Here is a 53,659-nt window from a genome sequence, read left to right on the forward strand (position 1 = left end):
TCTTATGCTTGTCGGGGCTGACCAAGGTGCTTGCGCTTTTGTCATTTAGTCCGATTCGACCTGCGTCTTAAGTCTGATACAAAAATCAAGCTCTAGCGCAATTATGGAAAATGATGAAAAAAGGTAAGATGAAATCAAGATAGAGAAACAAATTATTAACAATTCCAAGGAGGAATTACCATGAAAAAGTTTGGTTTATTGTTAGCAGGCGGGCTGGCGGCGCTTATATTACTCCACTCGATTGGCCCAATGGTCGGGCTGCTGGTCAGTCTGGTATTGCTTTACTTCATATTTAGGCAGTTTTTAAAAACCGATTCTATTGCTTGGAAGATTGGCCTCGTCGTCATTGGTTTAATCGTATTATCTTCAACGATTCACCACATACCAGCTTTAATCGGAATAGCTGCAGCCTATGTGCTTTACCTTGTATATAAAGAATGGAACAAAACGAAAAAGCCACCAAAAAGAAAGAATGATGATCCATTTGTAAATTTTGAAAAGCAATGGAATGAATTTAAAAATTAATTTTTAGAAGGTTCTATTAAACGACATTGGGGTTATTTATACTCGTTGATTGGAGCGGAAGGTGCTCGACTCCTGCGGGAGTACGGGGCAGGGGAGACCCCACAGGCGCAATAGCGCCGAGGAGGCTCCCCGGCACGCCCGCGGAAAGCGAGCGCCTGAAGCGGAAATCAACAGCTAAATTTAACAGAAGCTTTAAAAAAGGAGAGAAAAACTATGGCAAACTTATTAACTAGAATGAAAGATATCATTGTGGCGGATATAAATGAGGCTTTGAATCAAAAGGAAACACAAAACCCGATTGCCATGCTCAATCAATACCTGCGTGAATGTGAGCGGGAAACAGAAAAGGCTGGCAAGTTAGTGGGGCGTCAAGTAAAGCTACGAGACGAATTTGCAAGAGAGTACAGTGAAGCCATACAACTGGCGGAAAAAAGAAAGCATCAGGCGGAGGTTGCGTCATCCGCTGGAGAAACGGAACTTTACCAATTTGCCGCAGCAGAGCAGCAGCTCTACGAAGAGAGGGCAAAGCGCCTGAAAGCCTCACTTACTGAAGTAACAGCGCAGTTAAGTGAACTAGAAAGAAAGCATGAAGAGATGAAGCGAAGAGTAAAGGATATGCAGATTCGCCGGATGGAGTTAATGGGCAGGGAAAATGTGACTCGTGCAAACCTGCAGATGAATCAAGTGTTAGAAGCGGACTCTTCTTCGACGAAGTCTTTTGCAAAATTTAAGGAAATTGAAGGTTACCTGGATCGTTTAGAACAAAAAGTGAAGAGTACGTTTTTTAGCAGTACTATTGATGAGAGAATCGCACAGCTTGAGAAAGAGCAAGAGAAATAGATAAGGAAAACGGACTTGTGACAAAAGTCCTTCAGATTGTCGAGAAAGGGTAATTTCTCGGCAATTTTTTATGTTGTCAGAATCTAAATGCCAAATTTATAGATTGTGCCTGCAATTGGGCCTGTTGATTTCCGCTCCGGGCACTCGCTTTCCGCGGGGAGGTCCTGGAGCCTCCTCGGCGCTTGGCGCCTGCGGGGTCTCCAAGTGACCTCTCTATCCCGCAGGAGTCGAGTGCCCTCCGCTCCAATCAACAGGGAGGCAACTCAACTTAAAGTATTGCAACACACTTTTTCTAATCTTGCTAAGTGTGTTGCAATCTTTTTTATATTTTAGCAGGCTGCAGTAGGAAGAGCCTGTTCACTTGCATTCTTCAATCCCCGTAACCGGCAGTAGCGAAGCCCGTGCAGCTCTTTTGAGTCTGCAAAGCTTCGCTCAATCTTTTCTAAATTTATAAAGCATTTTTCCCGATTTAGATAAGCGATTTAACCTTATCTTTTCGTTGTGCTCCTCCCATACATGATGTGTTACAACCTTTACCTATTTTTTGAGGTGTACATGGGGATATTATTGAAAAACACTCTGGTGATTGGCACGGAAGGCACGAAGACTCCTGCGGGAGTACGGGGCTGGGGAGACCCCACAGGCGCTTCAGCGCCGAGGAGGCTCCCCGGCACGCCCGCGGAAAGCGAAGTGCCTGGAGCGCCAATCACCAGACATGTACCAAAGTCTAAATTAATAAATTTTATAACAAATTAATGCGGTTAATTGTTAAAGTTAATAAGTAAAATAATAGGCTGTCGAGAGTTTTTCGATAGCCTGACGGACTTGTGACAAAAGTCCGTTTTTCTTTTCTATACAATACACATATATTCTCTCCACTTGCTAATATGATGTAAGGAAGGGGTGAGAGGATGACTGTACATGTCGTTGGTACTGGTGAAAATCTATGGTCTATTTCCAAAAAGTATCATGTGTCCATGGGTACCATTGTTAGTGTAAATGGGTTGCCATCTACTACAGCTATTGTTCCGGGCCTGGCTCTTTATATTCCAGACAATACTATGCCCATACGGGCCTACCAAATAAAAGCCGGTGACACCGTTTGGGAATTGGCCCAGCGATTTAACACGGATCCTTCATCAATAAGTCCTGCCAATCCAGGAGTAGATATGAACCAACTTCGAGTCGGTCAATTCATTCATATTCCCTCACCAATCAAATTGACCCTTAGTACTCTTGGATTCTTAGTGCCTTCCGGAACGAAGGCAAACCTTCCCATTATAGACTCACTATCCAAGCAGCTAACCTACTTAGCGATCGTAAACTATGCCTTTACCAGTCAGGGTTTCGCTTACGCTCAAATAGACGACTCTGCCATTATCAATAAATGCAAACAACTAAATATTACCCCATTATTAATGATACGGAACTTTACTACTAGTGGGTTTAGTGCTGAGTTAGCAGGAGGAGTCCTTGAAAATGCTACCTACCGTCAAAATTTAATTGCAAGCATCGTTCATCTCACAACCAGTCGAGGGTTTGAAGGGGTAAGTCTTGATCTTGAATTCATCCCTCCGGCAAGGCGGAATGATTTTAATTTATTTTTACAAGAATTAAAGGGACAATTAGGACAGTTGATTCTGAACGTGAATGTCCACGCCAAAGCAGCGGATTTGCCGACGAATCGGATTGTGGGAGCTTATGATTATGCCGCCATTGGAAATATAGTTGATCTTATGGCGGTCATGACGATTGATTATGGTTATCCGGGTGGTCCTCCAGATCCAATCTCACCCATCCAATGGGTAGAACAAGTGATTAATTATGCAATTACACAAGTTAGTCCGCAAAAATTGCTGATGGCCATGTCGTTATATGGATATGACAAGGTGGCAGACACGAATGCCACTAAAGGATTATCTGTGCTTGCTGCACAAAATCAAGCCATTTCCGTTCGAGAACCCATTCAATTTGATTCTGCACGGAAATCACCGTGGTATCGTTATTGGGTCGGCACTGAGGAGCATGTCGTTTGGTTTGAAGACATCCGGAGCTATATTGAAAAGTATAAATTGATTGATGTTAACGGTTTAGTTGGGACCACTTTTTGGCAAATTAGTTTGCCTGCACCACAGAATTGGGCTTATTTAAATAAGGATATTACGGTTGCAAAGGTTATTTTTTGAATTTAGGCATTCGTAAACAACGGAAATGGACTTGATGGCAAGTCCATTTTTCTTTTGCAGTAAAAAACAATTATTGGAAAAAAGTGTTGACATCTTGTATCCAAATTAATAATCTATAAATAAAGTGTATACATTTGTATGCATTTGTGTTACATAGTATACAATTTTGATAGGTAGAAGATCTGAAAGGAGGAGAACGTTCATGTGGGGATTAAGGAACTATATAAAGCCTTATTGGAAAGCGGCTTTTTTGGCGCCCCTATTCATGGTATTTGAAGTGTTGTTTGATTTACTGCAGCCGACCTTTGCGGCAAGAATTGTCAATCAGGGAGTCGTAAACCGTGATATACAAACCATCCAACATACAGGAATTATAATGGTTTTGGTAACGATACTCGGATTATTGGCGGGGGTTGGGTGTAATATCTTTGCCAGCCGGGCTTCTCAGAATTTTGGTGCAGACATTAGAGAGGCCTTGTTCACAAAAGTTCAAACCTTCTCTTTTGAAAATCTTGATCAATTTGAGACAGGATCGTTAATAACTAGAATGACAAATGATGTCGTTCAGGTCCAGAATTTACTAAGAATATTCTTACAATCGCTCATTCGAACACCAGGATTATTAATAGGCAGTATCATTATGTCTTTATTATTAAATCTTCGGCTGGGACTCATCCTTATGGGGACGCTGCTTGGTCTTGTGGTCATCCTTGTTGTCCTTATTAGGTACTCTTATCCGTTATTTTCTAACGTTCAAGCGAAACTCGATGCGGTTAACAGCCGCCTGCAAGAAAATTTGGCAGGAATCAGGGTGGTAAAAGCTTTTGTAAGATCTGATTATGAAACGAAGCAATTCGAACAGGCCAACCGGGATTACTCCCAAACGGCCATCAAAGCGGCACGTGTGATTGCCATGAATACACCGATTGTGACATTTATTATAAATAGTTGCCTAGTTGTCATCCTGATGTATGGAGGAAACCTGGTGTGGATGAAGTCTGTTCAGGTGGGCGATTTAGTAGCGTTTATTAACTATGTGGCCCAAGTCCTTTCTTCCTTGCTGATGGTCAGCATGCTTCTTGTGAATATCTCCCAGTCAAGTGTATCAGCCAAACGGATTCAGCAGATTTTGAAAACAAAACCTACAATTGAAAGTGATGTAAACGTGAAGGAATCTAGTATTCCAGCCAAACATGTCGAGTTTGTTAGTGTTGGATTTTCCTATGGAGGAACGTCAAACCCAGAGGAAATGGCAATAAGTGATGTGAGCTTTGAGGCTTGCCAAGGGGAAACTATTGCGATTATTGGAGCGACAGGCTCTGGAAAAACCACGCTTGTCCAACTGCTTCCAAGGCTGTATGAGGTTACAAGCGGATCCATTCAGATTGACGGGAAGGACATTCGGAACCTTCCACTTTTAGAGCTTAGACGCAGCATTGGGATGGTTCTGCAAGAATCATTTTTATTTACTGGTTCGATCAGAGAAAATATTGCTTTTGGAAAATCAAATGCCACCCAAGAGGAAATAGAAGCGGCAGCCAAAATCGCCCAGGCACATGACTTTATTGCCAAGCTCCCAAATGGCTATGAAACGAAGGTAGGACAAAAGGGAGTGAATTTGTCTGGCGGACAAAAGCAGAGACTTGCCATCGCCCGTGCTTTATTGGTTAAGCCGCCTATTTTAATCTTGGATGATAGTACGAGCGCTTTAGACCTTGGAACGGAGAAACGACTTCGAGATTCCTTGATAAATATAATGAAAGAAAGCATCACTATCTTAATCGCTCAGAAAATATCTTCTGTCATTCACGCCCAAAAGATTCTTGTGATGGAGGATGGAACCATTGTGGAAAGCGGAACCCATCAAGAATTGATGGAGTCATGTGACGTCTATCAGGATATTTTTAAGTCTCAGTATGGTGAGAAGGAGGAGTGTTATGTCGAACAGCAATCATGCTGACCCTAAAAATCCTAATCTCTTTCAAATGTCTCAACGAGGTCCGCGCCCTGGAGAGGTTCCTATAGTCAGGTCAAAGGACGCCAAAGTAACATTACTCCAGATTTGGCGTTACCTAAGCCGGCAGCGGCAGGGGTTATGGATTGTCATCATTTGTACCGCGTTAGTCTCTTGTTTCACACTGTTAGGCCCTTATTTAATAGGAAAGACTATTGATAACTATATTATTCCACATAAACTAAACGGATTTCTTTTCATGTGCTTAAGTTTACTGGGGGTTTACCTATTAGGAGCGGCATTCACTTGGCTGCAGCAATATGTTGCTTCGGGTTTAGCGCAGAATACCGTACGGGACATGCGTCAGGATTTATTTGAAAAATATCAGCATTTACCTGTACAGTTTTTTGATCAAAGAACACATGGAGAGCTAATGAGCCGAACGACGAATGATCTTGAAAACGTCTCAAATACCTTGAATCAAACGGTGGTTCAGCTCGTTTCCAGTGTGTTTATTCTTGTTGGCAGCGTGATCATGATGTTGAGTTTGAGCCTTTGGATGACACTGATTACGATTTTAACGGTTCCACTGATTACGTTTATTACCAAAAAAATAACCAAATACACACGCCGGTATTTTTCCGAACAGCAAAAGAGCTTAGGAGAAGTGAATGGGTTTGTTCAAGAAAGTATATCTGGATTAAGAGTGATTAAAGTTTTTGGACGGGAAGAGAGAACGATAGAGGAATTTCGGGAAATCAACGAAAGATTGCGAGTAGTCGGTTTAAAGGCTCAAAGTATTTCTGGTTCCATGGGGCCGCTGATGAATGCCACACGTAATTTAAGTTTCGTGATTATTGCGGTAGCTGGCGGAGTATTCACCTACCATGACATCATTACCATCGGAGTAATCGTTAGTTTCCTTAATTATTCCAGCCAATTCAGCCAGCCGATTAATCAACTAGCCAACCAATATAATATGCTTCAATCAGCGATTGCAGGAGCCGAGCGGGTTTTTGAGGTGTTGGAACAGGAGTCGGAGATATTAGTCAAGAATGACAATCAGTCCCTGAAAAAAATAAAGGGGGAGGTCATTTTCGATGACGTTCATTTTGGTTACACTGCAGATGCAGCTGTGTTAAAGGGACTTTCCTTCCATGCCTCCCCTGGCCAGATGATTGCGTTAGTCGGTCCAACGGGAGCAGGAAAAACGACGATTATTAATTTATTGACGCGTTTCTATGACATTCAATCAGGAAATATCTTCATCGACGGGAAAGATATTCGCCAATTGGACAAATATGAGCTAAGAAAGCAAATTGGACTCGTGCTTCAGGATGCCTATGTGTTTTCTGGGACGATTCGAGAAAACATTCGTTATGGCCGTCTGACTGCCACTGATAAAGAAGTAGAAGAGGCGGCCCGTCTCGCGAATGCCGATACGTTTATCAGGAAACTGCCGAGAGGATATGATACGGAATTAACGGCGGAGGGGAGTAACCTAAGCCAAGGCCAAAAGCAGCTTCTAACCATTGCCAGGGCCATACTTGCCAATCCATCCATCCTCATTTTGGATGAAGCCACCAGCAGTGTTGACACTCGAACGGAGTTCCATATTCAAGAGGCGATGAAGTCATTGATGAAAGGGCGAACGAGTTTTGTCATTGCTCACAGACTCAGTACGATACGTGAGGCGGACACCATCTTGGTTATTAATAATGGTCAAATTATGGAGAAGGGGTCTCATGATGAGCTATTAAAGAAGGATGGATTCTATTCCAATCTTTACAAAAATCAATTAGCCCAAGGATATGTGAGTTAACTGGATGTCACTTTTTAAGAAGAAAGGAACTTGTTCATGAAAGACGGAAAATTTAAGGATCATAAACGAAAAGACCACCATCCTGGCGGGGCCAAAACATTCCGCCGGGGAAGAGCGATTGCTTTTTTAGAGTTGATGAATCTGAAGCGCTCCACCTTAAAACAACAGTTAGATTCCCAGGAGTTTCAATCGATCCATCCTATTATCGTGGGTGAACTCAAAGCTATTGATATGGTCATTAGTGAATTTATTCAATTGTTTGAACTGCACGAGGGTGAAGCGGTGGAAACGGATTCTAAGGATACTGCTGTGGAGGGTTTGAAGAGCGAGGAGGATGCGGAATTGTCATAGAAAGGCGCGGGATTCATTCCAAAAAGCGCGGAATTAATAAAAAAGTGCGCGGAAAAAGCGTCACAGTTCGCGGGAAAACTTCAAAAGCTCGCGGAATCCAAGGCTTGCAGCATGCAACGAAGTAAAGATAAAAACAACACCTTTGTGAAACCATTACAGGTTTGTTAACGTATGTTTATCAAGGGACATGATAAGGATGAAGGTGATGGACAAACCATGGAAACAAGAGAAGAATTAGTGAATGAGCTTTCCGTTATCGAAAAATGGGAGAAGGACCAAAGCGATTTGTGGATTTGGGAGCGGCTGGGCAGGCTGCCTTTTAAGATTTTAGATAAAATAACTCCTAAATTTATTCACAATAAAGTAGGGAAACTGCTTGAAGAAATAGGTTCTTATATTCAAACGGGCGGCAGCTACTTAATTAAAAAGGAAACGATTTTTGAAAAAGTGGAAAAAGAGGCAGGAAGGCCGATCCATGAAGTGGCGGATATAAAGGATATTCCCTTATCCACTATGACTAAGTTAAGCCAGGAGCTGTCTGAGCAAAGAAAGAAGTTTGCTACGATTCAGGGGGCCAGCACAGGAGTGGGCGGAATCTTTACCCTCGCGATCGATATTCCTGCTTTAATGGCTATTTCTTTAAAAACCTTGCAGGAAATCGCCATTATTCATGGGTATGATCCAAATGATCAAAGTGAACGGGTTTTTGTTGTGAAATGTCTGCAGTTTTCATCAGCGGATATTGTCGGAAAACGAGCGATTCTAAACGAGCTCTCCAGTTATTCCAAACAGGGTGCCAGGTCCGATGAAACCATCTCGCAGCTGCAAGGGTGGCGTGAGGTTGTATATACGTACCGCGATCAGTTTGGCTGGAAGAAGCTTTTTCAAATGGTTCCGATTGCCGGGATGATTTTCGGGGCTTTTACTAATCGGTCGATGATTAATGATTTGTCAGAAACCGGGATGATGCTTTACCGGAAAAGGAGAATCCTTGAGCGGTTAGAGAGGGAGCGAGAAACGAAGGACCTGTTGGATTAGACAGGTCCGCTTCTTTTAAAAAAATTTATTGGAATAAGCTATCCACAAGTAGACGGGTTTTCATCCACAAGTAAAATGAAGTTATCCGCAAGTAGAAGGATTCATCCACAAATAAAACTGAGTTATCCGCAAGTAAACCGACTCCATCCGAGAGTAAACTGGAGTTATCCGCAAGTAAATGACCCCATCCGAGAGTAATCAGGAGTTATCCACGAATAAATCGACCCCATCCGAGAGTAATCAGGAGTTATCCACGAAAAATCGACCCCATCCGAGAGTAAATCACCGCTATCCACAAGTTCCCCCGCTCAATCTTTCTGTTTTTGTAAAAGCGGCCGATCCTGTAGATACAACGCCATATCCGGGCTGCTTCCTTCAACAATATCTTCAACAATAAGCTTCGCCAGCAGCTGGCTGTAGACGGTGCCATTGTCACCGAAGGCGAAAAGGAAATAGGTGTTTGGGTACTCATCATACACACCAATGATCGGAAGGCCATCCACCGTGCCTCCATACAAAGCCGCTAAATAGTACTCAGGCTTCACATGAATATCTGGAAACTGGTTGCTAAATTCCTCAATCAGCTTATCCTTCTTGTTCATCAGTTTACTATCCCGGTCATCAGGATAGGTTGTATTATCATCAAGACCACCGATAATGATCCGGTTGTCTGCCGTCGTGCGCATGAATAAATAAGGACGGGCCGTTTCCCAAAGGAGTGTCCGGTTATACCAGGTTGAAAAATCAGCTACGGGATTGGTTGTAACCGTATATGTACTTACAAACGACGCCTTTTTCTCTTTTTTAATGTCGATTCCTTCATAACCTGCTGTAAAAATCACGTGGCGTGCTTGAATGGAATGCCCTGTCTTCGTTGAAATGACCATGCATTCTTGTTCTTTATCGTAATGATGTCCATTCATTTCCGTGTTTTCGAAAATACGGACACCCTTCTTGGCGGCATAGTCCACGAGTGCATGGGTAAACTTGAAAGGATTTAGTTCACCGTCATTGTAAGAGTAAATGGCGGCTTCCCGAGAAAATGGGTACTTACTTTCGATGTCTGCTTTTGTCCAGAAATCCAGCTCGCCATTCTGCTCCTTTAAAAAATCATATTCCTTTTTCAGCTTATCCACATCTTCTTTGCAGCTAGCGGAATAGAGCGTATCTCTTCTAGTGAATTCACTGTCGATTTCTGCCTCCTTTGACGAAGCTTCAATTTCGTTGATCGCCTCTTTTAACAGTTTTATATGCCGCTCGATGTACTCTTTTCCAAAGGTATGGACAAGGTCCGTGAACATTTTTTCACCGGAGTACTGAATAAGTGCCGTATTGGTACTCGTACTTCCGCTGCCAATTGTATTTTTTTCGATCGCAGCTACATCTAAACCTGAATCCGCGAGATAGTAGGCACACTGAGCGGCGGAGCTTCCTCCCCCGATAATTAACACATCACAAGAGACATCCTCATTCAAGGAAGGGTAAGTCGGAGCGTCCGGAAATGTGGTCGGCCAATAATAGGTTCCAGATTGTAAATTCATTTTGTTTCCTCCTGCTTTTTAAATGGATACTGTTACTATCTCCTCCTCCTTGTTTTGAATACATGGAAGCACGAGAACCGTCCCCTTGCTTCTTTTTTGATGTCGTGGTATAGTATGTAAGTCAAATTAATGACCGAAATACTAAAGTGGTCAGTTATTTTTTTACTCCAAAATGACCAAATGGGGAATTTAGTCAGTGTGGGTTAAATCAAGATTATGGAGAGGTGGATCACATGAAAGCTTTCGCATCGTTGAAAAGTGAATTTTTGCGCATTATTCGCACCCGGAAATTGCTAATCGCCATCATTGGTGTCATGACGATTCCGGTGCTCTACAGCGGAACCTACCTGTGGGCATTTTGGAATCCCTATGCCCATTTGGACAGAATGCCCGTAGCAGTTGTCAATCATGACGAGGGTGCCAATTACAATGGGGATAATTTAACGATTGGAAAAGATTTAGTAAAGAACTTAAAGGAGAAAAAAAGCTTTCATTGGGATTTTGTCAGTGCAAGCAAGGCGAAGCAGGGCTTGAAAAATCAAGACTATTATTTAATGATTGAAATTCCAAAAGATTTTTCAAAAAATGCAACCACCTTACAAAGCGATCATCCTCAAAAACTAAATCTCATCTATACAGTTAATGAAGGAAATAACTATCTATCATCAAAAATCGGTGACTCAGCGATTGAAAAAATAAAAGAGGAAGTCTCTAGCTCCGTCACAAAAACGTATGCTGAATCTATGTTCGACAGCTTAAAAGATGTCGCTGATGGGCTGAATAAAGCTAGCGATGGGGCCGGTGAGCTACACAACGGAATTTCTGATGCCAAAAACGGAGCAGAAACCTTAGCCGATGGAATCACCTCTGCCGGAAATGGAGCAACCAAATTACAGGATGGCGCCAAAACCATTGATTCGGGCGCCAAGACGCTCGAGCAAAATCTAGCAGTCTTAGCGGAAAAATCAGTTGCCTTTTCCGAGGGTGTGAATTCTGCCTCTTCCGGTTCACAACAGCTGCAAAGTGGATTAGAGCAATTCAGCACGGGACTCGGGCAAATGAAGGATGCCAATTCCAAGCTGTTAGCAGGTGCCACTCAAGCAGAGACTGGAACCAAACAACTATCTGATGGCTTATCATCAGCCGCGGAAAAAATGCCTGCTTTGCAAAGTGGTTCTAAACAGCTTGCAGATGGCTCTTCGAACCTCTCGACTTCCTTAGATAAATGGAAGACGGGAGCAGAACAAACAAAGGCTGGAGCTGATTCTGTCAGTCTTGGACTGCAGCAGCTGCTTGGCCAAGTAAGCACGATGGCTGATCAAACCACAGATCCAACCGAAAAGGCCAAACTAACTGCTTTGAAGGACAGCCTGACAAAATTATCACAAGGCAGCGAGCAGGTAGCTTCCGGTGTAGGTACTTTATCAAGCAGTGCGGCCCAAATCAAACAAGGCTCTGATTCCTTAGCAGCCGGAGCGACGCAGTTGAATCAAGGGCAAGAGAAACTGGCTGAAGGGATCAACCAATTATCGGGCGGGGCGAAACAGACAGCAGATGGCCAAGGGCAGATCAAGCAAGGGCTCGCTCAGTTTGGTTCTAAGCTGGACGAAGCTCAAAACGGATTGAATCAAATTGTCAGTGGCTCAAGCAGCCTGACTTCTGGACTCGGGCAATTAGCAACCGGCTCTTCTCAAATGCAAACTGGAACCAATAAGCTTGCACAAGGAGCGAAACAATTATCGCAAGGAACCACTTCCCTTTATACAGGTGAAAAGGATTTAAATAATGGAATGAACAAACTTGCGAATGGATCATCAGATTTAACCAGCGGTATGGCAAAACTATCAGATGGCTCGAAAGAATTGAGCGGTCAGTTGAATAACGGAGCCAAAGATGCCAGTGATGTGAAAGCCAACAGCCAAGTTTATGATATGTTTGCTAAGCCGGTCAAACTTGAGGATAACAAGATGAATCACGTTCCAAACTACGGAAGCGGCTTGGCGCCATATTTCATCTCACTAAGCCTATTTGTCGGTGCTCTGATGCTCTCTGTTATTTTTCCAATGTTAGAACCGGCAGCAGAGCCGAAAAATGGATTTAGTTGGTTTATGGGAAAAGCAGGAGTTATTTTAGCCGTGGGTATTGGCCAGGCGCTATTAGTCGATGCAGTTATGCTGTTAGGTCTCGATCTTGAAGTAAAGAGTGTTCCGTTCTTTATCTTGTTAAGTATTTTTACAAGCTGGACCTTCTTGGCGATCATTCAATTCCTTGTTACGGCCCTTGATAATCCAGGACGTTTCTTAGCGGTTATTATCCTTATCCTGCAATTGACAGGAAGTGCGGGAACGTACCCAATTGAACTAGGACCAACCTTCCTGCAGCATATTTCGCATTACTTGCCAATGACGTATACGATCTCTGGCTTCAGAGCAGTAATTTCCACTGGCGACTTTGGATATATGTGGGAAAATATAGCATATATTACGGTCTTCTTTGTTTTATTCCTTGCCGCAACCTTGACATTCTTTATCGTCAAATTTAAACGTCAACCTCAAGTACAGGGTGAAGTAATTTAATGTAAAATGGCAGCTAAATTAGGCTGCCATTTTTTTATTTATTTAAATATCTCCATAACGTTGTTCGACTGATACCAAGCTGCTCAGCTGTTAAAGTTTGGTTGCCATTATGTTGATCCAGTACTAGTTTGATCAAATCCAAATTAAACTCATGTAATGTTTTGCTACCGTTAAATAAAATATTCATTCCAGCTTCTGAATAAGAAATATTTTCAACAATTTTTTGTTTGGCCAAAATACTATTAACATTATTACTAGTTATATATAGCGATTTGGATAAGCATACTAATTCGGTTAGAACTTGTTTTAACTGTTCGAAATTACCTGGCCAATTATATTGTGAAAGAGTAGCCAGAGCCTTGGGCTCGTACCCGATAATATCAGTATTGTTTTCAATATTTACCTTATTTAAAAACATCGTTAATATAGCCGGTATTTCATTTTTTCTTTCTCTTAAGGTAGGTAGAGGAAAACTTATACAATTCATTCGATTCATTAATTCTTTATAGAATTTTGATGTCATACCTTCAGATGTTTTTTCGCAAATAAATATGAGTCGATTATTTATGTGTAAGTTAGTAGATTCAATAATAGTGATTAACTTTTCGAAGTTTTCATTTGAAATTTTATCAAAGTGGTTAAACTGGATTGTATTACCAACCTCAAGGAAAGGGCCGTTACTTGTGTTTAAAAGATGTTTCCACATTGTTTCATTTAATAAGTTAGAATTAATGGTTACCATTGTATTATTGTTATTATTTTGTCGGATGAACACACTTTGAGAGACGATATATTTTCCTATACCTCTTTCTCCTAGTAATATAATTGGAGAATTATTTGAATTAATTTGTTTAATTTTATCGTAAATATCATTTGTGATAATAGGATTTTTATATAAGTTATTATTTAATTTCTGTTCCACTTCTGACTTATCTTCATATGTAACACCGAATTTAGAATTCATGATAGGTGTTACAGATTTTTGAACAGTTACAATATAAAAAATATCATCAGTCTTATTTGAAATATTTACTTTTAAGTTATATAGAGTGTTGTTTACGGAATGATAAAAAGTATGTGTTTCATTAAATGGAGTAGTATCTTTTTTATTAAGTAAATAATTATAGATTGAGTCATGAATTTCTGTATCTAAACTTGAATAAATCAATTCAAACTGACTGGATAAAATTATGCAGTCATTTTTAAAATTTTCAATAGCTTCAGTAAGTAAGTTATTTTGTAATTTTAATCTTTGAAGATGGTTATTTAACTCTATTGCCTGTTCGAATGTCCGTTTTATACTTTCACTTCCTGATGTAATCAGGATGGTATTTAAAGAAATTTCTAGTGCTAGTTTATTTGTTATTGCATCACAAAGAACTAATTCAATCCCTTTTTTCATCAGTGATTTTAAAAGGCCTAATGTATCACTTGAATCATCTATCGTATATATTTCCACGGAATAGTCTAATATGTCACAAATTAAATGGGCAGTTTCGGTAATACTTGAATAACCTATAATAGCAAATTTTGACGTGTAGTTATTTGCTAGTTTGATCGCTCCTAAAATGTCATAAATAGATATTGAAACATCTATAACTGGTATCGATACATTCTTCCTGATTAACTCAGCTGTACCTCCTCTTGATATCACAATATCATAATCGTTGTGAATCGCCTCTAGGGCCATATTTTTCCCTTCTTGCAAATCACCAGTATACGTATTTAGCAAAATATTAGAGAAAGTAGATCCTACATTTTCCATTGCGTATCTTAACTCTTCGTAAGGTGCTATACCAAGGATTTTTGTTATCTTTTGCATAGACATTCCTCCTTGTGTGTTTCTTATTTAAACAGTTTATCACGAACCCTTGAATTTTGGTAACGTTTTCGATGGAAAAGTTTCAAAACGTAACAACAATAAAAATTATCCTATTTTTTTAGGTAGAGTATAAACCTATAATTCAATTATGATGAACAAATGTTAAGGGTATTATAATGGCTGACATTTTACGGAAGCACTTGATACTGGAGTTAAGTTTCCCATAGCGATCCCTTTTCCTACTTAGCAGGCAAAGGGCTCTTTTATATTTTACTTTATATATACGGGGAAGATAAATGGAACTGGAAATTTTAACAGCCGCTTACGATTATTGCCATTGATTTGGTACTAGCATGCGAAAATTTATAAGGAGGGAAATTGTATGGAACAACAACTACCTAAAGTAAAACCTTTATGTCCACCGGGGCGCCCGCCGCGCTATGAAGATGTTCCCTTTGCGGAGGTAACCCTGGATAATGGGGAGCCATACACTCTGAAAATGGATATCTATCAAGATCTCAATCAGAAAACGCCAGGCCCATGCATCATTTACTATTTCGGAGGGGGATGGATGTATGGAGAATACAAGCAGGTTACTCAAAAAGCAGTATATTGCCGAGAACTTATAAGATTGGTAGAGCAAGGATTTACTGTTGTATCCCCATCCTATCGCTTGGCTAGTCAGTCTGTTTTCCCAGCGAGTATCCATGACTGCAAGGGAGTAGTACGGTTTTTGAAAGCAAATTCAGAGAAATATCATATCGATCCCGAACGGATTGGAGTGTTGGGGAACTCTGCTGGTGGACATCTAGCCGCAATGGTTGCAATGAGCGCAAGTTGCAGTGAAATGGAAGGAGATGTCGGCGGTAACCAAGAATATACGAGTTCAGTAAGGGCAGCAACCATTTTTTATGCTCCAACTGACCTAGTAGCACTCCTCAGGAGCGACGCGAATGAAGCAATCAAGAATCTGTCTGGAACAGAAGTCGATAATGCAGGCAAATCCATGGATACTGTAATAACCCAAATCCTTGGCTATACTGAACCTGGAAAATCGTTATTAGATTTGAATCAATTGCTAGAAAGCGGCGATACAGGTGACCCAGATTGGAAGTATATAGAATTAGCAAAAAAATGTAGCCCGATTACATACGTAGATGCCGATTGTCCACCGATGATGATTTTGCACGGTGGCAAGGATACTCTCGTGCCTATTGATCAAAGCGAGAGTCTTTACAAAGCACTAGTGTCTTCTAATGCGGACGCGATGTATTTATCGTCTTCCCAGGCTAATCATGGCCCAACGATGGGAAATGAAGCTAATCAAATGGCCTATCAGTTCTTAAAAAACAGACTGTAACTGGAACGAGCTTCGAAAAAATTAGGACAAGCTGACAATAATTGAGTAGAAAGAGGTTTTTAATAAATGGAGACAGAAGTAATTTTAATCATATTAAAAATCATCATGATTGATATCATTCTATCTGGTGATAATGCCGTTGTCATTGCGATGGCAACAAGATCTTTACCTAAAGATTTACAAAATAAAGCGATTTTCGCTGGTACGGCATTTGCTGTAATTGCCCGTATTATCCTTGCTGCGGTTGTTCTGATGATTATGGGGATACCATACATTCATGTTATTGCTGGTATATTGCTGGCATATATCGCATGGGGAGTACTGGACCAAGGTAAAGAGGAAGATACTCACATAAAGAGTTATAACACTATTTGGAAAGCAGTTGTTACTATTGCAGTTGCCGATTTAACAATGAGTTTGGACAATGTTGTTGCAGTTGCCGGGGCTGCAGGTGGTCATATGGGTCTATTAATTGCTGGGATTGCCATAAGTATTCCACTTATGATCATTGGTTCTAAATTTCTTGTTTACTTGATGGATAAATATCCTATCATTATCTATATTGGGGCTGGTATTCTTACTTGGACAGCTGGAGAAATGATTTTAAAAGATAAAAGTTTAAATCGTTTGGTTGATCTTCCACATGGAGCTATGTCCTATGCAATTCTAGCTATCGTAACAATCATGTTACTTTTAGCAGGTTATGTTAAAAACCAAAAGAATGCAAGAAAAGTTAAAGACAGACAAGCAGCATAATTATTGAGGGAAAGAGTGAAATTTTACTCTTTCCCTTTTTTATTACTCCATTCTTTAAGTGAACTTTGCTCCCTTTTTAAGAGGGTACTTTAAGTAAAGTATTTTTGTTTTGCCTATATATTCCTCTTGTGTGTTTCTTATTTAAACAGTTTAATGCGAATCTTTTAATTTCGGTAACGTTTTCAATAGAAAAGTTTCAAAATGTAACAATAATTATAATTATCGTATTTTTTTAGGTAGATTATTAACCTATAATTCAATTATAAAGTAGGTGGTGATCAAATGATAAGGGTACTTATAATGGCTGACGATTTTACGGGAGCACTTGATACTGGAGTCCAATTCTCTAATTATGGTGTGAATACTGTAGTGACCTCAGATTTGGATTTTGAATTTGGTGAAACCAAAGATCAATTAGAGGTACTTGTCTTCAATACTGAAACAAGATATTTGAATAAATGTGACGCCTATGAAGTTATTAAGAAAATTGCCTTAAAAGCGAAAGAAGAAAATATTCCATATATATTTAAAAAAGTTGATTCAGCATTAAGAGGAAATGTTGCTTCTGAGTTAAGAGCTTTGAGTGATGTTTTTGAGGATGTAACCATTCCTTTTATTCCGGCGTATCCAGAACAAAATCGCTTTAGTTGTGAAGGAATATTACTTATTGATTCCATTCCAGTAAATGAAAGCGTTTTTGGACAAGATCCGTACGAACCAGTAACGGAAAGCCATATCCCATCTCTTCTACTTAAAGAAGCAGATTTAAAAACTTATATTACAAAAAAATATGACATTCCTCCAAAAGAAGAAAGAATTTTGTTAATAGAAAGTCACTCTGATGAGGAGATGTTATCTCAAGGGAATGAGCTGTTATTGAATGATGCATTAAAGATAACGGTGGGGTGCGCTGGGTTTGCTAAAGCATTAGCAAATATAATCTATAAAAACAGGGATACCACTAAAAACGATATGGAACTTCCATTATTGATTGTATGTGGAAGTGTGAATCCTGTAACAAAAAAGCAAGTTGTATTTGCGGAAGTGAATGGTTATGAAAGAATATCTTTAACGTTGGAGCAACTTTGGGATAAACAATATTGGGAAACAGAAAAAGGGCAAGAAAATATCCATCAATATTTAAAAATTGAACAGCCTTTCATGTTTGAAACATTTGGGAATGTATCGAACGATCAAGTAGATCAACTGCCTGATCAAGGAAATGAACTAAGATTTAGGATAGGACAGTCACTCGGATACCTAGTAAAGAATCTTATGTCAAATGGTATGAAAAGAACGATATTATTTACAGGTGGAGATACATTATATCAATCGATGAGAGTATTGGGGATTACTGAAATTAAACCTCTGAAAGAATTATTCCCAGGAATTGTTCTTGGAAATATTGATTTTAAGGATGAAAAACATTATGTCATTACTAAATCTGGCGGATTTGGTGATGAGGACCTATTTATTAAATTAAATGCATTGATTAAGGACAAAGGGGATGCACATTATGTTAAATCAATATAATTTAAAAATGCCGACAAATGTATTTGCAGGTTCAGATGCCATGCAAAACCTCCATACCATTATCAAAGATGGTGTGACAAAAATCACGATATTTACAGATAAAGGCATACTTAAAGTTGGATTGCTAGACGAAGTCATTAGTATTATAGAAAAGAATAATATCGAGTACGAAATCTTATCTGATATACCAACAGAGCCATCTTATATAGAGGCTCAAGAGGTTGTAGAACATTTTAAAGCACTGAACTCTGATTTTATCATTGGAGTTGGTGGTGGAAGTGTTATGGATATCGCTAAATTAGCATCCGTGTTATCTACTGATGATTATACTGTAAAAGATTTACTAGAGGATCCATTAGTAGCTAAAAAACAAGTGACAACATTAATGATTCCTACCACAGCTGGTACAGGATCCGAAGCAACTCCCAATAGCATTGTAGGTGTACCTGAAAAGAATTTAAAAGTTGGTATTGTAAATGGTGAATTAATTGCTGACCATGTTATTTTAGATAGCAACATGATAAAAAATTTACCTAAACCTATTGCAGCAGCAACAGGTATTGATGCTCTAGCACATGCTATCGAATGTTTTACTTCAAAAAAAGCTAACCCAATCAGTGATACCTTTGCACTAGAGGCATTAGATTTAATTATGAATAACATTATTGAAGCTTGCACAAATCCAGATGCACTTGAAGCGAAGCGTAATATGTTATTAGGTTCTTTCTATGCTGGGGTAGCGATTACATCTTCAGGAACTACTGCTGTTCATGCCTTGTCTTATCCTTTAGGTGGAAAATATCACATTGCTCATGGTGTTTCTAACGCAATTCTACTAACACCCGTTATGAAGTTTAATGAGCCAGTTATTAAAGACCTCTTAGCTAAAGCCTATGATCGAGTGGTAAAGGAAAATAGTGAAGAATTAACTGTAAATGAAAAATCGAAATATATCATTGATTTAATAGAAAATATTGTGAAAACACTTGAAATCCCAACTAGCTTAAAAACTTTCAATGTGCCGGAAGAAGATCTTGAAGGATTAGTCGAGGCTGGAATGGAAGTTCAAAGATTACTTGTGAATAATAGGAGAGAAGTAACACCAGAAGATGCTCGTAAAATTTATCTAGAAATTATGTAGGAGTGAATAGTGTGCAAAACAAATTACAAGGAATTATTTCACCAATTGTTACACCTATGTATGACAATGAAGAAGTTAACTATGAAGAACTCGTAAATCAGGTGAATAGAGTCATTGAGAATGGTGTTCATGGTATTTTCACGTTTGGGACAAATGGAGAAGGTTATATTTTAAGCGAAGAAGAAAAAGTGAAAATCATGGAAACAGTAGTTGATACAGTAGCAGGGAGGGTTCCAGTATATGCATCCACAGGATTAGTTGGAACACAAGATACCATTCGCTTGTCTCTAGAAGCAAAGCGTGTGGGTGTAGACTACTTATCAATCATTACACCCTATTTTGCAACAGCCACTCAAGAAGAGATTTATCATCATTTTAAAACAGTTGCTGAAGCGGTTGATATGCCGATTGTTTTATACAATATTCCAGCTAGAACGGGTAATTCTATTCAACCTGCGACTGTTGAAAAACTAAGTCACATTGACAATATTGTTGGTGTCAAAGATAGCAGTGGAAACTTTGATAATATCCTTCAATATATTGAAAGAACAAGAAATAGAGAAGACTTTTCTGTTCTATCAGGTAATGATTCATTAATATTATGGACGTTACTTGCTGGGGGAACTGGCGGAATTGCAGGATGTTCTAATGTTTATCCGTTTACTATGGCACAAATATACGATCAATTTATGAAAGGTCATATTGAAGAAGCTCGTAAATATCAAGATTCTATCAGAAGTTTCAGAGATTGTTTTAAATTTGCGAATCCAAATACTGTGGTAAAAACGGCTGTTGAACTACTAGGCTATCCGGTAGGGAAGTGCCGCGCACCATTTAATCAAGTGTCTGATGAAGGAATTACAGCATTAAAATCAGTATTAAATGAAAATATTGAATTAGGAATGAAGTAGTTAGGAGGACATTATGAAAAAAATTATCGGAATAACAATGGGTGATCCTGCAGGTATCGGACCTGAAATTTCAATCAAAGCTTTTCAAAAGAAAGGCTTATATGAAAAATGTAATCCCTTACTAATTGGAGATAAAAGTATTGTCGAGAGCTATTTAGAGAAATTCCCAGAGATTAATTTGAAAGTAAATGCCATTACTACACCGGAAGATGGATTGTATGAATGGGGAACAATGGATGTCATGGACTTAGCTTCTGTAGATGCAAATGAATTACAGATTGGTGAGGTGTCTAAAGAGGCTGGAAATGCGGCATATCTCTATGTGGAAAAAGTCATTCAATTAGCCCTTGAAGGGAAAGTAGATGCCACCGTTACGAATCCATTAAATAAAGAAGCATTAAACTTAGCAGGACATCACTTTGCAGGTCATACTGAAATTTATGGACAGCTTACAAATACGAATAAATTTTCTATGATGTTAGCTGATGGTGATTTAAGGGTGGTTCACGTTTCAACGCATGTTTCTTTAAGACAAGCCTGCGATTTAGTTAAAAAAGAGAGAGTATTAGATGTAATAAACATTGCTCATCATGCTTGTTTAAACTTGGGTATCGAAAATCCAAGGATTGCTGTGGCGGGATTAAATCCACATTGTGGAGAAAACGGATTGTTTGGTACGGAAGAAATTGATGAGATCATCCCTGCTATTGAAGCAGCTAAAAGTGAGGGGATGAATGTATTCGGACCTTTACCTGCAGATACTGTTTTCTCAAAAGCTCGTGGTGGAATGTATGACATCGTTGTGGTAATGTACCATGACCAAGGACATATCCCATTAAAACTTTTAGGGTTTGTATTTGATAAACAAGAAAATAAATGGAAAGAGGTTTCTGGAGTAAATATTACATTGGGATTACCAATTATCCGAACCTCAGTTGATCATGGAACGGCATTCGACCAAGCAGGTAAGATGACTGCGAGTGAACTTAGTCTTGAAAATGCAATTGATTACGCGGTACAGCTGGCAAATAATGCTCATTAAGAAACTAAGTGAATTGTGTGATAATAGATTTATTAGAAAATTTAGATGCATATAGATCATTAAATCCAAAATTCTCCAACGGTTTAGAGAAATTAAACGAAGTCGAAATAGATATTAAGATAGAAATTTAATGAGAAAGATAGGGTGATTAGGTGATTAGTATGAGTAGCAATAAATTAGTCATTAACAGGTCGATTCCAAACGGTAAATTAGTTCATGATGATTATACAAATATTGATTTTTCTTTCATTCCATCTGGTCCTTTTTCAACCGCACATGCACCAACTATTATTAAGTTAGAAGATGGAGATTTATTATGTGCATGGTTTGCAGGTTCATTTGAAGGTAGTCCAGATATTTCCATTGTATTATCAAAATTTAATCATGAAACGGAAGAGTGGAATGAACCGAAAATTGTCTCGCAGGATGATACGCGTAGTGAGCAAAACCCATCATTCTTCCAAGCACCTGATAAATCAATATGGTTAATCTATACTTCTCAGGAAGGTCGACAACCAGGTAAAGATAATATGCAGTTTACGTCCATTATTAAATATCAGAAGACATACGACAATGGTGAAAATTGGACAGAACCGGAAGTATTATTTAGCCAGCCTGGTACATTTGTTCGACAAGCGATTCAAGTATTAAGTAATGGAAGATGGATATTTAGCACGTGGGTATGTGAAGATTCAGAATTAGGTCTTACAAACGATCCTACCGTATTTCAAGTATCAGATGATGAAGGACTAACATGGAAAGAAGTACGCATGCCTGATAGTAACGGACGAGTACATGCCAATGTTATCGAATTAGAAGATGGTCATTTAGTAGCGTTTATGAGAAGTAGATTTGCGGATTCTATTTATAGAAGTGAGTCAAAAGATTTTGGAGATTCTTGGACAGTGCCTGAGCCAACAATCTTACCAAATAATAATGCGAGTATAAGTGCAATCAAATTAGATAACGGTGCTATTGCTATTGCTTATAATGCGAACGCTGCCATTCATCCACAAAAAGGTAAGGTAGCATGGCCTGGATTAAGAAATCCCGTAGTGGTTTCAGTGTCTGAAGATGGCGGAAATACTTGGCCAATCGGTCGAATTATTGAACACGCAGAAGGTTTCATTGGAGCAGAGAATAAAACGAATAATTCACAATTTGAATATCCTACTATTTATCAAGATGCACAAGGACGCTTACATTTAGTATACGCATATAAGAATAGAATATGTGTAAAATATAATAGTTTTTCAGTTGAAGATATATATGGTGAAAAACGTGAAAATGAAGGGGTTTACAATCCTACATCTGGAGAAATAAGTTAGATATTAAAGTTATCACATCATTATAGTTTGATAGGCTTTGGTATCAAACCCAAGTTAAAAATATTCAGTTAACTAGGGTTTTAAGAGAGGAGAAGTAAAAAATGACATTGCACATGATTCTTGCCCTGGGTATCTTGATCCTGATGATTGGATTGATTATGTCAGACAAGATGGCCTTCGGTGCACCACCAGTCCTGGCCTGCCTTCTGCTAGTAGTTACCGGTTTGTCTACTGTTCAGGAGGCCTTCGCAGGCTTCGTGAACCCAAGTGTTATCATGATCGCTGGCTTTATGGTTGTTATGGCGGGACTAATGAAGACTAGCTTGATTGGTAAGGTTCAGGCCTCTATGCTTGCTTTGGTAAATAAGGGCGGTTATAAGAGCTATGCTCTTTTGCTCGTGGTCGTTATGCTTGGTGCCAGTTTACCAGGTGCCGGTGCCACTGGTTACTATGTACTGATTTTATCCTTGATATCTACTATCCCTTACAATAAAAAAATGCCTACGTCTAAACTGATGATGCCTTTGGGGTTTGCTACTAACCACCCTTTGATTCCTTTCAATGTAGCACTCTTCTATGGTGTTACTGTCAGCGTACTGGAAACGGCAGGTTATCACGACGGGCTTTCTATGACGAAATTTGCTGTAGTGAATTTCATCCTGGCTCTTGGTTTCTTAGTATGGAGTTTGGTTGCTTATCGTCTTCTACCGGATCATCCAATTAAGGAAGAAGTCACTGCATATGATGAGGTGGCGGCAACAACTGAGATTCAGGCTATGATGCCTGCTTGGAAAGAAAACTTAACCATCGCTTTATTTGCCCTTAGTGTTGTCGGTATGATGCTTATGAACGTATTGGGCAATGCTTCTTATGTAATCCCTGGCCTTGCAGGAGCAATTCTACTAATGATCAACGTACTTGATTTCAAGGAAGTTCGTGATAATATGGGTGCCCCTGTCATCCTTATGATGGCTGGTGTTATCGGCGTTGCTGACGCTCTAGCTAACTCTGGATTTACAGCTATGATCGGAAAGGTTGTAGCGCATTCATTAGGTACGAATATCAGTCCATTCATTCTTATCTTGATTTTCGCACTTCTAACTAGTACCTGTGCTACTTTTACTGGTTCAAATATGGGTTCTGTATTCATCTTTGCGCCAATCGCTATTGCAACCAGCCTTAGTTTGGGACTTAATCCTGTTGCTGCCGCAGTTGCAGTTGTAGTATCTGGATGGAACGGCGGGTACATGCCAATCGATGGTATGCCAGCTATGATCTTAGGCATGGGTAAATATAAGCTTCCACAGTTCTGGTTGTTCTCAGTACCTATGTACCTGATCCGTATTATCGCACTGTGTGTAGGAGCTATTCTTATTTTCCCTGTAAACTAATAAGTCCGATCATAACGTGCGGTCTCAGGAAGAGAAAAAAATGGGTCTTATAAATTATTTAATATTTTTCAGTTGTACAATTTTGGTAACGCTCTCAGGAAGGAAAAAATGGGTGTTATAAATTACCAGGATTTTTCTGTAGTACCTCCGTTCGTAAAAGGACACTTTTACGAACGGATTTTTTTTGTTCAAAAGAGGCCATCATGGTATACAGCGTAGGTGGGGCTGATACTAATATTTTTTTGGCATGAGCTAAATGGCTCTTTTTTATTTGCTTTCTTTTAGAGATTCGCTATAAAAATTCTTGATTATAAAAGTTTCTGAATCACCAGGTTGGTGAGGTTTGGTACGATTTCGAGTGAGTAGGTCATTTCCATTCTTTCGAGTTTTTTATGGGCATCCCATCCATATGGCCCGATGTTGATTACTGGTACATTGATATCGCGGATGTCCTGATAATCAACAAACAGTTTTGTTCCCCAGCCAGGATTGTTGCTTGATTCAGCATTAATCCCGGTTTCATCATCACTAAGCGCCACAAAACTCATATCCGAGATATAAGGGAAAAAGTTCCTTGTTACAATTGGATACGGATAGGTTGGCTGGATTTCTTCTACAGACTCGTCCAATGCCTTAATTAAGGCAAGCTCGTCCTCTGTTTTTCCTGTTAATTCAATTCTAGGAGAGTAAAGAGATGAATAGAAGAGAATCATTGCAGGATTTTTGTCCTTCATCCATTTCCAGGCCTCTTCAACCACTCTGGCCGCAAACATTCGTGTATCTAATTCTGTATCTTTTAAAAGACGTACTTTAAAGTTTTTCATATGATTGACGTAGTTTTCGCCATTTTCCTGAACTAATAATTGTTCCATTTCTTCGTACGTAAACACTCTAGGCTTCCAAGGATGCTGTACGTACGGTTCACCACTCATGGCACTATATCGCCGATATCGATCTTCAAAAGTGGTAAGTGCATTTTGAAAGGCGATGACCGCTTGTTCTTTCAACTTATCTAGTACGTCCTTTGGTGACCAGGAATGGATAAAAAAGTTATAGTATACATAGGCTGACAAGGCTGTCTGAACCGTATAGGTTGGTTTTAAATCCGTTTGTTTCAAGGAAACAGGAGGGACGGTCGTTTCACCATATGCGTCATTACAAAGATCTGGATTGTAATTAATTTGCTTGGTCAGTTCGGCAGCGATAAAGTTTGGGTCCAGGCCTTCAAAGGCTGATCCTACATGGGTTTCCGCTCCTGTAATAAAGAAGGATGGCAGCAGTTTTCCCACCGTTCCTTTATAAATATAGCGATTTTGATCCCCGTCAAAGCGCGGTGAGACAAAGTCCGCATTGATGGCGGCAGCATAGTGAAATCCATGTTCCTTTTTCCAGCGATTCAATGTTTTTAAGGCAGAGAGAATACCATGGGAGCTGTCCTCCTCGTCACATTCTGCTAAAAGGACGATATTTCCGTTTAATTTTTCTGGATGCTCAGAATAATATTTTAAGAGATACAGATGACTGGCCACCCCGCTTTTCATATCAAGAACGCCGCGGCCAAATAACCAATCCCCTGACTCCAATTGCACTTTTGCAGAGGGGGGCAGCTGCTCGGTTTGTAGTGCCTCCATTAGTTGCTCCGGATCACATGCCTTGTCCTTCAACTGATTAAAATCATCAATTCCTACCGTGTCGATATGGCCCATTAAGAGGACGGTGCGGTTACTCTTTCCTTTGGTTCCTTTGACAAAGGCTAGAACATTATATCGCTCTTGGTGATCATTGAGGGTCTGCTCTAGGGTGAGGAAGTTTGGGTTTTGTTGAAAATAAGGTAAGGAAGAGATCATTTGATATAAAGAATTGGCTATTATTTTTTCGCCCTTTGTGTTAACGATACTTTCAATGGTTACTAGTCTTTTGGTGATAGTGAGTACATCGTCGCGGCATGGCAACATAAGCTAAGACCTCATTTTTTAGGATTTTACAAAAAATGTATCTCAAGTTCCTTATCGCGTCAAGTTCTTAAATTCCTATTAATCCGACCGAGATATAAGATTTTTATGATAAAATAATCAATAGGAGGTGGGACCTTGTTTTCTCTTTTAAAACAAAAAGCAGTGAATCTTTTTCCAGGCTATTTTGCTCTGGTTATGGCTACGGGCGCACTCTCCATTGGCACGTATCTGCTGGGAATGGGTTTGATAGCCAGGATTTTGCTATATGTTAATGTGGCTGCTTATATTAGTTTGTGGGTCCTGACACTTACTCGTCTATTTTGCTATTTTCCTAGATTGGCAAAAGACTTGATGAGTCATACCGTTGGCCCTGGCTTTTTCACGTTAGTCGCAGGAACCAGCGTGTTTGGCTGCCAGCTTATTATTATGACGAATCTCTATACGATTGCCCTGTATCTATGGGGGCTTGCCATTCTGTTATGGATTGTCATCATGTATACCTTTTTTTCAGCCGTTACGATTCGCAAGGATAAGCCGGCGATTGCGGAAGGGATTAATGGGGCTTGGTTGATTGCTGCGGTTGCCACGCATTCGATCTCGATCCTTGGGACGCTCCTTTCCTCTTATGTGGAACGGGGGCAGGATGTGGTCTTGTTTTTTACCTTATGTATGTATTTCCTTGGATGTATGTTATATCTCAATATCATCACGTTGATTTTTTATCGGTTTATGTTTGTGAAGCTGGATCACTCAGCCCTGACGCCGCCTTATTGGATCAATATGGGGGCGGTGGCGATTACTACTTTGGCAGGTTCTTCGCTCATTTTGTATGACAAGAATTGGCCGTTGCTTATAGAAATAACTCCATTTTTAAAAGGGTTTACCTTGTTTTTCTGGATTATGGGTACGTGGTGGATTCCGTTGATGATTATCCTGACAATCTGGCGTCACCTTTATCATCGATATCCTTTATCGTATGATCCCCAGTTTTGGGGGATGGCATTTCCGCTGGCGATGTATACGGCGAGTACGTATCAGTTATCCAAGGCGCTGGGAGTTCCGTTTTTAACGGTCATTCCGCGGTTTATGGTGTATGTTGCTTTAGCTGCATGGATATTTGTGTTTTTAGGGATGATTCACCATTTGTTTTTCCACTTTACTCATTCCTCCAAGTCTGTGAAGGAGAAAAGCTTGTAGAGAGATCTTTAAGAGTTCTATTTTGGGATGAAAACATTTAAATGACAATAAAAATGGCGTGTAAACTGACAACAGTTTTTGCACGCCTTTTCTTGTTTAGGATGTTTTTTTGACACCTAAAAACTATAATGTCTTGTTAAACAAAACCAGCTAATAGGATTGTTCACTATATTCGATTATCGAACAAATGTTTCAGGAGAAGCAATGATGACTTCGATATTATGTTCTAGAAATTTCCTGGCATAATCCGCTGTTATATCGAAGTCTGTAATGATCGTATCAATTTGATCAATGGAAGCAAATGGGGCAATTGAATTTTTATTAATTTTCGTATGATCAAGCAAAGCCACCACCTTTTTGGAAGCACTGACCATTGCCTTTTTTAGTTCCACTTCATATACACTGAAGTCCATTAATCCGGAATCGAAAGAAAATCCATTTGCAGAGGTAAATAACATATCAATATTAATTTGATCTAAAATATTAACTCCTAAATGACCTTCCAAAGAATAGGATCCTTTTTTAACAATTCCACCTAATAATATAACCGTAATATCAGGATGATCTTTTAACTCGAGAGCAGTATTGATCCCGCTTGTTACAACCATTAAACGTATTGGCAATTCATTTAAAGTACGAGCAAGCTCCAGTGCAGTTGAACTTGCATCTAACATGATGCATTGTCCGTTCGAAATTAATTCAACCGCTTTTTTTGCAATCGCGGATTTTTCACTTTTATTTCTTTTTTCTCTGCTGAAAAAATTGGTCTCATTGTCCATGCTTTCAACCAAAATGGCCCCTCCATGCGTTCTTTGTAGAAGACCATCTTCCTCCATTTTGGTAAGGTCAGATCTCAGGGTAGCTTCAGAAACTTGCATCTCTTCTGAAAGCTCCTTGACAGTAACTCTTTGAAACTGGTGTAACTTTTCCATTATTTCTTTTCTTCTCTCTAGAGCAAACGCTTTTACCATTTTATCACCTATAATGTTATTATTTTTTATATGTTTTTATTGAGAAAATTTCGTGTAAATTCGAAAATAGAAGTAATTTTAAATAAAAATGATTTGTAACCGTTTTATTATATTATTATATTACATTATTTTTAATTATCAATATAAAATAATTATTAACGAAAATAAACGAAAATAAAGTAAAAATAAACAAAAAAAGTTGTTGACTAATGATAAAAAAACGGAATATAATGAAAACAATCAATCGTTTATAACAACAAACGATAAAAGGTATAAATTAACTATCAAATTTCCATTGAGAATATTATAAAATGGAAGAAGGTGTTTAGGAGCTCTCACTATTTTAAAACTATAATTGAAAGCGTTATCCACCATGAGTTTAAATATAATCCTAATAAAACAGAAGGTTTCTAAAACTTAAATTTAAAAGGTAATTAAAGGAGAGATTATTTATGTGCCCAACTAACACTGTTACAAAAGAGGATTTTAAAAATGTCGTCATCCCACAAACAATGAAAGCGGTTGTTGCGTATGAACCTGGTGACTATCGTCTTGAAGAAGTTCCTGTACCAGAAATTGGTCCGGGTGAAATTTTAATAAAGGTAGAGGCCTGCGGAATTTGTGCAGGAGATGTAAAGGCATATGCCGGTGCGCCAAGTTTCTGGGGAGATGAAAAACAACCGGCATACATAAAAGCGCCAATGATCCCAGGTCATGAATTTATTGGCCGGGTAGTGGCTCTGGATGAAAGCATTAAAGATTTTGAAATCGGTGATAGAATCATTTCAGAACAAATTGTTCCTTGCTGGGAATGTAGATTTTGTAAGCGTGGACAATATTGGATGTGTGAAAAGCACGATTTATATGGATTTCAAAATAATGTAAATGGCGGAATGGCTGAATATATGAAATTTACGAAGGAAGCGATCAATTTCAAAGTGCCAGAAGACCTTCCATTAGAAAAAGCTATTTTAATAGAACCATATGCATGCTCCTTCCACGCTGTTCAACGTGCGCAAATCCAATTAGGAGATGTCGTTGTTCTTGCAGGTGCCGGTACTCTAGGTTTAGGAATGATTGGAGCCATCAAAAAGTCCGGACCAGGAAAATTAATTGTTCTGGATCTATTTGAAGATCGTTTAGAGCTTGCCAAAAAATTTGGTGCAGACTTGGTTTTAAATCCATTGAAAGATGACGTTGACAAGATTGTAAAGGATTTAACCGATGGATATGGCTGTGATATTTATATTGAAGCAACAGGGGCACAGAAGTCTGTTGAGCAAGGTTTATCCATGATTCGCAAGCTTGGCCGATTTGTTGAGTTCAGTGTATTCAAGGATCCTGTTACAGTTGATTGGAGTATTATCAGCGATAGAAAAGAACTTGATGTTTTAGGATCACACTTAGGACCATATTGCTATCCACATGTTATTGAAGGAATTTCAAATGGTGATCTTCCGACAGAGGGAGTTGTAACACATGAGCTGCCTTTGGAAGAATTTGAAAAAGGCTTCGAACTTGTTAAGAGCGGGGCTCAGTCGTTAAAAGTTATTTTAAATCCAAATCTGTAAGAAAGTTGGATAATGAAAGTAATAGAGAGATAGGTTCCTTGCAATTTAAGGTTCCTATCTCCTTAATAGAAAGAAAATTCTGTATATTAAGGAGGAGCATAAATGAATCAAGGTATATTAGGCCGAATAGGCATGGATTCTAAAATGGCTTTAGGGTATATTGGCGTATTGTTCTTTATGATGGGAGACGGACTGGAGCAAGGCTGGCTTTCACCATACTTAACAAGTCATGGTTTGACTGTAGAACAATCGGCACTGCTGTTCTCTTGTTACGGTTTTGCGGTAGCTATCGCTGCCTGGTTATCAGGGGTACTTGCTGAGGTACTAGGTCCACGGAAAGCAATGGTTATTGGATTAAGTATGTTTGTGGTCGGAACATTAGTTTTTCTAATTGTAGGTTTACCGACTATGAATCTTTCAGTTATGATTCCAACCTATGCACTTAGGGGATTAGGCTATCCGTTGTTTTCTTATTCATTCTTAGTTTGGCTTACCTACTATTCTCCTGCTGAAAAGCTTGGAACCGCTGTAGGTTGGTTCTGGTTTGCATTTACTGGTGGATTAAATGTTTTAGGTGCGTATTATTCTAGTTTTGCCCTGCCGCATTTAGGTGAAATGAAGACGCTATGGAGTGCGCTCATCTTTGTTGCATTAGGTGCTACAATAGCTATTTTCCTGAATAAGGATGACTCAAACAGAGAGAAAAAGTTTAAGTCAAAACAGGAAGCATTCTTATATTTAACAAAAGGGATTACGATTGCCTTTGAAAGACCAAAGATTGGGTTGGGTGGTATTGTTAGAACAATTAATACGGCCGGTGCCTATGGTTTTGTTGTCTTTATGCCTGCATACATGATGGAAATTGGATTTACGCGTGCGGAGTGGCTGCAGATTTATGGTGCTCTTTGGACAAGTAATATTGTTTTCAATTTGATCTTTGGTATTGTTGGTGATAAGTTAGGGTGGCGTAACACGGTTATGTGGTTTGGCGGCGTAGGGTGTGCCATCTTTACAGCAGCATTTTACTATGTTCCAGCATTACTAGGCCCGAATTATATGGCCTCAACGCTTGTAGCTGTGTGTTTTGGAGCTTGTCTAGCTGGTTATGTTCCATTATCAGCCTTAATCCCTTCATTGGCTCCAGAGAATAGAGGGGCTGCGATGTCTATTCTTAATATGGGAGCTGGTCTTAGTACGTTTCTTGGTCCTGCGATTGTAGGCGTTTTTATCGGAAGTACAGGGACAATAGGTGTCATTTGGATTTATACGGCTCTATATGTAGTTAGTGCCATTCTAATGAAGTTTGTTAATCTGCCTTCCAGTAAAGAAGAAAGCCAATCAACCGATCTTAAGGCTGCTCTTTAAGCAACAGTGTGAGAATTTAATTGAAGAGTAATAAAAAATATAGAACGCTCCATGACGGGGCGTTCTATATTTTTTTAAAATTAAGTATTGGAACAAAAGCAGCTTCTTAATAAAATGACTTGTAACAACGAAAAAGAGGTACAACACTAAATTAGCATTGCACCTCTCGAATAGTTGGTGTTTGTCCATTATTTAATTGTATTACCACCATCAAGTACAATGTTCTCACCTGTCATTAAGTTGGTAGCATCGCTGGCCAAGAATAAGGCTACAGCAGCGACTTCCTCAGGGTATCCAAAGCGTCCAAGCGGGATTTCTTTTTTCGCTCTTTCTCCTACTTCTCCGGCCCAAGCCTTTTTACCCAACTCCGTTAAAATCACAGTAGGTGAGATCGCATTTACGTTTATACCGAATTGAGCCCATTCATAAGCTAGGACCTTGGTCATTGCAAGGATTGCCGCTTTGCTTGCGCAATAAGCGACATGGTTATCCAATGCAATAATGGCAGCCTGGGAAGCAAGGTTAATAATCTTTCCGCCATTGCCCTGCTCAATCATGACATTACCGACTTTCTGGCACATTTTGAATGAGCCTGTTAAGTTAATATCGATAGTTTTTTGCCAGTATGCATCAGAAATATTTTCTGCATCGTCGAGTAATACAATGCCCGCACAGTTTACTAAAATATCAATCTTTCCAAAGTGTTCTTTAACAATCTGGATAGCATGGCCCATGCTTTCATTATCAGTAACATCGCATTGTACACCGATTGCATTTTCTTCATTCATTTGCTTGGCTACGCTTTTTACATCTTCCATTAGGTCAAAAATAGCAACTTGTGCTCCCTTTTCTAAGTATAATTCTGAGATAGCCTTACCTATTCCGCTTGCTCCACCTGTTACAATAGCTACTTTGTCTGTAAGATTGAAATTTTTATCATACCCTTTAAAGCTCATAAAATCATTCCTTTCCATCAATTTATTTTGTTGGGGTTTTATAGTATGGAAAAAGATTCTGAATTTCCCGATAATATAACACTTTCATTTTAACACTTTTATTATTGTTTGTTGATTATTTTTTTCATTTATTTTTACATTTGCATATTATTTTTGTTGTTTTGAAAAACAAAACAAATTTATAATAGTTCAATTATTAATCTAAATAATGAAGTTAAAAAAATAAAATGCAGCCCTCTTAAAGGATAAAGGGCTCGTTTTGAGGTCTTTTCTTAAAATACGTGCCGAAATGACAGTCGTAATGGCATTTTTATTGGTATATAAAAAGTAAAACTCGCCATAGGTATGAACTGCACCAAAATTGTTAGACACAAAACTAACAATTTTGGTGCAGTTTTTTATATGGCTAAATTTACATTCGAGGACAAGTTATGGGCAGTAAAGGAATATGAAAAAGGAGGATTGTCTTTTAGGGATATTGCGAAAATGTTAGGAACTGTTCATAAAACAATACAAACGTGGGTTAACCTTTATCTGGAACACGGAGAGGATTCCTTAAGAAAAAGTTATACAAACTACTCCGCAGAGTTTAAAATGGAGGTACTCAAATATATGGACGATAATTGGGCATCTTCTAATGAAGCAGCGGCGAAGTTTAATATACCTGATCCTTCTATCATCAATACCTGGAGGAGAGCTGTTGAAATAGAAGGAGTGGAAGCCCTATTACCAAAGAAGAAGGGGCGACCTCCCATGACAAAAGAAAGAAAAAAGAACGATCTGACCAATCATACTAATGAATCCCTTATCCAAGAAATCGAACGTTTACGAATGGAGAACGCTTATCTAAAAAAGTTGAATGCCTTAGTTCAGGAACAGGAAAAATTACATCAAAACTCAAAGCACAAGTAATTTTTGAACTAAGGAATGAATATAAAGTCGCTGAGTTGATCAAGATTGCGGATATCAAAAGAAGTACGTATTATTATTGGACAAAACACATGAACCGCCCTGATAAATACGCAAAGGTGAAAGAAGCAATACTAGAAATATATCACCAACATAAAGGTCGTTATGGACACCGTAACATTAAAAAAGAACTTGATAAGAAAGGCTTGATTCTTGACCCAAAGACTGTCCTCAAGCTAATGAACCAGATGGGGATCAAGTGCCAAGTTCGTATGAAGAAATATAAGTCCTATCGCGGAAATGTAGGAAGAATTGCGCCTAACGTTCTAAATCGGGATTTCCAAGCCAACAAACCTAATCAGAAGTGGGTTACAGACGTAACAGAATTCAGCCTTTTCGGACAAAACCTTTATCTATCTCCTATTCTTGATTTGTTCAATAGTGAGGTCATCTCGTATACAGTTAAGTCTCGTCCCTCTTTTGATTTAGTTGGCAACATGCTTGAACAAGCTTTACAGGTTTTAAATCCAGAGGATAAGTTGATTCTCCACTCAGATCAAGGATGGCATTACCAGATGGACAAGTACCAGAAAACTCTCAAAGACCGGAATATTACACAAAGCATGTCCCGAAAGGGAAACTGTCTAGATAATGCCGTTATCGAGAACTTCTTTGGCATCCTTAAGACAGAACTCCTCTATCTCCAGGAATTTAAAAGTATTGAGCATTTTATACAGGAATTACACGATTATATTTACTACTACAACAATATACGAATGAAGAAAAAGTTAAAAAACCTGAGTCCAGTAGAATACCGGTCTCAGGTCCAACAGGTTGCTTAAAATATTTATGTCTAACTTTTTTGGTTCACTTCAAATAATTGGCGAGTTTCTTTATTTGGAATACAAAAACCTTATTTATATTAACCCCCACTTACTTGTGATACGGTTGTCCTTAATCGAGTAACCAGCAAAAGTAAAATAAGCGGAGATAATTCGATTAAATGGAGAATGGAGCCCGTTTCGGGGTATATAAGTTGAGATTTTCCGATTATGCAAAACAAAATACCCCGTTTTCAAGTTTTACGAGTAAATAGGCGGAATTTCTCCGTCTATTTAAGCCTTTTTAAATGAAGATTACTACTTAAGCGGGATTTTTCCTTTTATTTACCAGCTCGGGTGATTGTCCTGATTCCCCAACTGTTAAGTGCGGACCCTCTTGATCCTAAAGCGGGAATCAGCAGCTTTTTATCGACTAGCTTATAAAGATCAATAAAATTGGTACTCAAATCGGCCCTAAAGATGTCAGAAGTTTTGACCCTCCTTTTTAATTGTACAATACTTATTGTCCATTATAATAATGATGTCAATTGCTAACTCAAAGTTAATGGAATATCGTAGAAACCTTGATAGAAGAAAAAGACGTACGCCAATTCATCCGTCAATTCTTGTGTCTTTTAATAGGGAAGCACCCGAAAACGGAATCTTTCGGGTGCTTTTTACACTAATTAATAAACATTTTTTTCAGGGGAAGCCACGATCACTTCGATATTATGTTCTTGAAATTTATCGGCATAATCGGCTGTTATATCAAAGTCTGTAATGATCGTATCAATCTGATCAATGGAAGCAAATGGTGCAATTGAATTTTTATTAATTTTCGTATGATCAAGCAAAGCAACCACCTTTTTGGAAGCACTGACCATCGCTTTTTTTAATTCCACTTCATATACACTAAAGTCCATTAATCCTGACTCGAAAGAAAATCCATTTGCAGAAGTAAACAACATATCAATATTAATTTGCTTTAAAATATTAACCCCTAAATGACCTTCCAATGAATAGGATCCCTTCTTCACAATACCGCCTAATAATATAACAGTGATATTAGGATGATCTTTTAACTCAAGAGCAGTATTGATCCCACTTGTGACAACCATTAAACGTATAGGCAAGTCATTTAAAGTGCGTGCAAGCTCCAGTGCAGTTGAACTTGCATCTAACATGATACATTGTCCGTTCGAAATTAATTCAACCGCTTTTTTTGCAATCGCGGATTTTTCATTTTTATTTCTTTTTTCTCTGCTGAAAAAATTGGTCTCATTGTCTATGTTTTCAACCAAAATGGCGCCACCATGTGTTCTTTGTAGAAGACCATCTTCCTCCATTTTGGTAAGGTCTGTTCTAAGGGTAGCTTCAGAAACTTGCATTTCTTCTGAAAGCTCTTTAACCGTAACTCTTTTATGCTCTTGTAACTTTTCCATTATTATTTTTCTTCTCTCTGAAGCAAATACTTTTGCCATCTTATCACCTCACATGATCCTTTTATATATTAATGATCTCAAATTTCATTTGAAACTATCTGATAAAAATCGCGCTAAATGAAAATAAAAAGTAATCGTATATATTATTATATTCTATTATTTCGTGTAAGGAAATAAAGAATAATTAACGAAATGAAACGAAAAAAAATAAAAATAAACAAAAATATATATTGACGAATGTGAAAAAAAGAGAATATAATGAAAGTAATCAATCGTTTACGATAATAAACGATAAATGATTTGTTTGATTTCATTATGTTACTTAATAGTGAAAGAAGATGATTAAAGTCAGTATATTGTAAGCGTTGTCTATAGAGATGTGCAAGATGCTTCTATAAATTGAAATGATAGAAACTAAAATGTAAAAGGGAGAGAATATTTATGTGTCCAACTATTAGCACTGTTACAAAAGGAGATTTTAAAAATGCTGTAATCCCAAAAACAATGAAAGCGGTTGTTGCGTATGCACCTGGTGACTATCGTCTTGAAGAAGTTCCTGTACCTGAAATTGGACCCGGTGAAATTTTAATTAAGGTAGAGGGATGCGGAATTTGTGCAGGGGATGTAAAGGCATATGCCGGTGCGCCAAGTTTTTGGGGAGATGAAAAACAACCGGCATACATAAAAGCGCCAATGATCCCAGGTCATGAATTTATCGGCCGGGTAGTAGCTCTTGATGATAGCATTAAAGATTTTGCAATTGGTGATAGAATCATTTCAGAACAAATCGTTCCTTGCTGGGAATGCAGATTTTGTAAGCGTGGACAATATTGGATGTGTGAAAAACACGATTTATATGGATTTCAAAATAATGTGAATGGCGGAATGGCTGAATATATGAAATTTACGAAGGAAGCGATCAATTTCAAAGTGCCTGAAGACCTTCCATTAGAAAAAGCTATTTTAATAGAACCATATGCTTGCTCCTTCCACGCTGTTCAACGGGCGCAAATCCAATTAGGAGATGTTGTTGTTCTTGCAGGTGCCGGTACTCTAGGGTTAGGTATGATTGGAGCAATCAAGAAATCCGGACCAGGAAAATTAATTGTTTTGGATCTATTTGAAGATCGTTTAGAGCTTGCCAAAGAATTTGGTGCAGATTTGGTTTTAAATCCATTGAAAGATGACGTTGACAAGATTGTAAAGGACTTAACCGATGGATATGGCTGTGATATTTATATTGAAGCAACTGGAGCACAGAAATCTGTTGAGCAAGGTTTATCTATGATTCGCAAGCTTGGCCGATTTGTTGAGTTCAGTGTATTTAAGGATCCTGTTACAGTTGATTGGAGTATTATCAGTGATAGAAAAGAACTTGATGTTTTGGGGTCTCATTTGGGACCATATTGCTATCCACATGTTATTGAAGGGATTTCAAATGGGGATTTGCCAACTGAAGGTGTAGTAACACATCAATTGCCATTATCGGAATTTGAAAAAGGCTTTGAGCTGGTGAAAAGTGGAGCAGAATCATTGAAGGTTGTATTAATTCCAGATTTAGATGGTAAATAAGAAGTAAATATAGAGAGGCTAACTTAAGAAATTTAATTATGAGTTAGCCTCAAATAATAAAACGTAAAAAAACCGAGCCTCTATTTAATAGATTTTCAGTATATTTAGATTTTACTTACTGTAAGTCTATTATTTTTTACCAAAAATAAGATATATGAAAATAAACAAAAGTAAACGAAAATAAATATTGACAAAAAAGATTAAAAATGAAAAAATAAGAGTATTAAAACTATTAAAAAATTTAGAAATTACAGAAAGGCAGATGTATAATGAAATTAGGTTTAGGTGCTGATCATAATGCGTTTGAAATGAAAGAAAGCATAAAACAGTATGTACAGGAGCTTGGTCATGAAGTTGTTGATTATGGATGCTATGCTTGTGAAGAAGTAGATTATCCTGGTGTTGCATTTGAAGTTGGAAACGCTGTTATCGAAAAGAAGATTGATAGAGGAATTCTTGTTTGCGGAACCGGAATAGGTGTGGCAATCGCTGCAGGGAAGGTTCCAGGAATTAGAGCAGCGTTATGTCATGACACATATTCTGCTGAACGTGCCCAAAAAAGCAACAATGCTCAAATTTTAACAATGGGTGCTAAGGTCATAGGAATTGAAACCGCTAAACAAGTAGTGGAAGCTTATTTAAGATCAGAGTTCACGGGTGGAAATTCAGGTAGAAAAATTCAACAAATTATGGACAAAGAACAAGAATTTTTAAAAGGAGTGAAAGCATAGCATGAAAAAGCTTATTAATAATCCCAATGTTGTGGTAGAAGAAATGATTGAAGGCTATGTTAAAGCGTTCCCACAATATATCAAACAATTGGAAGAGAATAAACGCTCTCTTGTCATAGCAAAAGAAACAAAACCAAATAAAGTTGGAATTTTAATCGGTGGAGGTTCAGGTCATGAACCTGCCTTTATGGGGTATGTTGGAACCGGAATGGCTGATGGAGTTGCAGTGGGGAATATTTTTGCCTCACCACCACCGGATCCGATCATTGAAGCAACAAGAGTAATCGATAAAGGCGAAGGAGTCTTATATATTTACGGAAATTACGCAGGCGACCTCATGAATTTTGGAATGGCGGCTGAAATTGCCGACTTGGAACATGGCACACGGATTGAATCCGTCATCGTAAATGATGATGTTGCATCAGCACCAAAGGAGGAAAAGCAAAAAAGACGCGGCATTGCTGGTGAGTTTTTTATCACTAAGGTGGCAGGGGCAGCTGCTGATAAGGGATATACATTGGATGAAGTCGTTAGAGTGGCTGCGAAGGCGAATAACCAAACACGCAGTATGGGTGTAGGCCTATCACCATGTTCTTTACCTCAAACGGGAGAGCCGAGTTTTGAACTCGGTGAAAATGAAATGGAAATTGGCCTTGGACATCATGGGGAGCCCGGAGTTGAAAAAGGAGAAATTCAAGAAGCTGATAAAGTGGTCGATCGTTTAGTCAATGACATTTTAGAAGATATGCCACTTGAAAAAGGGGAAAAAGTTGCAGTTCTTGTAAATGGATTAGGGTCTACAACGAAAATGGAACTCCTTATTATGTTTAGAAGAGTAGAGCAGTTATTAAGTGAGAGGGAAATTACTATTCACCGGTCATACGTAGGTGATTATAGTACATCACTTGAAATGGGTGGAGCATCTATTACTTTAATCAAGCTTGACGAGGAATTAGCTGAACTAATTGATCAACCTGCTGATTGCCCAATGTACGCACAATTATAGGAGGTAGCGAACATGACATTTACATCCGTCGATTTTAAAAAGTTTTTAAGTAATGTTGTTGAAATGATTGAAGAGCAGAAAGATTACTTATCGGAGCTTGATCGCAAATTAGGCGATGGCGACCATGGCGTAACGATGTCAATTGGCTGGCAAGCAATTAATGAGAAATTACAAAACGAATTAGCGAATGAAGAAGATAGCAGTAAAATTGCTATTACAGCGGGTCGTACATTCTTAAGTGCTGTTGGTTCATCCGTTGGCCCATTGTATGCAACTGGATTTTTAAGAGGAGCTAAAGTGTTTCAAAATAAAACTGAGTTATCTGATCAAGATCTAGTAGATTTTTGGGTCGCCTTTATTAAGGGTGTCCAAGAGCGGGGACAAGCCGAAGTCGGTGATAAAACGATGATGGATACACTATATCCTGCCATGATCGAGCTTGAGAAACAATTTGAAGCAACATTCGATTTTTATCAATCATTTTCAGAAGCAGTAACTGCTGCTAAAAAGGGTATGGAATCAACCAAGGATATGCTCTCAAAGAGAGGGAGATCCAGCAGGCTGGGTGAGAGATCGCTTGGTAATCAAGACCCGGGAGCTACATCAGCATATTTTATATTAGAAACATTTAATCAAACATTAAAAAGTGTCCAACAAGTCTAAAGAAAAAAGTTTATAAGGCAGAATGATAAGTGCCAGAATCCCTTAAATGAACACAATACACACTTATGGTCATCTAAAGGTCCTGGCACTTTATTTTGATTAAAACTGAAATAAAGGGATCACTATCGCAATGTATGCATAAATATTCATTGTGTAGTATAAAAATTCCGTGTTTTTGTGTAGGATTAGGAGGGAAAGAAATGAACATTAACACACCTGTGCAATTGAATGTACAAAGTTTAGCACATGACTTTTTAAAAGTAGCTCAAGTAGCAGCGATAGCAGCCTACCCTTGGATTGGAAAGTCAAATAAAATTCAGTCGGATGGTGCTGGAACAGAGGCCATGCGAAATCAATTAAATTTTATAAATATGAGCGGAAAAGTAGTCATTGGTGAAGGTGAGATGGATGAAGCCCCAATGCTTTACATTGGTGAGGAACTTGGAACCGGGCAGGGCCCGCACGTTGATATTGCAGTTGACCCTGTTGAGGGAACGAATCTAATGTCCAAGGGGCAAGATAACTCATTAACTGTGATCGCGGTAGCTGCTAGGGGAAGTTTATTGCACGCTCCTGACATGTACATGCAAAAAATAGCAGTAGGTCCAAAGGCAAAAGGATTCATTAATATAGATGCTTCATTAACCGAAAATATGAGGTCAGTGGCCAAAGGATTAGGAAAAGATGTAAAAGAATTAACAGTCATGATTCAAGACCGGCCACGACATGACCATTTAATTAAACAAGTTTTGGATTTAGGAGCCAGTGTGAAATTGTTCAGCGATGGGGATGTTACAGCAGCCATAGCTACAGCAATAGATGAAATGGAGGCAGATATATTAGTTGGAATAGGGGGTGCTCCCGAAGGGGTCATTTCAGCGACTGCCTTAAAGTGCTTGGGAGGAGATTTCCAGGCAAAACTTGTTCCTCAAAACAAAGAAGAGTTTGATCGTTGTATTCACATGGGGTTGTCCAATCCTGAAAAAGTGTTACTGATTGATGATATTGTAAAATCAGAGGATTGCTTTTTTGTCGCAACAGGAATTACTGATGGATTGTTGCTGAAGGGTGTCCGGAAAAAAGAAGATGGTACTATGCTTACACACTCTTTTGTCTCTATGGGAGGTAGAACTCAAAATTACCAATTTATCGAAGCGTATCATAAATAGGGAGGAAAAATCATGATTGAACAAAAAGTTGATGTGGATCAATTATCAATTAATACAATTAGAACTCTAGCCATTGATGCAATTGAAAAAGTTGGGTCAGGTCATCCGGGAATGCCAATGGGGGCTGCACCTATGGCTTACACCCTTTGGGATAAATTTATGGATTATAATCCAAGTAATCCAAATTGGTTTAACCGTGACCGTTTTGTGTTATCTGCTGGTCATGGATCCATGTTGCTATACAGCTTATTACATTTGACTGGTTATGATTTATCGCTTGAAGACTTAAGAAATTTCCGTCAATGGGGAAGCAAAACACCTGGTCATCCTGAATTTGGTCATACTCCTGGGGTCGATGCTACAACAGGTCCATTAGGTCAAGGGATTGCGATGGCAGTTGGAATGGCAATGGCTGAAAGACATTTGGCGGCAGCGTATAATCGTGACAATTATAATGTCATCGATCACTATACATACAGTATTTGCGGTGATGGAGACCTGATGGAAGGAGTTTCTGCAGAGGCAGCATCGCTTGCAGGACATCTTAAATTAGGGCGTTTGGTCGTGATGTATGATTCCAATGATATTTCTCTTGATGGAGATCTTCATATGTCATTTAGTGAAAATGTAGCGGATAGGTTTAAAGCTTATGGCTGGCAAGTGCTTCGGGTGGAAGATGGGAATGACCTCCATGCGATTGCACAAGCATTAACGGAAGCAAAAGCAAACACAGAACAGCCTACATTAATTGAAGTGAAAACAATCATTGGATATGGTTCACCAAATAAAAGCGGTAAGTCTGATTCACATGGATCACCACTTGGAAAAGATGAAATTAAACTAGTAAAAGAACAGTACTGCTGGAATTATAATGAGGAATTCCATATTCCAGAAGAGGTAAAAAAACATTTTGAGCAGCTGAAAGAAGCGTCGGAAAAGAAGGAGCAAGTATGGAATACGTTGTTTGCCCAATACGAAGAGGCCTATCCACTACTTGCAAAAGAATTAAAGCAAGCTATTAATGGTGAACTGCCGGAAGGCTGGGATACCGATGTACCTGTATATCGTGTTGGAGAAGATCAACTTGCTACACGTGCTTCCAGCGGAGCTGTGTTAAATGCTTTAGCGAAAAATGTCCCTCAATTATTTGGCGGTTCTGCGGATTTAGCTTCCTCTAATAAAACGTTACTAAAAGGGGAAGCAGACTTTAGTGTGGAAGATTACAGCGGACGCAACATCTGGTTTGGGGTTCGGGAATTTGCGATGGGAGCAGCTATAAATGGTATGGCTCTTCACGGTGGTGTAAAAGTATTTGGAGCGACTTTCTTTGTATTCTCCGATTATTTACGTCCTGCCATTCGATTGGCTGCGCTAATGAAATTACCAGTAATTTATGTATTTACACATGATAGTATTGCTGTGGGTGAGGATGGACCAACACATGAACCTATTGAACAATTGGCTTCCTTACGTGCAATGCCTGGTGTTTCAACTATTCGCACGGCTGAAGGTAATGAGACAGCAGCCGCTTGGAAGCTGGCGTTAGAAAGTAAAGATGAGCCGACAGTCCTGGTTCTTACGCGTCAAGATTTACCAACGCTTGTAGATCCTGAGAATGCGTATGAAGGGGTTAAAAAGGGTGCATATGTAATCTCTCAAGCAAAAGACGCTGTAGATGGTTTGTTGTTAGCATCCGGTTCTGAAGTTTCCTTAGCTGTTAAGGCTCAAAAAGCACTTGAAGAGGAAGGAATTTATGTTTCGGTTGTTAGTATGCCAAGCTGGGATCGTTTTGAAAAACAATCCAAAGGATATAAAGAAAGTGTTCTTCCTAAAAATGTGAAAGCACGTCTTGGAATTGAAATGGGTTCTTCTCTGGGGTGGAGTAAATATGTTGGTGATGACGGCGATGTTCTAGCTATTGATCAATTTGGAGCTTCAGCACCTGGAGATAAACTTATTAAGGAATATGGTTTTACAGTAGAGAATGTCATTTCTCGTTTTAAAAAGCTTCTTTAAGAACATCCCTTTTTAGAGAGATTGAGTGAAATACCCGTTCGAAAAGGTACACTTTTCCGAACGGGCTATTTTTTTCGAATTTCTACTATTTTATAAAAAAGTATTTTCGCTTTCATTGTTTTCCAAGCTTGATATTGTAATTTGGATGGTTTGGGATGTGATTTACAATTGATTCTTTTTTCTTACTAATTCATCTCTATCGGATGCCATTGGAGGCTGTTCCAGCCATCCATTTTTAATCATAATATTCGCTCCATCTTCAGCATACATCTGAACTTCTAAGGACAGCCTGTTATACATTGAGCTAAGATCTCCTCTAGGACTTTGACTAACAGCTGTACCGTAATAGCCAACGCTCAAAGCAATCAAACCACTTGTGTAGAACATCATCAGTTTATCAGAAAAAGTATGGGTTGTACTATTTGTTATTTCTGAATCCCAACCCATAGGTGCAGGAAGTTTACTTTCCTCTAGCTTCCCTCTAAATAATCTAATATGTTTATTCCCAACTTCTAAACCCTTTAAAAAGAATTGTTTTATATCCTTATCCTTTGCCACCTGGCTAAATCCAGTAAGTGCAGCTACTCCCAAGGCATTTCTTTGCAGATTCGCAAATAAATTTTCGACTTCGGCAGCGACTAATGGTCTTTTTTCTCCGAACACATCTAACATAAACCATTGCTTTTTTACAAACTCAACCTTCTCTAGATTAGGCAGGCTCGGAGACCTGATAAACAATCCTTTAGACAATAATAATTCAGTCGATCTATTATATAATTGCATGGTTTCTGTAAGGCAATCCATGTAATAGGATTTAATATCACTTCTTACAGATGTTCCAACACTACCTGCATATGTGGTAAGTCCAACCTTAGACATTTGGTTTATAAAATTGAGTACAAAACTGTCGGAGTAAAGCCTGGGAGCCGTTAAATCAACATCTTCTTCCATACTAAAACCATATGGAACTACATGTTTTTCCTCTGTTAGTATTTCTGTAATTTTTTGAATATGTGACTTGGATAATGCTAAAGCAAATTCAATGATCGTCTTAATTTCAACATCCTCAGCTTTTTCTAAAAAATAGGTAAGAACACATAAGCTTGAGCTATCATTTAAGTATTGAAGCCAAAGTTGACCAATCTCACCAGCTGTCAGCCTAATTTGTTTTCCTTTTTCCTCCATAAGTAACCTCCAAAAAAGATATACTAAAAAATACCTTCCCCATATATTACCTATAGTATGTATTAGTTATTTACACTCCAACCTTGCAAAAATAGGAGCAAGTTATAGTTTGAAAAAAAGAAGCCCATTACGAGGCCAAACCATATGTGAAGGTTCTAAGAACCACCTTATTACCTGATATCTTGTAATAAATAGTATGTGAATTACAATATAGTTAAAAGGATTCCATGATAGAAGGAGAGAGGTTAATGGAAAAGGAAGCCGTGAGGAAAAAAACTTCTGCTCAGGCTTTAATCGAAATTTGGCTCGTATCAACCAAACTAGGTTTGACTTCATTCGGGGGGCCGATTGCTCATTTAGGATATTTTCATGACGAGTATGTTCGGCGAAGAAAATGGATGGATGAAAAAAGCTATGCTGATTTAGTGGCGTTATGTCAGTTTTTGCCCGGTCCAGCAAGTTCCCAAGTGGGAATCGGAATAGGTGTGATGCGTGCAGGTGTCTTAGGCGGCATGGTTTCCTTCCTTGGATTTACGCTCCCATCTGCTTTGGTCCTAATTATTTTTGCCTTAATCCTGCAAGGACTGGATATAGGAAATAATGCTGGCTGGATTCACGGTTTAAAAGTGGTAGCCGTAGCGGTCGTGGCACAGGCTATCTTAGGTATGGCTCAGAAATTAACGCCCGATTTAAAAAGAAAAGCCATTGCTTTATTTGCCTTGGCTGCTACGTTATTATGGCAAACCTCCTATACACAAGTAGGGGTCATTTTGCTAGCAGCTATTTTTGGTTTTCTTCTCTATTCAAAAAACAATGAAGCTGCAGCTAATAAAAATCAATTTCCCCTTTCTCGAAAATTTGGCGTTTTTTGTTTAAGTTTATTTTTTGCCTTACTGTTCTTTCTTCCGATCCTAAGAGAGGTTACTTCCTCGCATTGGATTGCGGTATTTGATAGTTTTTATCGGTCGGGATCTCTAGTATTTGGCGGGGGGCATGTGGTCCTTCCGCTGCTTGAGCGTGAATTTGTTCCAAACGGATGGATTAGTAAAGAAGTATTCCTTGCGGGATATGGTGCGGCCCAAGCCGTGCCGGGGCCGTTATTTACCTTTGCGGCGTATTTAGGGGCGGTCATGCATGGCTGGCTAGGCGGTTTGATTGCAACACTCGCCATCTTTTTACCGGCCTTCCTGCTTATTTTTGGGACCCTTCCTTTTTGGGAGACACTGCGGAGCAACCCGAAAATTAATGGGGCGCTCATGGGGGTAAATGCAGCTGTGGTCGGGATATTAATTGCGGCCTTTTATCAGCCAATCTGGACTAGTTCGATAGTAGAACCAATGGATTTTGCTTTTGCCGCCGTCTTGTTTAGTCTGTTAGTGTATTGGAAATTGCCGCCTTGGGTCATTGTTGTGGCTGGTGCGGCGGGTGGTGCGTTGATTTCAATTTTTTAAGATAAAGCCCCTCTATTGCATGTTTTGTGATTTATTGGAAAAAATACCATCAGAACACTATTATCCAATGTTTGGTGGGATTTGAAACATGAAACTATTTGAAATGATTCATGATGCATTTGAGCCTTTTATGGATGGGGAGAAAAGACCCTTAAATGTGATGGAGGTTTCCAATCTTTGGTTTTTTCTCTTAGGTACGGAGATCAGCATGCGCAGTGAGGAAATTGGCATCAATACAGCTTTAGATCCAGAATTGAGGCGGATTTTAAAGGAAGTAAGAGAGAGCGTGCATATTCCTATTAGAGACGAGCTGATTGAGTTTCTAAAGAAAGAAGGAGTCCCTTTACCCAAAACAACCACAGAAAAACCACTCGGTGATTTTAAAGATATACCGGAAGGGGCAAAATTAAATGATGAAGAATTGGCGAACCTCATGTCCTATAATCTGGCCATGGGAGTAACCACTGCCTCTAAAGGTCTAACAGAATCGATACGTGCTGACGTTGGTTTCATTTTTTCAAAGATTATTATGAAGAAGACGATGGCAGGCTTAACCGTGAAACAATATTTAGATCAGAACGAGTGGCTCCGTGTTCCACCTTATTATCACGCCTAAGTGCGGTGCTAATCAGAATAGGAAACTGCCGGACGAATAAATGAAAGGGTTCGCTTTTCGAGGGCATTCAGCTTTGCTTCAATCAGGAGAAAAGTCTTATTTTCTTAAAACGAAGCAGGATAATACAAAAAAAAGAAGGAAACGGACATTTATTAAAGAACTTATAGTTTTATATTAATATTAAGGAGTGTGCTAATTTGGAAAAAATCCATTTTCTAGTCAGTGAATTTTTCTTTAGTATAACCTTATGTGTTGTGGCTCTGTTCTTTGCTTTAAAATCAGATGTATTTTCTATAACAGTTGTTTTTTTAGGGCTAATTGCTGGGTCACTGATTGATTTGAATTTACGTTCTATTAATAAAAGTAAATCAGTAAAAATTAGTGGGTATCTTGAACACAAACAAAGGATTGTGGAAAAAGAAACAAGTATGTAACTTTCTTCTACTTTTTGATACAGGAGATTAACAATGAGTTGCCGCGGCAGCTCTTTTTTTATAAAAAGAGGGGCTAACTGAATTAAGTTCAAGAATTAATGAGGTTAAAAAAGGTGAATAAAGGAAGGAAGTGCCAAACGGTGGATTTCGAAACGGTTATGCAGGAATTGGAAGCGCTCGGCAAGGAGCGACTTAAAAAGACGTACTTAAGTAATGGTGCACACGAGCCGCTTTTTGGAGTGGCTACAGGTGCTATGAAGCCACTCGCAAAGAAAATCAAGAAAAATCAGCCTTTAGCCGAGCAGCTTTACGCCACCGGGAACTATGATGCGATGTATTTTGCTGGCATTATTGCGGATCCAATGGCAATGACGGAGGCTGATTTTGAGCGTTGGATAGATGCGGCGTATTTTTATATGCTATCTGATTATGTGGTTGCCGTCACTCTGGCTGAAACTGATATTGCACAGGCTGTTGCCGATCAATGGATCGCAAGCGGGGAAGAACTTAGAATGTCAGCAGGCTGGAGCTGTTACTGCTGGCTTTTGGGGAATCGACCGGACAGCGAATTTAGTACAAGCAAGATTGCCAGTATGCTAGATCAGGTAGAAAATTCGATTCACGATTCACCTGATCGAACAAAATCCGCAATGAATAATTTTATTTATACAGTCGGGATTTCCTATGTGCCCCTCCATGATAAGGCAGTTGAAACGGCAAAGGCAGTAGGGCCAGTCGAAATCAAGCGGGACAAGAAAAAAAGCAGTATTCTGATTGCTTCTGAAAATATCCAAAAGGAAATAGATAGAGGAAAACTTGGTTTCAAACGTAAATATGTCAGGTGTTAGCATGTTAGTAGATAATCAGAAACAAGAGCTCCAAACATGACAGATTTATCTGTAAATTTATATGATTCATCATCTGGTTATTAGGGTATATAAATTTTAAATAATAAACTGCCAAATGTTCTGTAACATAGGAGTGTCATGGAAAAGTCTATCTGAAAGAGGGGAGTTTTAATGGAGCTTTTAGATGTTGGTACATGGTTTCAATATTTCTTGTTGATTATTAGCGGATGTTTAGTTTTGTTACTTGGATTGCTGTTATATTCATATAGATATACACGTAAAAAAATAAATCAAATGGAACAAAGTGAGGAAAGGTTTGAATCATTTACGGATTATTAACGCTGTCTTTTGACGGCGTTTTTCTTATTTTACTAATGAACAGCTTAAAAAGCTGCCTTTTTAAAGGCAGCTTGTGCTAGATTGCTGGTGCCGAATAGTTTCAGTCAATCGCTTCAGGCTGTTTTTCTAACCATCCATGTTTCACCATTATATTGTAAGAAAATACACCAGCCTCCATAGCATGGGTAAATACTTTAGAATAGTTTAGGATGATATCCGATCTGAAGCTGGAACCTAATGAGGCGCCATAATAAGTAAGAGCCGCATTGACTAAAAACCCTGCATGAAACATTATCAATTTGTCAGAAAATGGGCTCACGGTAGAATCAGTAATCTCATCATCCCATTTCTCGGGTATTTGCAAATGATCCTGTTGTAATATCTCGTCAAAGCTATCAGCATCTTTCCCTGCTAATTTAACATTTTTCAACATAAAACTACGAACATCTTCACGCACCGACACCTGACTAAAAGCCAAACTTAACGACTTAATGAATCCAGTTTCGTTGAATTAAAGAAAAGGGTGCTGATCTCCGAACCATTTAGTGGTCTTTTGTCTCCTATTAAATTAGAAATGAATCCTGGTGATTCAACAAACTCCGTCCCATGGGGCGAGGGAATGGAGGGGACGCTTGTAAATTTTGGCTGCTCTTTAGCCAATTCCATGATTTTTTGGAACAGTTCCTTCGATGTAACCATACATTCAAAAAAATAATTTTGTATGTCTTGACGCTCCATGTTTGTGATAGCCAAGCTATAGGCAGTTAACCCGTGTATTGTCATTATATAGGAGTAAAAAAGTAAGAATTGATCAGAAAAAAGACGCGGGGCATTCACATTCACGTCATTCTCTGTAAATCCTAATGGAACTTGGAAATTTGCACTTTCCAGGAATTCCTTAATTTTCGTAATGTGGCTTTCAGCTAACTGCAATGCGGATTCTAAAATGAGGTTTATTTGTTTGTTTTCTACAATGTTAAGAAAGTATTTATAAACGCATATGGCCATACTATCGCCCATATATTGAAGCCACAGTGCGGATAATTCCGCAGCGGTTAACGTGTTGGCTTTTGATTTCCTGAAGATTCCCAAAGGAAATACCTCCAATTTTTTCATTTATTTTCTATGATTATTTTATGGTATTGGTTATGAAGTATACAGAAAATCAGAGGAACTATTGAAGGTATCGGACAACAATAAGTTTTTTTATAGATATTGGTCGGCATCGATTTTTATTCAATCTTCAATGGATGGTTCATCCCTTTTTTATATTCCTTACTTAAAGAATGAGCTTTCTTATAAAGTACATTCTTGTTCCCATTGTTTAGTTCCCCAACATATTTAATTGATAAATTCCCTTTTAATTCCTTCCATAACGTATTTATCTCTTTTATAAAAGGCTTAACACATTCTTCATATGTACTTACATCCACAGTCATACTTTTTGACCATGGTTTCTGATCCGTTATTATGATGGCTTTGTTAAATTTTTTCTTCTTAATCATTCTCAGTGCGTCCAGTAAGGCGAAGAGTTCACAGACAATTGACTTCGTTGTTTTGATTTCTCGAACATTGGTCATCCCGGTTACTTTCTCTCCGTTTTCTACTAGAACCAATCCTGTCCCTGCTTTTTGTGTGTTGAAGTTGTATGAGCCATCCATAATGATAAAGGGAGTATTCTTTGGGACATCCATACATATCGGCATTAGATATGCATTCACAGTGGATGTGGAAGCTGGGACCATTGATGAACCTTTACGGTAATAATCTAAGATATCCTGAACATGAAAAAAGTCTTTTTCTCCGACTTTTGCAAATGGCATTCCCTTTTTACAGAGTCCCGCCAAATTTTCCTTGGTAATCCGTAATGCGTTCAAAATCATATCTTGTGTTACATATTCCTCTAATGTTCGACCTTTTTTATCTCGGAATTCCCTCTCTAACCGTTGTTGTGAGGGCTGATAAGTTTCCAGCCATTGCAATATCTCGCCTTCTAGAAACCTATATTCATTCCCAATTAGATAGTGGGGCATTCCATCTTCTAAAAAGGCATTCAATTGAGCTTTTGTTAGTTTTAATTTTGTTATTAGTTCTCCTCTTAAAAGTAGTGTTGGCAGAGTTTTTTGTCGTGTTTGCATCATCATCCTCACCTGCGTTCAATATATTAACTGTTATCTAAGGCTGGTAGATATTGTATATTAAAAATAGCATATAAATGGATGAAGGGATATCATATATTCTGGAATTAATTAGGTAAATTTGTTAATTGCCCGGGAAATCTGAAAGGAATTAGTGAAGTTTGTCGAATTCCTTTTTGGTAATAGGTATAAATGAACGAAAGTTTTTAGGCAATACCATAACTGTGATTTACACATGATATAATGAAATAGAAGAAAATGTAAGAAATGGAGGTTTGAAGAAGATGAAATGGCTGAACATGCTTAAAGATCGACTTACAAGCTTAACCCGTGCAATTGCTCGGTTTCCGTTGACAACGATTTTCCTAGTAGTAGCTGCCATCATTAATGCTTATATGATTACCATGCAAAAAGAAACTCCTAAATTACTTCTTACGTTTGTACTGGGCGCGTTCTTGAGCACAGTCGCTCAAGCAGTTTATGAACGATTTTACTCAAAGACTTCCTCCCGGTTCATTTTAATGGGGATAGTAGTCTTGCTGACGGGAGGGTACTACCTCATAATTCATCCCGCTCCAAAGATGAGTATGGAAATCGTCATTAGGACCGCAGTTGCTCTATTTGCCTTGCTTTGGGCTTTTATATGGGTGCCCGTCATTAAAAGCAAGATAAGTTTTAACAAAAGCTTTATGATTGCATTTAAATCTTTTTTTAATTCCCTCTTTTTCTCAGGTATTATTTACGCTGGAATCGCCATTATCATTACCGCCTTTAATCAATTGATTTTCAAGATGGATTATACAGCATACCCGCATATGGCCAATGTTGTTTTTGTCCTATTTGCCCCATTGTATTTCCTTTCCTTAATACCTAACTATCCAGTTCGGGAGGAGGAAGGAATTACAGATTCAATGGAACATGCGGCAAAGTGTCCGAAGTTTTTAGAAATACTCCTATCCTATATCTGTATCCCGCTGCTAGCCATTTTTACTCTCATTCTAGTCGTCTATATTTTTAAAAATATTGGCGGCGCCTTTTGGTCGGATAACCTTCTCGAACCCATGCTCGTTTCCTATGCTATCACCGTCATTTTGCTTTATATATTAGTTAGTGAGATAGAGAATAAGTTTACGCTCTTTTTTAGAAAAATCTTTCCCAAAGTGTTAGTACCAATTGTTGTGTTTCAGATTGCCTCGTCGTTCATCAGTTTGAATGAAACGGGTGTCACTCATACCCGTTACTATGTCATCTTGTTTGGGGTTTTTGCTGCCATTGCCGGTGTTTTAATGAGCATTTTACCTGTACGGAAAAACGGCCGTATTGCTGCACTATTAATTCTCTTTGCTGTTATTTCAATTGTGCCTCCAGTAGATGCATTTACCGTCAGTCGGAATAGCCAGATAGCCACGCTTGAAAAAGAACTATTGAAATATGACATGCTCGAAAATAATAAAATTAGGCCTTCCGATAAGGTCTCTGAAAAGGATCAAAAGATTATTACGGGTACCGTTCAATACTTAGATCAAATGGGCTATTTAAAAGAAATTGATTGGTTTCCGAAAAATTTTGATGTTTATAAGGATTTTTATGATACCTTTGGCTTTCATGAGTATCAGGAGCAGGGGGATGAAAATCAATCTGTTTACCTGACGATGGAACCATCCATGCCTATCAATATTGCAGGTTATGATCAATTCGTTCAAGTTGATCTTTATAAATCTGATCCCAATAGTGGGGAGAAAATTAGCCATTTTAACAAAGAGGGTAAAACGTTTACTTTGCTAAAAGAGACGAAAGGGAAGCAGATCGATTTGAAATTAATGGGAGAAAACAGTCAAGAACTGATCCGTTTTAATACCCAGGAGATCTATGATAAGTTCTATCATTACAATGCTACGAAGGGGACGATCACTCCAGAAGAAGCCACATTCACAAAGGAAAACAAGCGTGCCAGACTAAAGATTGTGGTTCAAAACGTTAGCATTGAAAAGCAATATGACCAGAATAACGCTGGAATCTATTTGTTTGTGGAGATTAAATAGGTCTCTTAAAGGAAAGGCCCCTCTAAATGGAGAGGGGTCTTCTTTGTAGCTTTCATTAGAACTATAAAAGTGAACAGGCATACAGGTAATTGGAATGAGAGTAATAGGTAAATAGATTGGTTTTTTGAAAACGCGGTCAAAAAATGTCTTTTTCCCTCGAATGCTGTCATTGCAAGTGACAATTAAGGAAAGGGGGTGAGATGTTGCACTTCCGATCGTTTATTATACCAGCCCTCATGGCTGGAGCCACATTGTTTTTGCCACACCTAGCATCTGCAGAAAAGCCGGAGACAAGTGGACAGGCTCAAGCAAGTTCCCATTTGGTGGAAGCGCAGCCTTCTTTGAAAAAAGCAGATCATGTTGTAACGAAGGCCAGCGTCCCTTCGAAACCGCAACAGCCAAAGCCAGTAGTGGAAAAAAAGCCTGTTGTCCCTGTACCCACCAGTAAAGCTCAAGGTCAGGCTGTCCAACGTGGGCTGAAAAAAGCAGTCTCTGAAAAACAAGACGCGGTACCCAAATCATTGCCTGTTCAGGCAAAAGGAAATGGAAATGGTGATTCTGCAATAAACAGGAATGAAAAGCCTGCTGTTGTTACGACTGTACAGGTCAAGAAGAGTGTGCCTGTAGCTAAACCGACTGAGGCCGTTGAGGTAAAAAAAACAACCGTTCCAAAGGACCCAGTTCCAGTTCTAGTTACAGTCGAACTCAAGTCTAAGAAGGTTGAACATATGGAACCGCTTGTGCCTGTGAAACCGAAAAAGGACAAGGTTCCTGCTGAAAAGGACGAACTTCCAACGGTGGACCAGATGCTTAACCAGACTCAGCGCACGAACGGTTCAGGCGGCGGTCAGTCCAATGACCGTGTTAGCCCAAATTTACATACCATTAGCTTTTTAGAAAAATGGTTTGAATGGAATAAGGACTATGAGCTAATGCTTGTCCAGCCATTCCTTTCCCGGTATGACTTAAAGCATCATCAATGGGTAAATGCACCGCCAGCCCAACCACCGCAAACAGCTCCTTTTTTGTAAACTGTTACCCGCAGCTATAGCCTACGGAACACACAAATCAAAGGAGCGAATTTTAAAATGAAACATTATTTAAACCCTAATAAAGTTATGAAATCTTTAGTATTAGCAGGAGCATTATCATTTGGAGTTTTTGCAGGAGGCCACTTTACACAAGCGGCTGGATTTGAGCATGGTAAAGCAGGACACAACGCACATGTGAAAGTTGAAAATGTTGTGAAGCATGTTAACAAGCCTGTTGTTTCTGTAAAGCCAGTTGTCAAAGAGGTTAAGGTTCAGCCTAAAGCTGAGAAAGTGGTTAAGTCTCAAGCAAGCGTGCATGCGAGCGACACAGCAAAAGAGCATGCGAATCAAGAGCACTCTGCTATTTTTAAAACTCCTACCAATACCGACCAGGCCGTAACGGAGAAAGCTCCAGTTCAAAAACCTGTTGTAGAAGAGAAGGCAGAAGCTCAAACAACTGAACCTGTTGCTGAAACAACTGAGGTTGAAAAAGAAGAAGTTAAGGCAGAAGCTCCTAAAACAGGAGATGAAGTGTCTGTGAAAGAGGACGAAAAGTCAACTGAAGTGGAAGCTGATCAAACAGTGAAAACTGAGGAAAAAGACGCTGACGCTGACACAGTAAAAACTGAAGAAAAAGATGACGATGCAGACAAGGATGCTGATTCTAAGAAAGCCGTGAAAGACCAAACTGCTGTGGTAAAAACGAAAGACGAAGAAGAAGCAGAAGCTACTTTGGAAGACGTTGAAAAAGAAGATGTGAAGTCAACTTTGGAAGACGTTGAAAAAGAAGACGCTGAGTCAACTTTGGAAGATGTTGAAAAAGAAGACGTAGAGCCAACTTTGGAAGATGTTGAAAAAGAAGCAAAGGTAAATCCTTCTGCTGCAAATAAAGCAAAATCTCAAGCAAGTGCACATGCAAGTGCATCTGCGTGGGCTCATGCGAATAAAGACCACTCCGCAATCTTTGCTAATGGCGAAGTTTCTGAGCAGCCGGCTGTTGAAGTGGAAGCAGAAGATGAAGCAGTAGCAGCTCCAGAAGTGAAAGACGAAGATCAAGTTACTACAGAAGAAAAGACTGAAGCAACTGAAGTGGAAGCGGATGATACAGCAGTGG

General features: G+C 38.9%; 45 protein-coding genes and 1 pseudogene. 34 read left to right on the forward strand and 12 right to left on the reverse strand.

Annotated elements, in window-relative coordinates; translation table 11 throughout:
- Window positions 1-180: 180 nt before the first annotated feature.
- Together CVD27_RS20500 and CVD27_RS20505 are read left to right on the forward strand one after the other, a co-directional pair.
- Complete coding sequence (locus tag CVD27_RS20500) at window positions 181-525, forward strand: lmo0954 family membrane protein (RefSeq protein WP_101649982.1); 345 nt, start codon at window positions 181-183, stop codon at window positions 523-525.
- A gap of 213 nt (window positions 526-738) precedes the next feature.
- A complete protein-coding gene (locus tag CVD27_RS20505; protein ID WP_101649984.1) occupies window positions 739-1,365 on the forward strand; it encodes a PspA/IM30 family protein in 627 nt (208 codons plus the stop codon).
- A 329-nt stretch (window positions 1,366-1,694) separates the two neighbouring features.
- Here the strand turns inward: CVD27_RS20505 and CVD27_RS20510 are convergent.
- Window positions 1,695-1,899 (reverse strand): annotated as a pseudogene (locus CVD27_RS20510) (transposase); the annotation flags it as partial.
- 377 nt (window positions 1,900-2,276) lie between these two features.
- Between CVD27_RS20510 and CVD27_RS20520 the strand changes: the two are divergent.
- The 5 genes from CVD27_RS20520 to CVD27_RS20540 all read left to right on the forward strand — a co-directional run bounded on the left by CVD27_RS20520 (window position 2,277) and on the right by CVD27_RS20540 (window position 8,716).
- Window positions 2,277-3,551 carry a LysM peptidoglycan-binding domain-containing protein gene (locus CVD27_RS20520; protein WP_101649986.1) on the forward strand — a complete coding sequence of 425 codons (1,275 nt, stop codon included), beginning with the start codon at window positions 2,277-2,279 and terminating at the stop codon, window positions 3,549-3,551.
- A 202-nt stretch (window positions 3,552-3,753) separates the two neighbouring features.
- Window positions 3,754-5,511 carry an ABC transporter ATP-binding protein gene (locus CVD27_RS20525; protein WP_101649987.1) on the forward strand — a complete coding sequence of 586 codons (1,758 nt, stop codon included), beginning with the start codon at window positions 3,754-3,756 and terminating at the stop codon, window positions 5,509-5,511.
- On the forward strand, window positions 5,489-7,327 hold the full coding sequence (locus tag CVD27_RS20530; protein ID WP_101649989.1) for an ABC transporter ATP-binding protein: 1,839 nt from the start codon (window positions 5,489-5,491) through the stop codon (window positions 7,325-7,327). The genes CVD27_RS20525 and CVD27_RS20530 overlap by 23 nt, the downstream gene beginning before the upstream one ends.
- A gap of 36 nt (window positions 7,328-7,363) precedes the next feature.
- Window positions 7,364-7,678 carry a hypothetical protein gene (locus tag CVD27_RS20535; RefSeq protein ID WP_101649991.1) on the forward strand — a complete coding sequence of 105 codons (315 nt, stop codon included), beginning with the start codon at window positions 7,364-7,366 and terminating at the stop codon, window positions 7,676-7,678.
- A 216-nt stretch (window positions 7,679-7,894) separates the two neighbouring features.
- Window positions 7,895-8,716, forward strand: coding sequence for an EcsC family protein (locus tag CVD27_RS20540; protein WP_101650062.1), 822 nt, complete (start codon window positions 7,895-7,897; stop codon window positions 8,714-8,716).
- A gap of 308 nt (window positions 8,717-9,024) precedes the next feature.
- Here CVD27_RS20540 and CVD27_RS20545 read toward each other — a convergent pair whose 3' ends face one another.
- Window positions 9,025-10,257 (reverse strand): NAD(P)/FAD-dependent oxidoreductase, encoded by a 1,233-nt coding sequence (locus CVD27_RS20545; protein ID WP_101649993.1) that lies wholly within the window; start codon window positions 10,255-10,257, stop codon window positions 9,025-9,027.
- Window positions 10,258-10,490: 233 nt separating this feature from the next.
- Here CVD27_RS20545 and CVD27_RS20550 point away from each other — a divergent pair, with 233 nt between their 5' ends.
- Entirely contained in the window at window positions 10,491-12,833 is a 2,343-nt protein-coding gene (locus CVD27_RS20550; protein WP_101649994.1) for a YhgE/Pip domain-containing protein, read from the forward strand.
- A gap of 34 nt (window positions 12,834-12,867) precedes the next feature.
- Here the strand turns inward: CVD27_RS20550 and CVD27_RS20555 are convergent, their stop codons facing one another.
- Window positions 12,868-14,655 carry a sigma-54-dependent transcriptional regulator gene (locus CVD27_RS20555; RefSeq protein ID WP_180960387.1) on the reverse strand — a complete coding sequence of 596 codons (1,788 nt, stop codon included), beginning with the start codon at window positions 14,653-14,655 and terminating at the stop codon, window positions 12,868-12,870.
- 382 nt (window positions 14,656-15,037) lie between these two features.
- On the opposite strand from CVD27_RS20555, the gene CVD27_RS20560 reads away from it, so the two are divergent.
- The 8 genes from CVD27_RS20560 to CVD27_RS20595 all read left to right on the forward strand — a co-directional run bounded on the left by CVD27_RS20560 (window position 15,038) and on the right by CVD27_RS20595 (window position 24,117).
- Window positions 15,038-16,015: an alpha/beta hydrolase gene (locus CVD27_RS20560; protein ID WP_101649998.1), complete on the forward strand. Its 978-nt coding sequence runs from the start codon at window positions 15,038-15,040 to the stop codon at window positions 16,013-16,015.
- A gap of 66 nt (window positions 16,016-16,081) precedes the next feature.
- Window positions 16,082-16,771, forward strand: coding sequence for a TerC family protein (locus CVD27_RS20565; RefSeq protein WP_101650000.1), 690 nt, complete (start codon window positions 16,082-16,084; stop codon window positions 16,769-16,771).
- Window positions 16,772-17,053: 282 nt separating this feature from the next.
- On the forward strand, window positions 17,054-18,304 hold the full coding sequence (locus tag CVD27_RS20570) for a four-carbon acid sugar kinase family protein (protein ID WP_101650002.1): 1,251 nt from the start codon (window positions 17,054-17,056) through the stop codon (window positions 18,302-18,304).
- Window positions 18,288-19,445: an iron-containing alcohol dehydrogenase gene (locus CVD27_RS20575; RefSeq protein ID WP_101650004.1), complete on the forward strand. Its 1,158-nt coding sequence runs from the start codon at window positions 18,288-18,290 to the stop codon at window positions 19,443-19,445. The genes CVD27_RS20570 and CVD27_RS20575 overlap by 17 nt, the downstream gene beginning before the upstream one ends.
- Window positions 19,446-19,456: 11 nt before the next feature.
- Window positions 19,457-20,356, forward strand: coding sequence for a 4-hydroxy-tetrahydrodipicolinate synthase (gene dapA / locus CVD27_RS20580; protein WP_101650005.1), 900 nt, complete (start codon window positions 19,457-19,459; stop codon window positions 20,354-20,356).
- A 13-nt stretch (window positions 20,357-20,369) separates the two neighbouring features.
- The gene (gene pdxA, locus CVD27_RS20585; RefSeq protein WP_101650007.1) at window positions 20,370-21,398 is read left to right on the forward strand and encodes a 4-hydroxythreonine-4-phosphate dehydrogenase PdxA; all 1,029 of its coding nucleotides are present in this window, start codon (window positions 20,370-20,372) and stop codon (window positions 21,396-21,398) included.
- Window positions 21,399-21,559: 161 nt separating this feature from the next.
- Window positions 21,560-22,726, forward strand: a complete 1,167-nt coding sequence (locus tag CVD27_RS20590) for a sialidase family protein (RefSeq protein WP_101650009.1) — start codon at window positions 21,560-21,562, stop codon at window positions 22,724-22,726.
- A gap of 158 nt (window positions 22,727-22,884) precedes the next feature.
- Window positions 22,885-24,117 (forward strand): SLC13 family permease, encoded by a 1,233-nt coding sequence (locus CVD27_RS20595; protein ID WP_374703092.1) that lies wholly within the window; start codon window positions 22,885-22,887, stop codon window positions 24,115-24,117.
- A gap of 308 nt (window positions 24,118-24,425) precedes the next feature.
- Here CVD27_RS20595 and CVD27_RS20600 read toward each other — a convergent pair whose 3' ends face one another.
- Window positions 24,426-26,072: a M20/M25/M40 family metallo-hydrolase gene (locus CVD27_RS20600; protein ID WP_101650013.1), complete on the reverse strand. Its 1,647-nt coding sequence runs from the start codon at window positions 26,070-26,072 to the stop codon at window positions 24,426-24,428.
- 135 nt (window positions 26,073-26,207) lie between these two features.
- Here CVD27_RS20600 and CVD27_RS20605 point away from each other — a divergent pair, with 135 nt between their 5' ends.
- Window positions 26,208-27,269, forward strand: coding sequence for a tellurite resistance/C4-dicarboxylate transporter family protein (locus CVD27_RS20605; RefSeq protein WP_101650015.1), 1,062 nt, complete (start codon window positions 26,208-26,210; stop codon window positions 27,267-27,269).
- Window positions 27,270-27,445: 176 nt separating this feature from the next.
- Here CVD27_RS20605 and CVD27_RS20610 read toward each other — a convergent pair whose 3' ends face one another.
- Window positions 27,446-28,240 (reverse strand): DeoR/GlpR family DNA-binding transcription regulator, encoded by a 795-nt coding sequence (locus CVD27_RS20610; protein WP_101650017.1) that lies wholly within the window; start codon window positions 28,238-28,240, stop codon window positions 27,446-27,448.
- A 452-nt stretch (window positions 28,241-28,692) separates the two neighbouring features.
- Between CVD27_RS20610 and CVD27_RS20615 the strand changes: the two genes are divergently transcribed.
- The gene (locus tag CVD27_RS20615) at window positions 28,693-29,811 is read left to right on the forward strand and encodes an MDR/zinc-dependent alcohol dehydrogenase-like family protein (RefSeq protein ID WP_101650019.1); all 1,119 of its coding nucleotides are present in this window, start codon (window positions 28,693-28,695) and stop codon (window positions 29,809-29,811) included.
- Between the two features lie 102 nt (window positions 29,812-29,913).
- Window positions 29,914-31,176: an MFS transporter gene (locus CVD27_RS20620; RefSeq protein WP_101650021.1), complete on the forward strand. Its 1,263-nt coding sequence runs from the start codon at window positions 29,914-29,916 to the stop codon at window positions 31,174-31,176.
- A 188-nt stretch (window positions 31,177-31,364) separates the two neighbouring features.
- Here the strand turns inward: CVD27_RS20620 and CVD27_RS20625 are convergent, their stop codons facing one another.
- Complete coding sequence (locus CVD27_RS20625) at window positions 31,365-32,132, reverse strand: SDR family oxidoreductase (protein ID WP_101650023.1); 768 nt, start codon at window positions 32,130-32,132, stop codon at window positions 31,365-31,367.
- Window positions 32,133-32,534: 402 nt separating this feature from the next.
- On the opposite strand from CVD27_RS20625, the gene CVD27_RS20630 reads away from it, so the two are divergent.
- Window positions 32,535-33,883 (forward strand): IS3 family transposase gene (locus CVD27_RS20630; protein WP_101650025.1). Its coding sequence is split into 2 segments (ribosomal slippage): window positions 32,535-32,979 and window positions 32,979-33,883, totalling 1,350 coding nucleotides; the frame shifts between segments, so codons are not numbered across the junction.
- Between the two features lie 320 nt (window positions 33,884-34,203).
- On the opposite strand, the gene CVD27_RS28860 is transcribed toward CVD27_RS20630, so the two are convergent.
- Both CVD27_RS28860 and CVD27_RS20635 read right to left on the reverse strand, forming a co-directional pair.
- Complete coding sequence (locus CVD27_RS28860; protein WP_257984447.1) at window positions 34,204-34,329, reverse strand: hypothetical protein; 126 nt, start codon at window positions 34,327-34,329, stop codon at window positions 34,204-34,206.
- A gap of 219 nt (window positions 34,330-34,548) precedes the next feature.
- Window positions 34,549-35,343, reverse strand: coding sequence for a DeoR/GlpR family DNA-binding transcription regulator (locus CVD27_RS20635; RefSeq protein WP_101650027.1), 795 nt, complete (start codon window positions 35,341-35,343; stop codon window positions 34,549-34,551).
- 402 nt (window positions 35,344-35,745) lie between these two features.
- Here CVD27_RS20635 and CVD27_RS20640 point away from each other — a divergent pair, with 402 nt between their 5' ends.
- The 6 genes from CVD27_RS20640 (at window position 35,746) to tkt (ending at window position 42,461) form a co-directional block, all read left to right on the forward strand.
- Window positions 35,746-36,876 (forward strand): MDR/zinc-dependent alcohol dehydrogenase-like family protein, encoded by a 1,131-nt coding sequence (locus tag CVD27_RS20640; protein ID WP_101650030.1) that lies wholly within the window; start codon window positions 35,746-35,748, stop codon window positions 36,874-36,876.
- Window positions 36,877-37,145: 269 nt separating this feature from the next.
- Complete coding sequence (gene rpiB, locus CVD27_RS20645; protein WP_101650032.1) at window positions 37,146-37,607, forward strand: ribose 5-phosphate isomerase B; 462 nt, start codon at window positions 37,146-37,148, stop codon at window positions 37,605-37,607.
- 1 nt (window position 37,608) lies between these two features.
- Window positions 37,609-38,613, forward strand: a complete 1,005-nt coding sequence (locus CVD27_RS20650) for a dihydroxyacetone kinase subunit DhaK (RefSeq protein ID WP_101650034.1) — start codon at window positions 37,609-37,611, stop codon at window positions 38,611-38,613.
- A gap of 12 nt (window positions 38,614-38,625) precedes the next feature.
- Window positions 38,626-39,276, forward strand: a complete 651-nt coding sequence (gene dhaL, locus CVD27_RS20655; RefSeq protein ID WP_101650036.1) for a dihydroxyacetone kinase subunit DhaL — start codon at window positions 38,626-38,628, stop codon at window positions 39,274-39,276.
- Between the two features lie 200 nt (window positions 39,277-39,476).
- Window positions 39,477-40,445, forward strand: coding sequence for a class II fructose-bisphosphatase (gene glpX / locus CVD27_RS20660; protein ID WP_101650038.1), 969 nt, complete (start codon window positions 39,477-39,479; stop codon window positions 40,443-40,445).
- A gap of 12 nt (window positions 40,446-40,457) precedes the next feature.
- Window positions 40,458-42,461, forward strand: a complete 2,004-nt coding sequence (gene tkt, locus CVD27_RS20665) for a transketolase (RefSeq protein WP_101650040.1) — start codon at window positions 40,458-40,460, stop codon at window positions 42,459-42,461.
- A gap of 162 nt (window positions 42,462-42,623) precedes the next feature.
- Here tkt and CVD27_RS20670 read toward each other — a convergent pair whose 3' ends face one another.
- Complete coding sequence (locus CVD27_RS20670) at window positions 42,624-43,646, reverse strand: DUF3231 family protein (protein ID WP_101650042.1); 1,023 nt, start codon at window positions 43,644-43,646, stop codon at window positions 42,624-42,626.
- Window positions 43,647-43,894: 248 nt separating this feature from the next.
- On the opposite strand from CVD27_RS20670, the gene CVD27_RS20675 reads away from it, so the two are divergent.
- The 5 genes from CVD27_RS20675 (at window position 43,895) to CVD27_RS28325 (ending at window position 47,334) form a co-directional block, all read left to right on the forward strand.
- Window positions 43,895-45,097: a chromate transporter gene (locus CVD27_RS20675; RefSeq protein WP_101650044.1), complete on the forward strand. Its 1,203-nt coding sequence runs from the start codon at window positions 43,895-43,897 to the stop codon at window positions 45,095-45,097.
- Window positions 45,098-45,185: 88 nt separating this feature from the next.
- A complete protein-coding gene (locus CVD27_RS20680) occupies window positions 45,186-45,713 on the forward strand; it encodes a DUF3231 family protein (protein ID WP_101650046.1) in 528 nt (175 codons plus the stop codon).
- A 197-nt stretch (window positions 45,714-45,910) separates the two neighbouring features.
- A complete protein-coding gene (locus CVD27_RS20685; protein WP_101650048.1) occupies window positions 45,911-46,147 on the forward strand; it encodes a hypothetical protein in 237 nt (78 codons plus the stop codon).
- 140 nt (window positions 46,148-46,287) lie between these two features.
- Entirely contained in the window at window positions 46,288-46,995 is a 708-nt protein-coding gene (locus CVD27_RS20690) for a DNA alkylation repair protein (RefSeq protein ID WP_101650050.1), read from the forward strand.
- A gap of 171 nt (window positions 46,996-47,166) precedes the next feature.
- Entirely contained in the window at window positions 47,167-47,334 is a 168-nt protein-coding gene (locus CVD27_RS28325; RefSeq protein ID WP_180960389.1) for a hypothetical protein, read from the forward strand.
- A 100-nt stretch (window positions 47,335-47,434) separates the two neighbouring features.
- Here CVD27_RS28325 and CVD27_RS28865 read toward each other — a convergent pair whose 3' ends face one another.
- The 3 genes from CVD27_RS28865 to CVD27_RS20700 all read right to left on the reverse strand — a co-directional run bounded on the left by CVD27_RS28865 (window position 47,435) and on the right by CVD27_RS20700 (window position 49,472).
- Window positions 47,435-47,797, reverse strand: a complete 363-nt coding sequence (locus CVD27_RS28865; RefSeq protein ID WP_257984448.1) for a DUF3231 family protein — start codon at window positions 47,795-47,797, stop codon at window positions 47,435-47,437.
- Between the two features lie 17 nt (window positions 47,798-47,814).
- Window positions 47,815-48,426 (reverse strand): DUF3231 family protein, encoded by a 612-nt coding sequence (locus tag CVD27_RS28870; protein WP_257984449.1) that lies wholly within the window; start codon window positions 48,424-48,426, stop codon window positions 47,815-47,817.
- A gap of 140 nt (window positions 48,427-48,566) precedes the next feature.
- A complete protein-coding gene (locus tag CVD27_RS20700; RefSeq protein ID WP_180960390.1) occupies window positions 48,567-49,472 on the reverse strand; it encodes a reverse transcriptase-like protein in 906 nt (301 codons plus the stop codon).
- 284 nt (window positions 49,473-49,756) lie between these two features.
- Here CVD27_RS20700 and CVD27_RS20705 point away from each other — a divergent pair, with 284 nt between their 5' ends.
- From CVD27_RS20705 to CVD27_RS20715, 3 genes are all read left to right on the forward strand, one after another.
- On the forward strand, window positions 49,757-51,514 hold the full coding sequence (locus CVD27_RS20705; protein WP_101650053.1) for a DUF4153 domain-containing protein: 1,758 nt from the start codon (window positions 49,757-49,759) through the stop codon (window positions 51,512-51,514).
- 200 nt (window positions 51,515-51,714) lie between these two features.
- A complete protein-coding gene (locus CVD27_RS20710; protein WP_142384122.1) occupies window positions 51,715-52,545 on the forward strand; it encodes a hypothetical protein in 831 nt (276 codons plus the stop codon).
- Between the two features lie 57 nt (window positions 52,546-52,602).
- The coding region (locus tag CVD27_RS20715) for a hypothetical protein (RefSeq protein ID WP_101650058.1) at window positions 52,603-53,659 on the forward strand (1,057 nt) is incomplete at its 3' end.

Origin of the sequence: Neobacillus cucumis (assembly GCF_002860255.1) — a bacterium.
Classification (GTDB): Bacteria; Bacillota; Bacilli; order Bacillales; family Cytobacillaceae; genus Neobacillus; species Neobacillus cucumis_A.

Coding starts and splice junctions, on each gene's coding strand:
- rpiB (WP_101650032.1), top strand. CDS start 37,146: ATGAAATTAGGTTTAGGTGCTGATCATAATGCGTTTGAAATGAAAGAA.
- CVD27_RS20670 (WP_101650042.1), bottom strand. CDS start 43,646: ATGGAGGAAAAAGGAAAACAAATTAGGCTGACAGCTGGTGAGATTGGT.
- CVD27_RS20545 (WP_101649993.1), bottom strand. CDS start 10,257: ATGAATTTACAATCTGGAACCTATTATTGGCCGACCACATTTCCGGAC.
- glpX (WP_101650038.1), top strand. CDS start 39,477: ATGAACATTAACACACCTGTGCAATTGAATGTACAAAGTTTAGCACAT.
- CVD27_RS28325 (WP_180960389.1), top strand. CDS start 47,167: ATGGAGCTTTTAGATGTTGGTACATGGTTTCAATATTTCTTGTTGATT.
- CVD27_RS20610 (WP_101650017.1), bottom strand. CDS start 28,240: ATGGTAAAAGCGTTTGCTCTAGAGAGAAGAAAAGAAATAATGGAAAAG.
- CVD27_RS20680 (WP_101650046.1), top strand. CDS start 45,186: ATGAAACTATTTGAAATGATTCATGATGCATTTGAGCCTTTTATGGAT.
- CVD27_RS20615 (WP_101650019.1), top strand. CDS start 28,693: ATGTGCCCAACTAACACTGTTACAAAAGAGGATTTTAAAAATGTCGTC.
- CVD27_RS20550 (WP_101649994.1), top strand. CDS start 10,491: ATGAAAGCTTTCGCATCGTTGAAAAGTGAATTTTTGCGCATTATTCGC.
- CVD27_RS20535 (WP_101649991.1), top strand. CDS start 7,364: ATGAAAGACGGAAAATTTAAGGATCATAAACGAAAAGACCACCATCCT.
- CVD27_RS20595 (WP_374703092.1), top strand. CDS start 22,885: ATGTCAGACAAGATGGCCTTCGGTGCACCACCAGTCCTGGCCTGCCTT.
- CVD27_RS20700 (WP_180960390.1), bottom strand. CDS start 49,472: ATGCAAACACGACAAAAAACTCTGCCAACACTACTTTTAAGAGGAGAA.
- CVD27_RS20570 (WP_101650002.1), top strand. CDS start 17,054: ATGATAAGGGTACTTATAATGGCTGACGATTTTACGGGAGCACTTGAT.
- CVD27_RS20555 (WP_180960387.1), bottom strand. CDS start 14,655: ATGCAAAAGATAACAAAAATCCTTGGTATAGCACCTTACGAAGAGTTA.
- CVD27_RS20500 (WP_101649982.1), top strand. CDS start 181: ATGAAAAAGTTTGGTTTATTGTTAGCAGGCGGGCTGGCGGCGCTTATA.
- CVD27_RS20525 (WP_101649987.1), top strand. CDS start 3,754: ATGTGGGGATTAAGGAACTATATAAAGCCTTATTGGAAAGCGGCTTTT.
- CVD27_RS20675 (WP_101650044.1), top strand. CDS start 43,895: ATGGAAAAGGAAGCCGTGAGGAAAAAAACTTCTGCTCAGGCTTTAATC.
- pdxA (WP_101650007.1), top strand. CDS start 20,370: ATGAAAAAAATTATCGGAATAACAATGGGTGATCCTGCAGGTATCGGA.
- CVD27_RS20650 (WP_101650034.1), top strand. CDS start 37,609: ATGAAAAAGCTTATTAATAATCCCAATGTTGTGGTAGAAGAAATGATT.
- CVD27_RS20710 (WP_142384122.1), top strand. CDS start 51,715: ATGTTGCACTTCCGATCGTTTATTATACCAGCCCTCATGGCTGGAGCC.
- tkt (WP_101650040.1), top strand. CDS start 40,458: ATGATTGAACAAAAAGTTGATGTGGATCAATTATCAATTAATACAATT.
- dhaL (WP_101650036.1), top strand. CDS start 38,626: ATGACATTTACATCCGTCGATTTTAAAAAGTTTTTAAGTAATGTTGTT.
- CVD27_RS20505 (WP_101649984.1), top strand. CDS start 739: ATGGCAAACTTATTAACTAGAATGAAAGATATCATTGTGGCGGATATA.
- CVD27_RS20640 (WP_101650030.1), top strand. CDS start 35,746: ATGTGTCCAACTATTAGCACTGTTACAAAAGGAGATTTTAAAAATGCT.
- CVD27_RS20565 (WP_101650000.1), top strand. CDS start 16,082: ATGGAGACAGAAGTAATTTTAATCATATTAAAAATCATCATGATTGAT.
- CVD27_RS20705 (WP_101650053.1), top strand. CDS start 49,757: ATGAAATGGCTGAACATGCTTAAAGATCGACTTACAAGCTTAACCCGT.
- CVD27_RS20620 (WP_101650021.1), top strand. CDS start 29,914: ATGAATCAAGGTATATTAGGCCGAATAGGCATGGATTCTAAAATGGCT.
- CVD27_RS20575 (WP_101650004.1), top strand. CDS start 18,288: ATGTTAAATCAATATAATTTAAAAATGCCGACAAATGTATTTGCAGGT.
- CVD27_RS20560 (WP_101649998.1), top strand. CDS start 15,038: ATGGAACAACAACTACCTAAAGTAAAACCTTTATGTCCACCGGGGCGC.
- CVD27_RS20600 (WP_101650013.1), bottom strand. CDS start 26,072: ATGTTGCCATGCCGCGACGATGTACTCACTATCACCAAAAGACTAGTA.
- CVD27_RS20540 (WP_101650062.1), top strand. CDS start 7,895: ATGGAAACAAGAGAAGAATTAGTGAATGAGCTTTCCGTTATCGAAAAA.
- CVD27_RS20635 (WP_101650027.1), bottom strand. CDS start 35,343: ATGGCAAAAGTATTTGCTTCAGAGAGAAGAAAAATAATAATGGAAAAG.
- CVD27_RS20530 (WP_101649989.1), top strand. CDS start 5,489: ATGTCGAACAGCAATCATGCTGACCCTAAAAATCCTAATCTCTTTCAA.
- CVD27_RS20590 (WP_101650009.1), top strand. CDS start 21,560: ATGAGTAGCAATAAATTAGTCATTAACAGGTCGATTCCAAACGGTAAA.
- CVD27_RS20520 (WP_101649986.1), top strand. CDS start 2,277: ATGACTGTACATGTCGTTGGTACTGGTGAAAATCTATGGTCTATTTCC.
- CVD27_RS20625 (WP_101650023.1), bottom strand. CDS start 32,132: ATGAGCTTTAAAGGGTATGATAAAAATTTCAATCTTACAGACAAAGTA.